The organism is Lacrimispora indolis DSM 755, assembly GCF_000526995.1.
Lineage (GTDB): Bacteria > Bacillota > Clostridia > Lachnospirales > Lachnospiraceae > Lacrimispora > Lacrimispora indolis.
In genome coordinates this window covers 2,882,322-2,939,992 of the sequence record NZ_AZUI01000001.1, presented here as the reverse complement: position 1 = coordinate 2,939,992, position 57,671 = coordinate 2,882,322, and the positions used below count along the sequence as shown (strand labels likewise).

Sequence of the window (57,671 nt, the reverse complement as noted above, 5' to 3'; positions counted from 1 at the left end):
TATGTGACTCCTGCGGAGCATTTGAAGCTGCCGGATGAAGCAGACGTAAAGGAAGGGATCATCGCTGCCCGGATCGCCGCCCATGCGGCGGATATTGCAAAGGGCATCAAAGGCGCCGGGGAATGGGATCATAAGATGAGCGATGCCAGAAAACGGCTGGATTGGGAAACCATGTTCCAGCTTGCCATTGACCCGGAAAAGGCCAGACGCTACCGGGCCATGTCAAAACCGGAAAAGGAAGATACCTGCTCCATGTGCGGCAATTTCTGTGCCATGAAAAATATGAACCGGATTCTTGACGGGGATATTGTAGATATTTTTGATGAATGACATAGCTTATCCGAACTTGTAACCCAAGTGAGGATAAAAGGGGCGTTCTATTTCTAAGCGGATATTCGCAATGACCATGGGGCACAGCGGCCCCGTACCATTTGGTGGGCACCCCGCTTTGCAACTGATTTGGTTTAATTACATAAACAGGAGGAATTTTCATGAATGATCAAATACCATCAACAATTTATAACAGTTCTTCTGCAAGTTCAAAAGTGCGGTTGAAAAAACTGGTGATCAGCGGAATGCTGACAGCTCTTACCGTTGCCCTCTCCGGTTTTTCCATCCCTGTGGGAGCGTCCAAATGCTTCCCGGCACAGCATCTGGCAAATGTTCTGGCAGGAGTGTTTCTAGGGCCTGTATACGGCATTTCCATGGCTTTTGGCACTTCTCTCATACGCAATCTCATGGGAACCGGAAGCTTACTGGCCTTTCCGGGAAGCATGGTTGGCGCATTTTGCGGGGCTTATCTGTTTCAAAAAACCGGGAAGCTTTTGCCCGCTTATCTTGGAGAAGTGATTGGCACAGGTCTCATCGGCGGGCTGCTCTGCTATCCGGTGGCCGCGTTACTCATGGGAAAAGAGGTGGCTGTATTTTTCTTTGTGATTCCATTTCTTATGAGCACCCTGGCAGGAACCATACTGGCAGCCAGCTTGCTGGCAATGCTGCGCCGCCTTGGCCTGTTTTCCTATTTTGAGCGGCTTATCAATGAATAGGGGGAACAGGAGGTGGACTTGAAAATCAATGAATCCATGACCGGGCTGGTCAGAAAAAAACGGCCTGTCATCCACTGTATCACCAATTACGTCACTGCAACAGATGTGGCAAATATTATTCTGGCCTGCGGCGGTTCCCCCATTATGGCGGACCACCTGGATGAGGTTACGGAAATAACTGCCTTATCAAACGCCCTTCTTTTAAACATGGGAACCCCCAAAGAGAATGCAGCGGCAGCAATGGAAAAGGCCGGACTGGAAGCAAACCGGTTAAACCTCCCAGTCATCTTTGACCCGGTAGGGATCGGCGCCTCCCGTTACCGGACTGAAACAGCCCTTTCACTTTTAAGGAACGTAAAAGCAACCGTTATCAGGGGAAATGCCTCTGAGCTTCGGGTCCTGTTAAAGGAACTGACCGGGAAAAACATGCAAAGAGAAAACGGCTCTGTTGCCTCACCACGGGGAGTTGACGCTTCCTTTACTGATGAAATAAGGGAAGAAATCCTGGAATCTCTTAGGGAAACAGCCAGGGCCTTAAGCGCTGCAACCGGTGCTGTGGCCGTCATGACAGGGGCAATTGATATTGTCTCAGACGGAAAGGAAGCCTGGCTTATCAGGAACGGCTGCCCCCAAATGGCCCGGATCACCGGAAGCGGCTGCATGCTGGATGGCATCATTGCCGCCTATTGTGCTGCGGCCGGGCCTGCATTCTCACAGCCTGCCATGTTCCAGGCCGCCGCTCTTGCCACGGCTGCTGCCGGTCTCTGCGGGGAACTTGCGGCAAAAAGGGCGGAAAAAATCTCCGGCGGCACAGGCAGCTTCCACTGCTGCTTTCTGGATCAGGTAAGCCTTTTGGATGAAAACACCTTAAAAGGAGGGATAGACATTGAAATTTCGTAAGGACATGCTTTTCCTGTATGCTGTAACAGATCAGGGATTTACGGGAGAAAAAACCTTGACAGAACAAATTGAAGAAGCCCTTTCGGCCGGAGTGACCCTTCTCCAGCTCCGTGAAAAGAGCCTGGACAAAAGTATCTTTCTGGAGGAAGCCCTTATTGTCCGGGAGCTTACCAGGCATTACGGCATTCCCCTCATCATAAACGATGACGTGGAAATTGCCCTTAAGTGCGGTGCCGACGGGGTGCACGTAGGGCAGGATGATTTACCTCCCTTAGAGGTCCGCCGGTTAATCGGACCGGAACGCATTCTGGGTGTCACTGCAAAAAGCCCGGAACAGGCAAAAAGGGCATTTATGGAAGGGGCGGATTATATCGGGTCCGGTGCCATATTCCCAAGTCCCACAAAAAAGGACGCTGCTGCCTTGACCTTGGAGCAGTTGTCTGCCATCTGCCGCTCTGTTCCCATTCCGGTAACAGCTATCGGCGGAATTACCGGCCAAAATGTTTCCAGCCTGAAAGGAACCGGTATCGCCGGGGCTGCGGTGGTTTCCGGAATCTTTGGGCAAGGGAATATTACAGCAGCAGTCCATGGCTTAAAAGAACAGCTTTTAAAGGTGGTGAGCCTATGAGCCTGATTCTCCCTTCTTTCCTTACCATTGCAGGTACGGATCCCAGCGGCGGCGCCGGAATACAGGCGGATTTAAAGACTGCGGCGGCTCTTGGTGTCTATGGCTCCAGCGTGATCACCGCCCTGGTCGCCCAAAATACGACTGGGGTTTTCCTGACGGAAACAGTCAGTCAGGAAATGCTTGCCGCCCAGCTGGATGCCGTATTTACCGACATTCCGCCAAAGGCCGTAAAGATCGGCATGGCCGGAACTTCCCGGTCCATAGAAATCATTGGGGAAAAACTGAAAAACTATAACCGTTCTCCTGTGATCCTGGACCCGGTCATGGTATCCACCAGCGGACATTCTCTGTTAAACCCACAGGATGTTAAGACTTTAACAAGCAAGCTGTTTCCCCTGGCGGCTTTGGTTACCCCCAATATACCGGAGGCAGAGGCACTTTTATCCACAAAAGGGCGCCGGATATACACAGAAAAGGATATGGAAGAGGCTGCAATGGAGCTTTTCCACATCTTTCAGATTCCTTTTCTTTTAAAAGGCGGTCATAATACACAGGGCGCCGACGATGTGCTGTGCCGCAATGGATTTATAACCTGGTTTCCAGGAGAACGGATCCACAATCCAAATACCCACGGAACCGGATGCACCTTATCTTCTGCCATTGCCTGCGGGCTGGCCAGGGGCATGGGGCTGGAAGAAAGCATCCTGGCGGCAAAAGCCTACTTAAACGGAGCACTGAAAGCCGGCTTAAAAATGGGAAAAGGGCGGGGTCCCTTGTGGCATGGATGGAGAACATAACCATAGGAAAGCCGGAACGCATGGTGTATCGCGTTCCGGCTTTTGCCAACTCCTGCAGGACAGGCCTTATTTTCCCGTTTTATCTGCTTTCCAGTTTCCTGTAAAGATCAATGATCTCTTCGGCCATGACCTTAAAGACCTCCGCGCTCATCATCTGATCCTCCGCATGGGTCAGAATAAGTCCCATGGGCACTGCTTCTCCCGCCGCTTCTCTCTGGATTAAGTCCGCATGGGGCAAGTGGCCCTGCTTCATCATTTCGTCCCCTTCTGCGATCAGATGTTCCGCTTCTTCGTATTTTCCTTCTTTCGCTTTTTGTACTGCCTTAATATAGTTTGATTTTGCTCCGCCTGCTGCAGTGATCAACCGAAAGCAAATAAGTTCCATTTCCTGCATCTTTCCACCTTTTCTCTCTGCACAGAAACCATCAATCCTGGACCTGATGTTCCTGCTTTTCATACATTTTGTCAATCACCCTGATAAAAGGAAGATACACGAAGAATGACAATGCCAGGATCACAACCTGAAGCAGTGCCGTCCTCCAGCCTCCGATGAGAAATCCTGAAATAATGGGCGGACACGTCCAGGGTACCAGAATTCCTTTGTACATGGGGCAGAGTCCCGTATAAATCGCCAGATACTGAATGATTCCTGATAAAACAGGCATCAGTATAAATGGAATGGCCATAATGGGGTTTAACACAATGGGTGTGCCAAAGAGCACCGGCTCATTGATGTTAAAGCATGCAGGACCGATCCCCAGCTTGCCGACCTGCTTGCACTGAGTGGACTTGGCAAAAAATGTAAGGTATATGACCACACCAATGGTGATTCCTGCCCCTGTAACCGTCATAAACTGATCCAGAAACTGCTGGGTAACAATATGTCCGCCGTTTGCCAGTGTAAGCTCCCGGCCGCTGTCAATAATTGCCTGGTTTGCGGCAGTGTTTGCGGTGAGAATGGGTCCCATAATTCCCCCCACAAGCGTGGAGCCGTGGATTCCGAAGAACCAGAAAAACGGAATCAAAAATCCCATGGCAACCACTCCTCCAAATGAATCGGTCAGGCCCTGGAGGGGAATCTGAATGGTTTTATAGATCCACTCCATCGGGGTCGTGCCAAACACATTTTTTACAATGGCATACATGATGGAGGCTCCGATAATAATGGCAGCGCCCGGAACCAGAGCCGTGAAAGAAGTAGCCACTCCGTCAGGAACTCCTTCCGGCATCTTAATGGTAATGTTTTTCCTTAAAAATACCGTATAGATCCAGCCTGCAATGAGTCCGATCAGGATCGCACCGATCATACCCTGCCCGCCGGTCCAGGTCTTAAAAATAACTCCTACTGAAGCTCCCTCCTGGTTAGTTACAGTGGAAGGCTGAAGCAGCAGATAGGTACACAGGGAGATCACCCCAGCCGGCATTCCGTTGTATCCCTCATTTTTCACATAAGTATAGGCAATGCCAATGGAGGCAATCAAAGCCATGATATTAAAGGTGCTTTCAAAGGCCTGATTCAGCACCGGTGTAATGCCGGCGGCCTTAAGCCAGTCGGCAAAAGGCGTATATGGAAAATTCGCCAGAAGCAGAAAAATAGAACCGATGATCATCATGGGCATGGAATACAGCAGCCCATCCTTTAAACCACGAATTGCCTTTGTATTGATAAACACCATTAACTTTGGAACCACTTTATTATTTAAAAACTCTTTCATCCTCACTGTCCCTCCCTTTCTCTTCTCATTTACCGGCCAGCTTCCGGGCAAACTCCAGAACCTTTTTTCCATTGCACATGCCGTAATCCACCATAGGGATCACATCCAACGGAACCTGATGATTTTTACAGGTCTTGGAAACCTTGTCCTTTAAGTACCCCACCTGAGGTCCAAGCAGCGCGCAGTCCACTCCTCCCAGGTTTTCATCCAGGTCATTGACCGGATATGCAGCGATATCCGCCTCCAGTCCCTCTTCCAGGGCCGCCTGCTTCATTTTACTCACCAGCAGGCTTGTGGACATTCCCTGACTGCAAAATAACCGAATCTTTATCATATATTTTCCTCCTATAATTCCTCTCCGTTTGATTGAATTACCTTCTGGAACCAGTAAAAGCTTTCTTTCCTGCTTCTCTCCCCTGTTCCCTTACCCTGATTGTCCTTATCCACATAGATGAATCCGTAGCGCTTTTCCATCTCCCCTGTTCCTGCGGAAACCAGGTCAATGCAGCCCCATGGGGTATATCCCATTAAGTCCACTCCATCCTGTTCCACACATTGTTTCATTGCTTCTATATGCGCCTTTAAATATTCAATCCGGTAACCGTCATGTATCATGCCGTCTTCTCCCCGCTGATCATAGGCACCAAAGCCATTTTCCACGATGAACAGAGGAAGTCCGTACCTGTCATACAGCCAGTTCATGGTGTAGCGAAGCCCTTCCGGATCAATGGGCCATCCCCACTGGCTGGCCTTCACATAAGGATTCTCCACCCGGTCTCGACCTTCACGGTAATCATACTCCGGATTATCGTCCCTGTGCTTTACGGTAAAGGACATGTAATAGCTGAATCCGATATAATCCACACATCCTTCTTTTAACGCCTCCAAATCTTCCGGCCTTATATCCAGGACCAGCCCCTTCCGCTTCCAGTATGCCTTTATGTATTCCGGGTACTTCCCTCTCACATGGACGTCCGCAAACCAGCAGCGCTTCTGCATGGAAGACATGGACATCATCATGTCCCTGGGATCACAGGAGTAAGGATAAATGGGGCACATGGCCATCATGCAGCCGATCTTAAAGTCCGGATTGATCTCATGCCCTGCCTTTACTGCCAGGGCCGATGCCACCAGCTCGTAGTGGGCCGCCTGGTACATTAAATGTTCCCGGTTATCCCCTTCCTTAAAAAGAAGCCCTGAGTTGGTAAAAGGGGCAAAGTCTCCGTCAAAATCCGCCTGGTTATTGATCTCGTTAAAGGTCATCCAATAAGTCACCTTGTCCTTATACCGTTCAAAGCACACTTTGGCAAACTTCACGAACAGCTCCGTACAGATACGGTTTCTGAAACCGCCGTACTTGACAACCAGTTCATAGGGCATCTCAAAGTGAGACAGGGTCACTACCGGCTGGATTCCATACTTTCTGCACTCATCAAATAAATCGTCATAAAACCGGAGTCCCTCTTCATTTGGCTCTGGTTCTTCACCTCCGGGAAAAATCCTGGTCCAGGCAATGGAGGTACGGAAACACTGGAAACCCATTTCCGCAAAAAGGCGGATATCCTCTTTGTAACGATGGTAAAAATCAATTCCCTCATGGTTGGGATAATACTTTCCCTCTATGACTCCATCAGTTATTTTCCGTTCCTTTCCATTGGCTCCGGCTGTCATCACATCGGCAACGCTGACGCCTTTGCCCCCTTCTTTCCAGGCTCCTTCCAACTGATGGGCGGCAACTGCACCTCCCCATAGAAAATCCTTACTCAGCATAAGTATTATTTTCCTCCTTCAATGGTTTGTTTTTATGGTAGCATCGGAACACACAAAACTCCAACGAAAAAAATACCACATTCAATCTGGCAGTTTTTCTCCAGTCTGAATGTGGTATTTTTATTCTTCCAGCAGTTCCAGCAAAACCTCATACTCCGGTTCCTGGATTAAGCGCGTGACCGCCTCCTTATTAAGGGCAAACCGCGCGGTGGTTTCATAGAAGGTCTGGCGGTTTCTGTCCTCTTTCCTTCCTATGGAAATCAGCAGAACCACCTGGACCGGAAGTTTATTCCAGATGACAGGCTCCTTGAGAACCGCCACATAAGCAAAGGTTTCCTCCGAAGCGATCTGGTTAGGGTGAGGGAGGGTGATATAATTCCCATAATCCATCTGGGCAAAGGTTTCCCGCTCAAGTACCAGCTCATAAAAATTCTCATCCACCTTTTCCTGCTTCCTGATCACGCCGCACAGAAACTTTAATATTTCCTCCTTATGCTTCCCATCCACCGACTTAAGCAGCCGCACAGGTGTGTAATACCGCTTTATGATCCCCCTGCTGTTTCCCCTTTTAAGGGTCCTGGTGATCTTCTGGATATCATCCGCTTCTAAAAACGCCCCCACTTCTACAATGGGGACAGGAACCTCCATGGTAATTGGCACGGTGGAAAAAATGTAATCAACATTCTGGAAATCAAAATGTTCCAGCTCTAAGAGATCACAGACATAGATATTTCTTAAATAACCGGAAAACTCACTTTCATATTTGTATTTCAATAACCGGGAGCTTCCCTTTCCCGTGCTGCATACCACAAGAATATCAGAACATGGCTCCATCTTGTCCTTTTCCAGGGCAAGCTGAAAGATCAGGGCAAAATATCCGATCTCATCCTCGGAAATATCCTTTTTATAATGCTTTTTCAGCACTCCTACCGCTTCATAGGATATCTGGTATGCCAGACAATACTTTTGCTTGATCTCTTCCAGAATGGGGTTTTTTAAAGGAATATCATACCGGATCCTGATATCAAAGGGAACCAGATGCTGATTTAATGTCATCCGTATTTCAAAATTATTATGCATTTCCAGCCCGTATTCCCTGCTCACCAGTTCCATCATGGCCAGGGCAAGCTGGTCGGTCTGCTCTCTGATAACAAAATTGGAGTCATTTTCCAGTGTGCTTCCGATCATCCGCTTTCCCGCCAGATACAGGGAAAGATAATGTTCCTCGTCAGCAGTATAGGTGATCTGTTCCTGGGCCTCTACCACGGAAATAAGCTCCTGGATGAGTGCAGATTCCTTTCCCCTTATTTCCGGTAAGTTTTTCTTTTCCATCTGAAGATAAAAGCCTGATCTCATCCGTTTCCGGGCCACATAGGTATATTCCACGAAATTCTCAAAAGCGATCTCCGAAAGGCGGATCCCGTACTTCTTTAACAGGCCCTTAATGACTTCCGCCAAATGGACCAGCTCGCTTTCCTGATGGCTGATATCCACCCCTGTCAGACTTTGGCGTTTGATAAAATAATCGCTTAACAGCCTGCGGATATCAAACTCCCAGCCTTTGATCCTGATTCCGTAATTGGGTTTCCTGTCAATGGAAAGGCCGTAGCGTTTTAATATCCCTTCCACTGATTTAAGAGAATTGGACAAGGTGGATTTTGAAACATAGAGAAAATCACAAAGCTCTTCTATCTTTATATAATCCATTCTGGAAATTAAGTATGCAAGCAAATATTCTCTTCTCTCGATTTCCCTCTCCGGAAAATATTCCGTCTTTTCTGTTTCTTTTTTGATATATGCATCATATTTCTCCTGGTCATGAATCCGAAGTATATACCCAAACCTCGCTTTTGAGCTTATTTCCGCCCCATGGCCTTCCAGCAGTCCGCTTAAATCCTTCAGTCTCAGCCGTACCGTCTTTTCACTGACCTTCAGCCGTTCTGCCAATGTCAAAGCCGTTCTGTATTCTTCCTGACTCAAGAGCATCAGCAATTCCTGCAACTGTTTCCAAAGCATAGCCGTCTCCTTAGCACTTTTTGTCCTACAAAACCTTATTATCAGCATAACATGGCAGGCATAATTTTTCCATTTAGATTTTTACCACATTAATTCTGGTAATCGGAGGCGTTTCGGGCTGCAATCCTTTCTCCCCCTTCTCTCAGCTTGAACCTGTTCACCAGGCTCTTCAGCATCTGCGCCTGTCCTGAAAGTTCTTCACTTGCCGCCGCACTCTCTTCCGATGTTGCGGAATTGGTTTGCACCACTGCCGAAATCTGCTCAAGTCCTGCTGCAATCTGTGTGACAGCATAAGATTCTTCTTCAGAGGCTTTTGCTATCTGCCGGACTCTCTCATCCACGCTCTTAGATGTATCTACGACATCATTAAGTGACTCGGCAGCCTTATCTGCCAGCCTTCTGCCGTTTTGAATGGCCTCCACCGTGCTCTCAATCAGTGCCGTGGTATTCTTTGCTGCCTCCGCCGATTTTCCTGCAAGGCTGCGCACCTCATCCGCAACCACGGAAAACCCTTTGCCTGCTTCGCCGGCACGGGCTGCTTCCACAGCTGCATTTAAAGCAAGAATATTGGTTTGAAATGCGATGTCATCAATGGTTCTGATAATTTTTCCGATCTCCCGGGAGGTATCGGTAATTTCCTCCATTGCCTTCATCAGCTGCTGCATGTGCTGGCTGCTTTCTGCAACCTCCCCGCCTGCTTCCCCTGACAAATGGCTTGCCTGCCGGGCATTGTCTGCATTGTCTTTGATCCTCTCAGAAATTTCCGTTATGGTAGACGTAAGCTCTTCCACGGAACTTGCCTGCTCCGCGGCCCCCTGGCTTAGGCTCTGAGCGCTGTCTGATACCTGCCCGGCTCCTGCCGAAACCTGGTCAGAGGCAGAGTTGATTTCTATAAGGGTATTGCTTAAATTGCTGCGAATGGTCCGCATGGCGGTCAATATTTCCTGATAATCACCGATGTATTTTTCCTCGTATTTCGTATCGGTCCTGAAATTGCCTTCGCTCATTTCTCCCAGCAAATAGTTGATGTCCAGAATGATTGCCTTTAAATTTTCCGCCATCTCCAAAAAGGTCCTGGAAAGAACTCCGATCTCATCATTGCTTTTTGTATCCACCTGTATGGAAAGATGTCCGGAAGCAATTTCAGACGCAGCAGAAACTACACCGTTGATAGGCCTTAATACTCTTCTGAGAATAATGATAACAATGGCGACCACAGCCACCATGGATAATATAGAAACCACTCCGATTGTAACCGTTAACATGTTAATGTCTTTATTCAAGTCAGAAGTATCCAATACGGTCTGTGCCCACCAATGGGTCCCTTCCACATCAATGGGATAGAAAAACCGGGATACTTTATGCCCTCCTTCACGGACAGTCGTACATGTAAAAGCCTTTCCCCCGGCAGCTCCGTCCGTGATCTTATTCACATCCTCCGGATCCTTTATAAGCTCAGAAAGATTATGGCCAATGGAATCAGCAGATCCGCTGTCATATACCGTGGTGAAATCATCCGTGAGAATGCTCACGTAAAGGGTTTTATATTCCGCAGAAGATGTGGTTATTTTGTTAAAATGTCCAACGTCAATATCAGCCACAATAACTCCCTGAAACTCATCTTTATATAAAATTGGGTATACCGCAGTGATCATGGTAGTGCCCTGATACTGGTCAGGCTTTGTAAAATAAGGTTTTTTGGTTTCCTTTGCAGGCTTATAATATTCCTGTTCGCTGTAATCGCTGTATTTTCCAAAGGGCTTTGCCACTCGATTGGCCGCATCCTCCCGGTTCACATATAGGGCATAATCCTGTATGTTGTCATCGTACTTGCCTGGTTCAAAAAAGATGCCAAATCCTACAATATCCTCATCAGCTGCGACGGCAGAGCACATGCTGTTGATCAGATAATTTTCCACTTCAACGCTTAAATCAGCCATTTCCGTGTGATATACCGCACTTTTTACCTGGGCATTCTCCGAAGAAGAGATAACCGCTGTTCCCTGGTCATGCTCGTTTACAATATAGTCCAGCATGGCCGATGCCTGTTTTGATGCAGAATCCAGGATCGCCTGTACCTGGTTTCCATTTGCGTGGGCCAGATTGGTAAGCTCCGACCGGACCGCAATGCTGGTTGCCTGACCTGACAGGCGGACGGTTACAATACTTAAAATCCCAAAAACCACAAGCAATGCAGCCGTGATCACCATTGCAATTTTATCAGAAATTTTCCTGTATTTCTTTTGCTGCATGTTTCCTTTTCCAATTTTCATCTGTATTTTCCTCGCATCATTATTTTTTGAATATGATCCTTTTGACACTGTTTCAGCATTGCCTTAAACTTCTCATGCTCTTTTTTATGGATTTCATTCTGAATAATTTCCGCAGATCCAAAAGAGACAGAACAGTCCCTCTCAGTGAGATAATCCTTGAATTATATTGATTTGATCCAGACAGCTTTGGGATTTTATCCTCCTTCCGTTTTACAAATATATGTAAACCGCTTTTATTACTGAATACTTCCACTTTTCCATCTCCTCCCCTATGGTAAATCCATGTTTTTCTCATAGCCTGGCTGTCCCTATGAACCGCTTATCATTTAAACCTACCCTGAGACCTCCCATTCTGGCTGACCGCAAATAATGACAGCACTTTTTCCTGCTGGTTGTCCATTGGTAGTAAAAAGGTACACCTTGATATCACTGGCAAAATGTAAAGAAAATAAGAATAATAAGTGCAAAATATGTTGTATTTTGTCGAAATAGTGCTTATAATATACATAGTATTTTTATGCTGTTTCTATTTGATAAAAAGGTGTACCTTTTTATCAAATAATCAATGGAAAGAATCCCTGAATTGTATACAGAAATTCCTGGTTATAGCAACCATTTCTCACTCATCCGGTTTCCATTTTTATATATTGACCTGCAGGCTGTCGTTTTCCAAATACTAATATAGTAGAATAATCTATGAACCTCATGCCATAATTAAGAATGACAGGAGGTTATTTTAATGAAAAATTTTTACGGGTATATGAGGGTCTCCTCATTGGAACAGAATACAGAGCGGCAGAGAGTCGAGCTTCTCCGCTGGGGCATTATTGACAAGAACATATTTTGCGACAAATTGTCAGGGAAAGATTTTAACAGGCCCCAATATCAAAAACTAAAGCGAAAGCTGAAAGAAGGAGATGTCCTTGTTGTAAAAAGCATTGACCGTCTGGGAAGAAATTACGATGATATACAGGAAGAATGGCGGGAAATTGTTAAAGCAAAGAAAGCTGATATTGTGATCCTGGACATGCCGATCCTGGACACAAGAACAAATAAAGATCTCATAGGGACCCTGATATCTGATATAGTCCTGCAGCTCCTTTCCTATGTGGCACAGGCGGAACGGGAAAATATCAAACAACGCCAGGCAGAGGGGATCGCCCTTGCCAAAGCCCAGGGAAAGCATTTGGGGCGTTTTCCCACTCCCATTCCCGACGAATTTTACCCAGTCTATGAAAAATGGCAGAAGCGCATCTATACCCTGGAAACCGCAAGCAGGGAGCTGGGCATCACTGTCAGCCAGTTCCGGACAATGATCAAAAAATACAAGTCAAAGGCATAACCACTTTAAAACAGGCAGAACCGCCGGATTTTCCTGGCGGCTCTGCCTGCTGGACAGACACACTATTTCATTCATACATATTTATGAGAAGAAAGTCATTTATGGGAATTTCGGTTCCCGCCTCTCACCCTGGCAAGACAACAATCAAATCTCCGCGTTCTCCGGGACCAGTCTCACTTCAAAAACAAATTCCTCTTCATCAAACCGGTATTCTTTCCGAAGCTCCGGCCCGCAGCTAGCTGATCCGATCCCATCCTGGCGGTAATCCAGGCAAAGGACCGTATACCCGGAGGGTGTCAGTTCATAATTATGAGCCTTTCGCGTCAATTCCTCCTGGGTATAAACCGATGCGTTAAAGGAGAAGGTCCGTCCAGAAACTGTTGAAAGGGCGGTTCCCCTGCCTTGTATCTTCACAAAATCACAATCACTTCTGCTTCCATTCTCCTGCGGCCTTAAATAGTCCTCATGCATTTCCTTTACACAGGATGTAAATAATCCGTGGTAGCTTGCTCTTCTCTTATCCATGTAATTTTCCACCGGGCCGAGGCCATAATAGGTGATCTGATCCATGCTCTCTGGAAGGAAGAGACGAAGGCCGAATCTTGGAAGCTCAGGAAATTCCACATCCCGTTTTACATCCAGCTTCCCATCTAAAACACCATCCGTTCCTATGGTCCACAGGGCTTCCATGGTCAGAATCCTCTGAACCACAACCGCGGTGATTGACAGTGCGGTCCTTATTTCCACCCTCCCCTCCTTTATTTCCCAGGAGGTTTCATAAGCCCTTGAAATGGCCCGGTCATAACGGGCAGCCAGCCACTTGTTTTTTATATACCTGTCATTATCCGTTGGCGCCCTCCAGATGTTATATTCCATAGGGCGTTCCAGAAGAGTCCTGTTTTCAAATACCATCTCCTGAAAACAGCCGGTCAGCTTGTTATAGGTATAGGAAAAGTTTGTTCCATTTATAAACAGGTAACGGTCATCTTCCTTGATCTTAAAGCATCCGCCATCTCTTTCCTTTGTCTCCTGCCTCTCTGACATGCAAACCCCGGTCTGGTTTCTCATATCTTCATTTTCAAGCAGTACCTCATCAAAGCCTAAAAAGCTTCCTGCAGCCAAAAAAGCGCTGCTCTGCTTTAATAAATAATTGACCTTTAAATAACAAGCTCCTTTTTCCGGAACTACAAAATCTAAAGTCAGGCTTCCTTTGTCATGAGGCTTTATCTCCGGCATATCCCCCTCACCGATCATCCCTTTTGCAATGATCTCCCCGTCGCAGGTCACCTCATATCCAATGACCGCATAATCCTTTAAATCAGTAAAATCCATGCGGTTATGAAGCTCCAGCTCCTTCTTTTCCTGATCAAAAGAAACCAGCCTTGCCGGACGGTACACATTTTTAAATTCCATCAGCCCTGTATGTGGCCTCCGGTCCGGATACACCAGGCCATCCATGCAAAAATTGCCGTCATGAGGGTATTCCCCGTGATCTCCTCCATAAAGGTACATAGGCTTTCCGTCCAGGGTCCTTCCCTGATATATGGCATGGTCGCACCACTCCCATACAAAGCCGCCGCAAACCCCGTCATACTGGTCAAACACCTTATAATAATCCTCCAGATCCCCGGGCCCATTGCCCATGGCATGACTGTACTCACATAAAATAAACGGCTTTCCCGCATTTCTTCCCATATACTCATGGATTTCCTCCAGCTTGGGATACATGCGGCTGTACAGATCCAGATTGGAAAAATCATATTCCTTGCTCTTGTCCCGGTAACGGGCTGCCTCATAATGGGTGAGCCTGAAAGGATCAAAAGCTTTTGTCCAGGCAAGAGCAGCCTCAAAGGTACAGCCATAGGCGCACTCATTTCCCATGGACCAGATCACAACGCTTGGCCGGTTCTTATCCCGTTCCACCAGAAGCTGCGCCCGGTCAACGGTCGCCTGGGTAAACTCCGGATTATCTGCAATGGCCCGGTTCCAGCGGTCATGCACTGCCTCTGCGGAATTGTCCTCCATGTAAATGGAGTTGGTACCGTGGCTCTCATTGTCAGCTTCATCAATGACATAGAAGCCGTACTCATCACACAGCTGATAGAACTGAGGTCCATCAGGATAATGGCTGGTGCGGATGGCATTGACATTGTGCTCCTTCATGATCCTTAAGTCTTTTTTCATCTGTTCCAGACTGATGACAAAGCCTGTCACAGGATCGCTGTCATGGCGGTTAACCCCATGAAACTTGATCTTTTCCCCGTTAAAGTAAACCACCCCATCCTTTACGGCAATCTCCCGGATTCCCAGGCGGTCCACAATCACCTCATTCCCGCATTCCAGGACCACCGTATAAAGGTAAGGCCGTTCCGCATTCCAAAGCACCGGATCTTCTATGGTTATAAATATTTTTCCATCCTCAAGTCCTCCCTCATGGCCGGTGATCAGATTTCCGCTGGAATCATATATCATTGCCCTTATGGGAATCTCTTTTCCCAAAAAGGTGACATCTGCCTGAATATGAGCCTGATCCCCCTCCAAAGAAATTGTTAAAAAATAATCAAAGATGCAGTCCTCCGGCCTCTTCAAAAGATACACATCCCGGAAAATGCCGGTCATGCGAAACTTATCCTGATCTTCCAGGTAACTTCCGTCGCACCATTTTAAAACCAGGACAGCCAGGGTATTTTCTCCCTCCCGGATAAGCCCTGTCACATCAAATTCGCTGGTGGAATGGGATACCTGGCTGTATCCCACATAGCTTCCGTTCAGCCAGACATAGAAACAGGAATCCACGCCTTCAAAGTTTAAAAAAGCCCTGGGAGCATTTTCATCCCTTTCATAGACAAAATGGTGCACATAAGCCCCGCATGGATTCTCAGCAGGAACATAGGGCGGGTCCATGGGAAACGGATAGCGTACATTGGTATACTGATGCCTGTCATAGCCATAATTCTGAAAGCATCCCGGAACCGGAATATCATCATAAGTTCCCTTATCATAGTCTTCCAGAAAAAATTCATCTTTCACATCATAAATGCTGTCAAAATAACGGAATTTCCACACCCCGCTCAAAAGCTCAAACCGGTCAGATTCCTCCCTGTGCTCAATAAGGTCAAAGCGCGCCTTAGAGGCAGGAATATAGTAAGCTCTGTTTGGCATGGTATTTTCATGAAGCAGGTGTAAATTTTCATAATGTCTGGGCACGATCATGGTCAGTTCCTCCTTTTTTATTACCTTTCATTATAGAATGAAAGGTAATAAAAAACATATCTCCAATTAGACAAAACATGCACAAAATGATACTGTTAATCTTACAGCTCCTCTTAAAACAATAATTTTTGCTTAAAATCGGGATTCTTGGAACTTTTAACCTTACCAACAACTACTACTTAAATGCAGTCAGAAAACAATATGTTCTGCTTTGTAAATAGCGGGGTCTGAAATTCCGGATACCTGCTTTTTACATCTTCTATTCCAGCAAATACCTTTTGGTTTTCCGAACATATATTTGCATAATAGCCTTAGGAGTTGGAGACGTTGTCAAATGACAGAAGTATGCAGCCCTGCAGCGCCCTATCCCAATTCGGGGCAGCGATACTGACTTTCCCTATTATCCTATTCAATAAGAAATTTTCATAACAAAATCTGTTATGCATAAAATATATTACATATCTGTTAAAACAGGAAAGGAATAATCTTGTTAAAAGTAATAGACGATAATTATTATGACTTAATTGTCAACAATGGTACTCTCTCATCCTATAATGAAGATGATATTACATTATTGAACGAATTTCATTCTTTGATACATGTGGAAAAATATGAAGCAGATTCTTGCAGTCTGGAACAGGGTCCTTATGCAACTCTTCCAAAATTGTTCTCACTTACATCAACCATTAGCATTGAAAAGTCTGGTATGGCAGATGTTCAAAGGGACCCCAATTTTAGTTTGTTCGGCCAAGGGGTTATTGTTGGTATTGTGGATACGGGCATTGATTATCAACACCCTTCATTCATTAACAATGACAGAACTACCCGCATCCTGTCCATATGGGATCAAACGGTACAAGAAGGCTCCCCTCCTCAGGGCTTTACGTTTGGAACGGAGTACAGCAAGAATTATATAAATAATGCTTTAATATCGAGAAATCCTTTATCCGTTGTCCCCTCAACAGATACTAATGGCCACGGGACGGCTATTGCCAGTATTATTGCCGGTAACTCCAATCCAGAGCTGTCTTTTTCCGGCGTTGTTCCAAATACAGAGCTGGTAATTGTAAAGTTGAAACAAGCAAAACAAATCCTAAAAAATATCTTCTTTGTTCCAGAAGATTCCCTGTGTTTTCAAGAATCAGATATCATGCTCGGACTACGTTACCTAATGACTATATCTCAAAGAATGAACCGCCCTCTCGTCATATGTATAGCTCTGGGGAGCAGTCAGGGAGGCCATGATGGTTTTGGCCCGATAAGTATTTATCTGGACAGTATTGTACGATTACCCGGCATAGGAATTTCTGTTGCCGCCGGAAATGAAGGTAATAATAGCAGACATTATTTTAACAATACCGTTTCTGAGCCTTTCTACAACAACTTCCTCTTAAATGTAGGAAATAATGATACTCGTTTTTCAATGGAGATCTGGCCATATGCCCCACAAAGACTTTCCATCGAAATTTCGTCCCCTGATCTTGAGATCACACAGATTGTTTATCCATCATCCACTGAATGTCAAAGATTTACTTTTAATAATAGCCAGAGTATAGTTTGGGTTAACAACATCTCTTTTGAGAGCGGTACCGGAGATCCAGTAATATTAATACGATTCGAAAATCCCATTCCCGGAATTTGGCATTTCCGTGTTCGAAACAATGAGAATGAGCCGTTTTCTTTTCATTCCTGGCTCCCTTCTGGAGATTTAATATCGAATGATACATTTTTCTTAGAGGCTAATCCAAATACTACAATAACTTCGCCTGGAAATACCATGAGTATATTAACTGTTACCGCTTATAATCAGCTTATAAATAATATTCTCATTGAATCTGGAAGGGGTTATACAAGAGGGGGGCTGATTAAACCCGATATCGCCGCTCCCGGATACCAACTTCCCTGTGCACTTCCTGGAAATCAATATGGAATGCTTACCGGAACAGGGGCCGCTGCTGCCCATACAGCCGGAGCCATTGCTATGATCTTAGAATGGGCTTATGTTAAAGGTAATTTTACCGCTATTACCGGTACTCAAATTAACCGGGTAATTATACGCGAGGCCCAACACAACATTGCATATATCTATCCAAATAATATATGGGGATATGGTCAATTAAATATATATAATGTATTAAATCTATTATCCAGTATTATATAAATTTGTACTTATAGTACCATTTTACGCCAAATGGGCGGGCCCGGAATAACGGAGCCCGCCTATACTTTACTCTGCCCGTCCATGCCTTTGCTTTCTCAATCAGGCATTTTACAACGTTCATAGATTCCTCCAATCGAAAAAAGCCCAGGATTGTCCCGGTCTATCGCCTTCACAAGAATGGCCGGAAGAGGCAGTCCCATAAGTCCAGCATTCTCCACGATGGATATGAACTCGTTTGGCAGGAATCCTATAATGACCGCATCTCTTATGCAGTTGGTCTTTGTCTCAGTACCCTTCTGGAAGATCCCGGTATCCCAGATGCCGCCTGACAAAAACATGGTCCAATGATAACGGCCACGAAACGCCAGCTCCATGCCTGCAATGCCCCTTTGTCTAATGGTATAACCCCGTATATTTTTCGCCATACCTACGCAAGCGACTGATATAAAGCTGGGCAGATTTTAAGCAGGCACAATACCTTCTTACTCATTCTTAGATCCGTACTATGCGTGGTACATACATACATTTCGGTTATGCGGATGTGGAAAAGGATTTTATCCCATTAGACAAAACATACACAAAATGATACAATGTTCACGAAAGCAATGAGCAGTGCGAAACAGGACCCATGGAAATTATCGTTGTGCTGGCACATAAGAAAATTTCCATGGGTCCTGTTTCATAGAGCGAAAGCCCGTGAGCGGGTGAAGCCCCAGGCTTCACCCGCTGCACTGCGGACTAGCGGCACCTCATATCCCGCCGCTGCCGCCCCCTCCAACTTTGTCAACTATCACCCATTACCCCAATCTCTACCCAAAAATAAATAAAGGAGCCCACCCATATGTACACCAACACCGGCTACATGAACGAAACCGACGAAGAACTGGAAGACACCACTCTCCCGCTCAAAGCAAACAGCTGCGGCGTCTACCGCCTGATCACCCGCCCGATCATGTCCACCATACGCCCCTCAGGCCGCCCTGATTACCAGATTTTATACATTGCGTCAGGAAAAGCCTGGTTTTTCTTCCAAAAAGAAGCCCTACAAATCCCCGCCGGAAATATGGTTCTCTACAAACCTCATGCCCCCCAGCAATATGCCTACTACCTAAAAGACAAACCAGAAGTATACTGGCTTCATTTCACAGGCAGGGAAGCCGCCCATTTTACCAAAGAAGCAGGCTTTGAAAACAATAACATTTTATACACCGGCGTATCCTCCAAATACCAGGAACTGTTCCTCTCCATCATCCGGGAACTCCAGTTCCCCCGCCCCTGCTACGAGGACCTGACCTCTCTTTACCTAAAACAGCTCTTCCTCCTTTTAAAACGTCAAAAAGAAGAAGGCGGTTCCCCAAAAACGGACATCCAAAAACAAATGGAAAAAGCAGTCCGCTACTTTCAAGAAAACTTTTCCGCTGAAATCGAAATCGACCATTACGCAAAAAAACTCCACATGAGCACCTGCTGGTTCATCCGAAGCTTCAAACAATATACCGGTATGCCTCCCCGCAAATACTTAACCTCCATCCGGATAAAAAAGGCCCAGGAACTTCTGGAGAGCACCGACTATTGCATTGGAGAAATCGGCAGCATCGTCGGCTACGACAACCCCCTGTATTTCAGCCGTATCTTCAAAAACCAAACCGGCATTCCCCCTGCAGAATACAGAAAAGCGGCAAGGTGAGCACATAAACATGCTCACTGCCGCTCCCCCCTATCTCCCTACCAACCGGTAAGTCTGGCGGTATTCCTTGGGTGTAATTCCCATATACCGTTTAAAAATCCTTCTGAAATAATCCACATCCTGATAACCGCATTGATAGGCGATCTCATTTCCCGTCAAATTCGTCTCAATGAGCATCCTGCACGCCTTATTAAGCCTGGCTTCATGAATCCCCTCTGTCAAGGTCTTCCCGTACACCGCATTATATACACGTCCTAAGTAATCCGGGCTGCAGTCCAGCTTGTCAGCCAATATGGAAGAGGACAGCGGCTCCTCAAAATGATTCCGGATATACTGCCCCGCCCGATTTGCCAACAGCACCTTCTGCCCATTCACTTCCATGGGCGAAAGGGAATCGCTCAACTCACACAGCAGCTCCAAAAGCACCAGATTTAAAATGGTCCGGTCATCCCTGCAAACATTCTGCCTTTTAATAAACCGGCGGAAAAGCTCCTCAAACTGTTCCGGCTTTCTGATACGGATGAGCTGGGGCAGGGACATAATATCCCGTCCGATTCTCACCGCCTCCTCTTCCAGATGAAAATGGAGCCAGTAAAAATTCAAATCCTCCTCAAACTCTCTTGTTCCCCAGTGATGCCTTCCCGGAAACAGGATCAGCGCTTCCCCTTCTTCCACATTATAGGTGATATCCTCTTCCGCAATCCCCAAAGTACCGGAATTTACATAGATGATCTCAAAGGAATCCATGACCCGGTCCGCATGGCGTCCCCGCCCGCCGGTCACCAGATACCCTGCATTCAGCGCCCGCACCGGAAGCACAGCCTTTAGATGTAAGTGATGTTCCATAGTTCCCTCCTGTGGCCCGTGTCGGAATCCTCCAGTTTTTCACTTCTTTTTCCTCTTGTATCCCTTTCATTATGCTGGCAATATAGAGAGAGGAAAAAACGGTGTTTTTCTGGAAAGAAGGAGACTTTAGGCCCGTCCTGTTTTGCACTCCTTTTAACAAAGAATATCAGATATCAAACAAAAAGAAAAGGGGATTGTGGCAATTCTGCCACAAAAGTTCGATGATAGAAGCAGTATTATTTTTAAAAGAAAAGGTGTCCCGCACCTATTTTAACGGAACCACCCTGACAGAAACGGATTATTCCAAAGGCAGAAAGCTCTTCATTGCAGAAGGCTGCTGCGCCAACGGAATCGTCACCCTGACCACCGGAGCATTCCTTTCCGGATATGCCAATTCACTGGGCGCCACTGATTCCATGAACGGGATCATCGGTTCCATTCCGGTCCTTCTCTGCACCCTTCAGATGTTTTCCTCCATCCTTTTGGAAAGCCTCTGCCGAAAAAAATGCTTGATTTCCAGCTTTTCCTTTATCCACAGGCTTCTCCTGGCTTCGGTATTTTTTGTGCCCCTGTTTATAAGTGGTCCCGGACTCCGCCTGGCTGCCGTGATCGCCATTTATGGGACCGCCCACTGTTTCGGAGCCTTTATCGGAACCGGCACAGGCAACTGGCTCCTTCAGCTCGTCCCCCAGCACATAAGGGGAAATTATCTGGGAAAAAAAGATTCCTTTGCATTTGCATTTTCTACCATCCTAAGCCTGATCATGGGCTGGGTCATGGACCAGTTCCGCAGCTCTTCCATGGAGCAGACCGGCTTTCTGGTGGTGGGAATCGTTGTCTTTTTTGTGGCCTGTACGGACTTTTGGTGCCTCTCTTCCATCAGTGAACCGGAAAGCATTCCCCACCGCCAGAAGCTTCAGGACGCGGTGGTAAAGCCGCTGGCCGACAAGGAGTACCGGAAGGTCATGCTCACTTACATGTTCTGGAACTTAGCCCTTCAGATCGCCGGCCCCTTTTTCAGCGTATACATGGTCACAGGACTTAAGCTGAATTATACATACATCACCTTTTTAGGCCTTATTTCCTCAACCGTCAGGGTTTTGGCCGCCTGGCTCTGGGGACGGCTGGCAGACGCCACATCCTGGCTTTTGGCAGCCCGCTGCTCCATGGGAATGCTGGGCCTTGTTCATGCCAGCTGGCTTTTCATGACACCTGAAACCTGCTATGCCCTACAGCCTGTGCTCCAGGCATTATCCGGCGCCGCCTGGGGAGGTATTGCCATATCCGTCTTCAATCTCCAGTATCACTATGCCCCAGCGGAGAAGCGTGTGCTATATGTCAGCGCAAATTCCTCCTATGCAGGACTTTGCGGCTTTCTTTCCACCCTCCTTGGCGCCTCGCTTTTAAAGGTATTTCCTTCCCTGGAAATTGGCGGATTCCCCATAACCGGGATGCAGCTGCTCTTTCTTCTTTCCGGGATCCTGATCCTGGGATGCGTTTTTTACATGGGAAGGCTCCGCTCTGTTTCCATTTAAGGCCGCCGGTCCCTGCAGGATTCCCGGATGATCAGCTCCGGCTTTAAAATCCGCTCCACCTTGCTTTCCTCATCAGGGATCTGGTTCATCTTTTCCAAAAGAAGCTCCGCCGCCATGGCCCCTAAGCGCTCCTGGGGGTGGGCGATAGTTGTCAGCTTTACCAGTCCGTTTTCTGCAATAAAGGAATTGTCATAGCCTGTCACGGAAATATCCTGGGGCACGGAAAGCCCGCTTTTTTCAATGGTCTTCATCACTTCAAAGGCAATCTGGTCATTGTAGCAGACGATTCCGTCCACAATGACTCCTTCTTCCAGCTTTAGCCTTAAAGCACCCGATGGCTTTGACGTCCGGTCCTCCGTATGGAACCAGACCACCATATCCGGATCATAAAAAAATCCTGCCTCCTGAAGGGCCTTTACATAGCCCTTGTGGCGGTCCCTTCCCTGGCTGTCATCGGCCTTGAATATCCCCAGAATGTGCTTGTGCCCCAATTGGATCAGATGCTTTGTCACCAGATACCCGCCCATACAGTCATCCATCAGAATATGGGGCTTGTTTTTCATGTGGGCATAACAGCCCTGAATGAACACATAAGGGATCTGGTAAAAATCCAGCTTGTCATAAAGTCCTTTATGGCCGCACATGATCTCACTTTTACTTGGTTCAATGATGAGCCCGTCAACGTCCTTTCCCAGGATTTCTTCCAGGCACTTGCTTTCCTTCAGCCTGCTGTTCCCCGTATTTTTTAATATGATGCTGTAGCCGTTTGCCGTGAGCACGCTGTCGATCCCCTGGATCAGCCTGGGGAAAATGTAATCTGATAAGTAGGTGGTGATGACTGCGATGTTCCCTGATCCTTTTTTCCTTCCTGCCTTCCTGGAAACAAAGGTTCCACGGCCATGCTCTGCCTCAATAAACCCTTCCTGTTCCAGAATGGACAGCGCTTTTCTCACCGTATGACGGCTGACATGGCAGGAGGCCGACAGCTCATGTTCCGAAGGCAGGCGGTCCCCCGGTTTCCGCTTTCCTGAAACAATATCCTTTTTCAGTTCTTCCATTAACACATAATACTTTGCCTTTCCGCTGTCTTCGGCCATAGGTTGCTCCTTATGATTCCTTTTTCTGGCCGTAATAGGCATTCGGCCCATGCTTGCGCATAAAATGCTTATCCTGCATGCACTGGGGCGCCGGTAAAACCGAAGGGTTTAAAATCTCGGTCATCAGATTCATTTTAGCGATCTCCTCCAGCACAACGGCGTTGTGTACTGCATCGGCCGCATCCTTTCCCCAGGTAAAGGGCCCATGGTTTTTGCACAAAACCCCAGGGACGTGCATGGGATTTATTCCCTGGAAGGTCTCGATGATCACGGTTCCCGTATTCTTCTCATATCCGTCCTCAATCTCTTGTTCCGTGAGATTTCTGGCACAGGGGATTTCCCCGTAGAAATAATCCCCATGGGTGGTCCCATAGCAGGGGATTGCTCTTCCGGCCTGGGCCCAGGCTGTGGCCATGGGAGAATGGGTATGGACGATCCCGCCGACTTCCTTAAAAGCCTTATAAAGCTCCAGATGGGTGGCCGTATCAGAGGACGGCCTTAATTTTCCTTCCACCTGGTTGCCTTCAAGATCCATGACCACCATGTCTTCAGGGGTGAGCACATCATAATCCACCCCGCTGGGCTTGATCACAAAAAGCCCCTGATCCCGGTCAATCCCGCTGACATTTCCCCAGGTATAAGTAATAAGCCCCCTTTTCGGCAGCTCCATGTTTGCATCGTATACACGCTTTTTCAATTCTTCCAGCATGTCAGTTTCCTCCTTTTCCATTCCGGAATTATTTTAAGCTGTCCACAGCAGCACGCTCAATGGAAAGCCCGTTTCTGTATCGTTCCATAAATACCTGAAAGCCTGCCGCATCTTCAGGATCAGGCTCTAACCTGGTTCCTCCGTTGGTCTTAAACACTTTTTCCGCCAGATAATGATCCAAAGTCTCCCCTTCCTCTTTCCGAAGCATGAAAGAAGCCAAAAGAGCGGCTCCCCAGGCTCCGCCTTCCCCGGCTGTCTCCATAACGGAAACCGGAACGCCAACGGCCGCTGCCATGATCCGCTGCCCCACTTCCCTTGTCTTAAAAAGCCCTCCATGGCCTAAAAGCACGTTGAGCCGGACCCCTTCTTCAAACAGGATATCCATTCCCATTTTTAAAGCTCCCAGGGCCGTATAAAGATGGACTCTCATAAAGTTGGAAAGAGTAAAGCGGCTTTCCGGCGTCCGGATGAACACAGGCCTGCCCTCTTCAAAATGAGTGATATGCTCTCCCGATAAATATCCGTAGGAAAGCATTCCTCCTCCATCCTTATCCCCTTCCAGGGCTTTTTGGTAAAGGGTGGAAAACAGGGTGTTCTTGTCAGTTTTCATTCCCATCGTCCCTGCAAATTCCTCAAACAGGGAAACCCAGGCGTTTAAATCCGAGGTGCAGTTGTTGCAGTGGACCATGGCAACCATGTCGCCGGCAGGAGTGGTGACCATGTCAATTTCCGGATAGACTTTGGAAAGCTCCTGTTCCAGCACCACCATGGCAAACACGCTGGTCCCTGCGGATACATTGCCGGTCCTTTTTGCCACACTGTTGGTGGCAGTCATCCCTGTCCCTGCATCACCTTCCGGCGGGCAAAGGGGAATGCCGGACTTTAAATTACCGCTGGGATCAAGAAGCCTTGCCCCTTCCCCGGTGAGGATTCCTGCCCTCTCTCCTGCCGTCATCACCTTAGGCATGATATCCCGAAACTTCCAGGGGAATTGATGGGGAGCCACCAGCTCATCAAACTGCCGGATCATGCGCCCATGAAAGTCCTTTGAAGCGCTGTCCACAGGAAACATCCCCGCACAGTCTCCGATTCCAAGAACCCGCTCTCCCGTCAGCTTCCAATGAACATAACCTTCCAGAGTGACCAGGTAATCGATCCTTGGCACATGCTCCTCCTTGTTAAGGATCGCCTGATATAAATGGGCAATGCTCCATCTCTGGGGAATGCTAAAGGAAAACAGCTTTGTCAGCTTTTCCGAGGCCTCCCCTGTCATGGTATTTCTCCATGTCCGGAAAGGAACCAGAAGCTCTCCCTCCTTGTCAAATGCCATATACCCGTGCATCATGGCGGAAAAGCAGATGGCCCCTACGGTGGTAAGCGTTTCCCCATACCTCTCCTTTACCTCATCTGCCATATTCTTATAGCTCTCCTGTAACCCAGCCCAGATATCCGGGATGGAATAGGTCCAGACCCCGTCTACGTACTGGTTTTCCCAGTCATGGCTTCCGGAAGCAATTGGGTTATGGTCTTCATCTACCAGTACGGCCTTGATCCTTGTGGAGCCAAGCTCGATCCCCAGGGCGGTCCTTCCTTCCCGGATGGCAGCCCCTATTTGTTTTTCATTCATTTGAAACCCCTCCTGAATCACGTCCGCCACTTTCCTTACAGAAAGGGCGGACTGTGTTATTTGTTTAACGAAACGCTGCTAAATTCCATCTCAGTTCATTTTTTAAATCCCTGATGGTAGTTTTTTCATCAATGAAAACAGCTTCGATTCCCATGGCCTCCGCCCAGTCTCCCATCTGCTCTGCCGTTAAGTCATAGGAAAAGGCCGTATGATGGGCGCCGCCTGCTAAAATCCAGCTTTCCGCTCCTGTGGTAAGGTTTGGCTCAGGCGTCCAGAACGCTGTGGCGACCGGAAGCTTTGGCATGGGCCTTTCTGTCTTTTTGCAGTTTACCGTATTGATGATCAAGCGGAATCGGGTTCCTAAATCAATCAGAGAGGTGGCAACTCCCTTCCCCTCCTTTGCCGTAAATACAAGGCGGGCGGGCGCTTCCCTCTCTCCCATTGACAGCGGGTTCACCCTGATCCCGATTTTTCCGTCGGCAATGGTGGGGCAAACCTCCAGCATGTGAGCCTGAAGGATCCCTTCCTTTCCCGGAACCAGATTGTAGGTGTAATCTTCCATAAAGGAGGTACCCTTTGCCTCCTTTGTCCCCTGGGTCATGAGCTTCATCAGGCGCACCATGGCGGCTGTCTTCCAGTCTCCTTCCGCTCCGAAGCCATAGCCCTTTTCCATGAGGCGCTGGATGGCCAGGCCGGGAAGCTGCTTTAAGGTGCCTAAATCCCCGAAATGGGTTACAATGGCCTGATAATCCTTATCCTTTAAAAACCGTTCAAACCCCAGTTCAATCTGTGCCTGGACAGCCACATGCGCCTTAAACTCCTCCTGGTCCATGCCTTCCGTCAAAATCTCGTATCTGCTGTAATACTCCTCCACAAGAGAAGAAATATCGCCTGCTGCCACGTCCTTTACATAGTCTGTGATCTCATTGACAGGATAGGCGTCGATCTCCCAGCCGAATTTCATCTGGGCCTCTACTTTGTCTCCTTCGGTGACAGCTACATTTCTCATGTTGTCTGCAACCCGGACCACCCGGATGTGGCTGCTTTCCATGATCCCAACTGCAGTCCTCATCCAGGAACCTATCCGGCTCTGGACGCTCTGGTCATCCCAGTGGCCTGCGATCACCTTTCTGGGAATTCCCATTCTGGTGACCATATGTCCGAATTCCCGGTCCCCGTGAGCGGACTGGTTCTCATTCATGAAATCCATATCAATGGTATCATAAGGGATCTCCCTGTTAAACTGTGTGTGCAAGTGAAGCAGCGGCTTCCTGTATTCCTGAAGTCCTAAAATCCAGGACTTTGCAGGAGAAAAGGTGTGCATCCAGGTGATCACTCCTGCGCAGGATTCATCAGTATTTGCCTCATGGAACAATCTGCGTATGGAGGTGTTATCGATCAGCACCGGCTTTAAAACCACCTCATAAGGAAGAAGCCCGGAAGCGTTCAGTCTATCAGCAATGATCCTGGAATGGTCCGCCACATTTCGTAAGCATTCCTCACCGTAAAGATCCTGAGACCCTGTTGCAAACCAAAATTTATATTCTTTTCTTATCATTTTAATTACCCCCTTTTTCCTTATTTCCCAAGGCGGATCACATTCCATGACGCCTTGTGCAAAATACTTGTCATAACACCGCCATCTAACAGGGACTGGCTGGTCTGCCTTGGAACTACCTTCTCACCAAAAGGCCCGTTTTCTGCTTTTAAATCATTGCTTTCCAACACCACATGCTCCAAAACCCGGTATCCTTCAAAGCTTCTCACATCCACTGCCATTTCCCCATCATTTTTCAAATCCCTGTTTACCGCAAAAATAGTCACCTCGTCAAGGGCCTCATTGTATACGGAAACAGCTTCTATTGCAGTTACATCTTCATGGGAAGACGTATCAAATTTCGGCGTGGAGATGACCGGAAGAAGAGCTGTTCCCCGTCCATATCTGGAAGCATGCATAAAGGGATAGAAAATCGTCTGCCTCCATGCCCTGCCGCCTCCTGCCTCCGTCATGATGGGCGCGATTACATTCACAAGCTGGGCCAGGCAGGCCATCTTCACCCGGTCTGCATGTTTTAACAGGGTGATGAGCATAAGGCCCACTAAAAGAGCGTCCTCAAAATTATAAACGTCTTCCAGCATGGGAGGTGCCACCTGCCATGGATGGTTTTTCGTAATATCATCGTCAGCTGCATTGGAGTGATACCATACATTCCACTCATCAAAGCTGATCTTAATATCCTTTTTGCCCCGCTTCCTGGCCTTTACAAAATCACAGGTAGCGATGACAGTGCGGATAAACTGGTCCATATCGTCAGAGCATGCAAGGAAATCCTGGCTGTCCCCGGCCCGGTTCCCATAATACTGGTGCATGGATATGTAATCCACGTAATCGTAGGTGTGCTGAAGCGTCACGGCCTCCCACTCCGGAAAGGTGGGCATGGTCAAGGATGAACTTCCGCAGGAAACCAGCTCAATGTCAGGATCAATGAGCTTCATAGCCCTTGCAGTCTCTTCCGCCAGGCGTCCGTACTCCTCCATGGTCTTATGCCCGATCTGCCATGGGCCATCCATTTCATTGCCCAGGCACCAGGTTTTGATCTTATGAGGCTCCCTATAGCCGTGGCTGATCCTTAAATCACTGTATTTGCTGCTGCCGGGGTGATTGCAGTATTCCAGCAGATTACACGCATCCGCGATCCCCCTGGTTCCTAAGTTCACTGCCATCATCACATCAGAGCCTGCGCTCCTGGTCCATTTGGTAAATTCATTTAATCCCACCTTGTTCTCTTCCATACTGCGCCAGGCCAGCTCTAAACGCCTGGGGCGTTCCTGTAAGGGTCCCACGCTGTCCTCCCAGTAAAAGTTTGATACAAAGTTCCCTCCCGGATACCGAATAATCGGAACATTCAGTTCCCTGATCAATTCCTTTACATCTTCCCGGAAGCCGTTCTCATCAGCAGAAGCATGCTCCGGGCAGTAGATTCCGTCGTATACGGCCCGGCCTAAATGCTCGATAAAGGAACCGTAGATCCTTTCATCCACCTGTCCGATCCGGTATTCCCTGTCAACCACCATTTTTACTTTGTGAAACGCCATTAATATAATCCCGCCCTTCTTTTATGTATTAAATACATCATTCTCCAAACACCTTTTTATAAACATCCTGAAACTTCACAATTCCCTGGTCAGTCAAAGGATGCCTTGTCATTTGTTCCAAAACCTTATAGGGCACCGTAGCAATGTCTGCCCCTGCCTTTGCGCAGCCGATCACATGGATGGGGCTGCGGACGCTGGCTGCGATGATTTCCGTTTCAATATCATGGCCAGCAAAAATCTCATAGGTTTCTGCCTCCTTTTCTCATGAGAGTGAGTCAAGCGGATATTCGCAACACGCTTCGCTGCTTGTTCACAACGCGCCCTGCTTCACCGGGCATAACCGAATAGCTGCCTGATCAGGTTAAAATATCCTCATACTACCAATTTATTACTTGTACGCACCATTGCACAAGTTGTTTTTTTATATTTTACCACAATAAAACGGATCTTACAAAAAAGTCCCCCAAATAAGCCCGGGGGAGAACGCACAAGGAAGACCCATGTTCTTTCTGTATTTCTATATTTTTTCCACAATTGATCGAAGAAGGGAAGAGAATATGCACAATTTTAATTTTAAAATTAATGAATGTTTGTTGACACTTTTTCAAAGAAATGAGGTATATTAATAAATGTAACCCCCCCCAATACATTATATAGTTTTTGCTACACCCCATAAGAAACGAAATACCTTCTCCGAAAAAGGACCAGCCACCCCAGCTGGTCCTTTTCATTATCTTTTATCCTTATTTTTCCCTTTCCTATTCCGGCGCTGATTTAAAATACGCTCAAAGTCTTTTTCCGAGCCCTCCGCTTTTAACCGCCTTCTTCTCTCTTCTCTCCGGAGAGCGATTTCTCTGGCCTCTTTCTTTTTTATATAAATAAAAAGTCCAAATCCTCCGCCTGCCAGTGCAAGGACTGCGATAATTCCTGCCGCAGCCAGTATTCCTCCTCCCTTTCTTCCGGCTGACGCTTTTCCAATGCCTGAACTGGTTTTCGGTTCCTCAGGCTTTGTCTCTGTGGCTGCCTGTTCCGATTCCTGACTCGTGGGCTCTTCGCTCTTTTTTTCCATTAAATAGGCCTGGCCCACCTTTCTGTCATTGTAGGAGTACTGGATTAAGGCAACCGCCCTCTCCGGACTTCCTTCCGGAAGATCCGACACCAGGGTTTTATCCGCTTGGGAAAACTCCGCTCCCTGGGGAAGGGTTATAACCTGATCCGGCTCCAATTCTAAGTCAGAGGGTTTATAAGCCGTCCCGTTGATTTCCACCGGATCTTCTCCTGAGGTGTAGCCGGTTTCATTCCCTGTCACAGGGAAATTCTCAAAGCGGCTGAAGCCAAATTCCAGAAGGGCCTTTCCATCAATAAAATACTGCTTTGGACTTCCTTTTAAAATGACGGAAATAAGTCTTTTACCATCTTGCTCCCCATAGGTAACAAGGGTATTTCCGGCCTTAATCAGATATCCGGTCTTTCCGGCCACTGCCGAGGGGCAGTAAAATTCACTATTTGGATCCGTTGTCTTTACCAGACGGTGTTCGTTATAAATAGTAAGCCCATCCGGGTTATTGGAGGTGGGAGGAATATTGTGACTGATGGCAGAACTGATCTCCACAAGCTTTTTATTGCTGTAAGCCGCTTTTGCTATAAGGGCCATATCATAGGCAGTCACATACTGGGTATCTCCGTTAAGGCCTGAAGGATTGTCAAAATGGCTTTCTGTACAGCCAAGACTCTGTATCTTTTCATTCATCATGGCGACAAATTCTTCCCTGCTTCCGGCCACATGCTCTGCAAGGGCATTGGCCGCCTGATTGCAGGAATGGAGAATCAGGGAATAGAGACAGTCTTCCACAGAGAGCTTATCTCCGGTATCCACATTTAATTTATTTCCGCTGCCTTCTTCCACATTGTAAATGGAATCCTTTGAAAAGGTCACCGTGTCCTCAAGATCTGCTTTCTCCAAAACAATGAGGGCAGTTAAGATTTTCGTGATGCTGGCCGGCGGATAGGGAGCATGGATGTTCTGTCCAAATATAACGGCTCCCGAATCCCCGTCTATGATTATTCCGGCTTCTGCCTGGATGCCCGTATCAGACGGCCAGTCCGGCTTTGCATATACGGTCATAAGAAACAGCTGGCTGACCAATATGCAGCTTATCAGTACTTTTATCCTCCGATTCACGTATCATCCTCCTGACATGAAATATGCCCTAAAGCCGCATGAGAATAAATTATACGGTTTTAGGGCATTTATTTTACTTCGCGTAATCTGTAACTCTGGATTCCCGGATCACGTTGACCTTGATTTGTCCCGGGTACTCCAGGGATTCTTCAATTTTTTTGGAAATATCACGGGCTAAAAGCACCATGTCATCATCGTTAATCTGTTCCGGAACCACCATAATCCGAACTTCGCGTCCTGCCTGAATGGCAAAGGACTTGTCCACTCCTTTAAAGGAATTGGTAATATCTTCTAACTGTTTTAATCTGTTTGTATATGTCTCCAGAGTTTCTCTTCTTGCCCCAGGTCTTGCCGCAGAAATAGTATCCGCTGCCTGGACAATGCAAGCGATGAGACTCTGTGGTTCAACATCGCCATGATGAGATTCCACAGTGTTCAGCACGATTGCAGATTCCTTATACTTCTTACACAACTCCACACCCAGCTGAATGTGAGAACCTTCCATCTCATGGTCAACGGCTTTTCCGATGTCATGTAGTAAACCGGCGCGTTTGGCCATACGGATATCAAGGCCGATCTCTCCGGCTAACAGCCCTGACAATTGGGCCACCTCAATGGAATGCTTTAAGGCATTCTGTCCGTAGCTTGTCCTATATCTCAGCTTGCCAAGCAATCTGATGAGTTCCGGATGAAGTCCGTGAATGCCCACTTCAAGGGCAGCGGCTTCTCCTTCTTCACGCATATTGGTTTCTACCTCTTTTTGTGCCTTTTCCACCATCTCTTCAATTCTTGCCGGATGAATACGGCCATCCACTATAAGGCGCTCCAATGCGATTCTGGCTACTTCTCTACGAACCGGATCAAATCCGGATAATACAACTGCCTCAGGGGTATCATCAATAATGAGTTCTACTCCCGTAAGGGTTTCTAACGTACGGATGTTACGGCCTTCCCTTCCGATGATTCTGCCTTTCATCTCATCGTTAGGAAGCTGTACAACAGAAACCGTGGTTTCTGCCACATGGTCAGCAGCACATCTTTGGATGGCTGTCACCACATATTCCTTTGCCTTTTTCTCGGCTTCTTCTTTTGCTTTGTTGTCAAGTTCCTTAATTAATTTCGCAGTGTCATGTTTTACGTCATCTTCAACAGATTTTAAAAGATATTCTTTTGCCTGTTCGGAGGTAAGTCCGGAAATTTTCTCCAGTTCCTGAATGCCTTTCTCATAGAGAGATTCCACTTCGGCATTTCTCTTATTCAGGGCGTCCTCTCGAGCAGCCAGACCTGCTTCTCGTTTTTCCATAGCCTCGGACTTCTTGTCCAAGTTTTCTTCCTTGTTTAATACTCTTCGTTCATAACGTTGAAGCTCAGCTCTTCTTTCCCTGGTTTCCTTCTCCAGTTCATTCTTAGTCTTTAAAGACTCTTCTTTTGCCTCAAGGAGAGCTTCACGCTTCTTTGTCTCAGCGGTCTTTAATGCTTCATCTATTATTTCCCGGGATTTTTCTTCTGCAGTGCCAATTTTACTTTCGTAGGTATTCTTACGATACGTGATGGCAGCAGACCAGGCAATAAAAGCAACTACTACTGATGCAACGATTGCAATCAATGCAGCCGTGAATACTGATACTGACACAGGAGCACCTCCTTATTAGATTTTCATTGTACAACAATACAACACTACAATTTTAAACTGTTTTATACATTATGTCAAGTATTTCGCCCCTGTTTCCGGTATACTTATACACATTTTCCCCGTTGTCAGATATCACTATAAAAGCCGCCTAAAACATGGCTTATGGCATCGTATGAAAACCCTTTTCTTCCCAAAGCAGCCATGATCCTACTGCGTTCCTTAAAGTCCATCTCTTCCGGCTTTAAGCACTTCTTTCTCACATAGGCCCTTATTTGGGCTTCCTCATTCACCGGCTGCTCTCTAAGGATCTCCTGGATCACCTCTTTATCCAGCCCTTTTTTTTGCAGTTCGTACTGGATCTGTCTTTCGCTTTTCCGTTCCAGATTAAATTCCACATACCTGCGTCCATAGTCCTGGTCATTGATAAAGCGGTGCTCCTTTAAAAAATTTATGGCATAATCGGCGGCTTCCTTGGGATATCCTCCGTCCTTTAGCTTCCGCCTCAGTTCCTGCTCCGTCTTGTCCGAGGATTTCAAAAGATAGAGGACCCTCTCTCTGGCTCTTTTTAGTAAAACTTCCTGCAGGATCTCCTGATAGGTTTCCTCTGAAAGCGGCTTGCCTTCCTCAATTCCAAATCTTCTGATTTCCCCACGATAAAGGACAAGAGTAAAATCATCCTCCAGAATGATTTTACTCCTGCGCTTATCGAGGGGCACGATCTCTGTAACTATCATATATGCCCCTTATTCTATCTATTTTTCCGGCCTTCATAAACCCGGAGGCCAAATCTTTCTAAACATTACTCCTGAGGAGCTTCGTCCTTGCTTCCTTCTGCCTTGATCCTTTTGCTTTCCTTGGCCGCAGCTCCACCGGAGCCCTCCGGCGCTGCGCTGCCTTCTTCATGGAGTCCATACTTTATGCGGACCTTATTCTCAATCTCCAGGCAAACAGCCGGATTGTCCTGAAGATAAGTCTTGGCGTTCTCCCGTCCCTGGCCGATCTTAACGTTATTATAAGCAAACCATGCTCCGCTCTTTTCCACAATATTCTCTTTTACAGCCAGATCCAGGATATCTCCTTCCTTGGAAATCCCCTTGCCGAACATGATGTCAAATTCCGCTTCCTTAAACGGCGGTGCGATCTTGTTCTTCACGACCTTCACGCGGGCCCGGTTTCCAACCATATCTCCGCCCTGCTTTAAAGTCTCTATCTTACGAATATCCAGACGGACAGATGCGTAAAACTTAAGGGCACGTCCTCCTGTGGTTGTCTCAGGACTTCCAAACATCACTCCAACCTTCTCACGAAGCTGGTTGATGAAAAGAACAGTACAGTTGGACTTGCTGATTACGGCTGTCAGCTTTCTAAGGGCCTGGGACATAAGGCGGGCCTGAAGACCCACATGGGAATCGCCCATATCCCCTTCGATCTCAGCCTTTGGTACAAGGGCTGCAACCGAGTCCACGATCACAATGTCCACTGCCCCGGAACGTACCATGGTTTCCGTGATCTCCAATGCCTGCTCACCGTTATCCGGCTGGGAAATGTAAAGGTTATCAATATCCACTCCTATGTTCTTTGCATAAACAGGATCAAGGGCGTGCTCCGCGTCAATAAAACCTGCAATGCCGCCTCTTTTCTGAACCTCTGCGATCATATGAAGGGCAACGGTGGTTTTACCGCTGGACTCCGGTCCGTAAATCTCCACTACTCTTCCCTTGGGAATCCCTCCAAGACCAAGGGCAATATCAAGACTCAATGCCCCAGTAGGTACGGTCTCCACGTTCATATTGGTGCCTGAATCTCCCAGCTTCATGACAGAGCCTTTTCCATATGCCTTTTCTATCTGAGTAAGGGCGGCATCAAGCGCCTTTAGTTTATCATCTTTATTCATGTTATCCTCCAACGCGAACAAATGTTCTTTTTCTGTTTATAATCATAGTATACTTCCCGGCAAATGTCAACCAATATTTTATACTTCTAAGCCCAATATGCATCACACTCCTGACCTGTGGGGCTGAAAATAATTTTTTAATCCTTAAGGATATAGCGGCGAAACGCCTGAAACTGAATGGAAAGGAAGGCGGATTGCCTTCTGACTGCAAAACTACTATAGCATATATAAAAGACGGCTGCAAGCTTTTTAAGAAGGGGCATACCAGGCAGCCCCTCCTTTGACTTTCCATAAAAAAAATCAAGGCTTCCACGGGTACAAATTCTCCCGCAGAAGCCCTGATAACACTCACACATATCCTTGTTACGCCAAAAGCTTCTCCACATCAAGCAGCCCCCAGCCCTGCTGGTTCATGGGAAGCCCCAGATCCACCGCCCGTTCCCTTAACATCAGCTTTACGTCCCGGTTGCTCATATAGGGATACTTCTGTAGAAGAAGTGCGATCGCCCCTGATACCAGGGGCGTTGACATGGAGGTCCCGCTTTTGGTAAAATACTGTCCCGCTTCATTGGCACAGCTCATGATCCCTGCGCCCGGAGCAATGATCTCCGGCTTGCAGATGCAGGCACCGGTAGGGCCTCTTCCGGAATAATCGATCATCCGGTTTCCCATAACATTGACTTCTTTATAATCATCGGAGCAGCCCACAGTGATCACCTTACGGCTGATCCCGGGGGTGGTGATGGTGTTCATGCCCGGTCCCATGTTTCCTGCTGCCACACAGACCACCAGCCCGTCATCCCAGGCTGCATTCACCCCCCGCACAAGAACAGAATTTTCTGTCATCCCTTTTTTTGAAAAGGAACCAACTGAGATATTTACAATTCTGATCCCATACCTTTCTCTGTTGTCACGGATCCACTTAAGCCCGGCCAGCACATCAGAAGCATAGCCGTTTCCTTTCTTATCCAAAACCTTTAGCATGATGATATGACATTCCGGTGCAACCCCCATATACGTTCCGCCGGAAGCACTGCCGTTCCCTGCGATGATTCCTGAAATGTGGGTCCCATGACCGTTATCGTCATAGGTATCCCTTCTGCGGTGCACAATGTCTACAAAAGCCGCCACTCTATGTTCAAAGTCCTCATGAAGATAAATCCCCGTATCGAGAACTGCAACTCCTATTCCACGTCCTGTATAGCCCATGCCATGGGCCGCCTCACAGTGTATCGCTTCTCTTACATGATTCACAGTCCATTACCTGATTCCTTTTTTATTAGGATATTCCGGTTTAGCCCTTGAGGTTTCTCTTCCCCCAAAATACAAAAGAAGATTTTTAGCCGGAATACCATTTACTTTCTGTCAGTACGTTTCTATAATGGAGATAAATATAATAAGTAAGGAGATCATCATCATGGAAAATCATCAATCCGATGCCACTTTTCTGACACAGGCCCTGATCCGCATCGACAGTACGGACCCCGGAGCATACGAAAAAAATATCGGAGAATATATTTTCAAAAGCCTGTCTTCCCTGTCCATCCCTGTCATAAAAAAGGAGGTCCTTCCGGGCCGTTATAATATTATGGCAAAAATACAGGGGGAAATCGATGACCCTGCCCTTGTTTACATCTGCCATATGGATACGGTGACCATTGGAGACGGCTGGACAGCAGACCCATTTGGGGCAGAAATCATAGATGGAAAGATCTACGGAAGGGGAGCCTGTGACATGAAATCCGGTCTGGCCTGTGCCCTTTCTGCCTTTTCCTCCATTGCAGAAGAAGCGGCATCAGGAAAGACTCCCAAGCATTCCTTTGTTTTCATTGGAACCGTTGATGAAGAGGATTTTATGCGGGGCGTTGAAGATGTGATAAAAGAAGGCTGGGTAACGGAAAAAAGCTTTGTCCTGGATACGGAGCCTACCAACGGACAGATTCAGGTGGCTCATAAAGGGCGTACCTGGTTTGAGATCATAATCACCGGAGTAACGGCCCATGCAAGCACCCCCTGGAAGGGAGCCGATGCCATTGCAGCCATGGCTGAACTCATTTCTTCCATACGACGCAAAATCGGAGAATGCCCCTCCCACGAGGATCTGGGCATATCCACAGTCACATTCGGCCAGATCCAGGGTGGATACCGCCCCTATGTAGTCCCTGACCGCTGCAAGGTGTGGATCGACATGCGCCTGGTCCCGCCCATTGACACGGCTTCTGCCGTTTCCATAGTGGAACAGGCTATCAGTGAAGCTTCCCTGGCTGTCCCCGGAATCACCGCTTCCTATACCATCACAGGGGACAGACCTTATATTGAAAAGGATGAAAACTCTCCCTTATTAAAAGCGCTGAAGGCCGCCGCGGAAGAAACCACAGGAAAACCGGTTTCTGTCACGTTCTTCCCAGGCTATACGGATACTGCCGTCATTGCAGGAAAGCTTCACAACCACAACTGCATGTCCTATGGCCCGGGTGATTTAGAGATGGCCCATAAGCCGGATGAATTTGTCCCCTGTGAAGATATCCTACGGTGCCAGGAGGTGCTCACCAGACTGGCCCGCTCCATCCTCTTTTAGAAATTTTACGGCTGAAATGGCATTATGACAATCTTCACAGGCAAATGACAAAAGTGTGGTAACAAAGGCAGAATGTGGCGCTGACCTATCACAATTTTTCAGCATTATAAAATACTTAATATGTCCTGTGTAAGGCTGTCAAATTGCAGCAAATGGCAACGTTAAAAGCGGGCCCCGGATACCGGTTGCCCGCTTTTAATATCTTCCATCATAAACTAAAATTCACTAAAAGAAAACGCCCGTCGCTCCAATTACGACAGGCGTTTTCAAAAGAGAGAATCAGGCATCGCAGCGCTCCTCTAATTATGTACTGTTTTATATTAAATCACTCTAATTCAACACCTTTTAGATATAATTGCTGCAGAATAAAATCATTTATTCGATTATCAATCTCCGTTTTATCATCTAATCCATTACAGATCTCATAAAACGCACCTACGCTAATCTCACAAACAACTTTTTTATTTTTTTGCTCCCGCTCAAACTGGAATATTCCATTATCATAAAATATTGTGTAATCTTCGTTGCTTTCCAGGTCTCTTAAACAATGCCTAATACTTCTGTTTCTATAAATGCCAGGAAATAAATGCCAAGTTCTGCCCATGCTATGTTTCACCTCCATAGTATTATTATATGCCAAGGATTAACGAAAAATAGCACATATCGACCAACAAATTTCGATAAATTTTTTATAAAAGATGAGCTGCCTGTACCCAGCCTGAGCCTCCATGCGGCACAGAAAGAGCCATAATCTTCCTAATTTACATCTTATCAATCCCTGATATGAGCCTATCCAGGTTTTTCATATCAATTTTATCAACTTCTCTAAGCTCGTAGCCACTGTGAAATATTTTCTGAGCTTCCACCGAAATACACGGAATAATCCGATCTTGAAACAAGGCCTTTGTAAACCATTCTGCCTTGAAATCATACCAGTCATCATTTAATCCGGCCTGTTTTGCACTTCCGTCTTCACTTATGGCCAATGGATGAATATCTATATACCCTAAATCCGGATGATACAATTCAATGCGTACCGGACTCCAATCAGTCACAACTTTATATCCTTTTTCTTTCAAAACCTCTAATAAGACCTCCGTAAATATTCCATCAAAATCCACATCAATGTCTCTGTGTTCCCTGTTTTGCCTTCCAAGTAAAATATCTACGCCCCAGCCACCGTCTATCCAATATTTTATCTTTAAGCTGTCCAGTAAGTTCAACACTTCCATCAGATTTTCTTTCGTAGTAATTTCTTTATTGTGCATAGATTCTCCTCATGACCATTCCCATATTCCTTTTCATTTTATCATAAAAATCACCGGCTATCAATTTTCAAGTTTTCCATGTACAGAGATATGGCAAATAAACAGCGCTTGGCCCTCTCCGCTTCAAGGCTTAAGGTTTATCCACGGTGATTCCGCGACGGAAAGCTGTCCGGCCCATACGATGCCGGTGAAATATACTCAAGAAGGCTCCTCGGACACACCATACGGAATGCTTATGAACGCTGTATCCATAAGTTAATTCATAATCTGCGGGAAACTGTTTGTACAATTTCATTGTGTCACTAGGGGATCATACTCCTATCACTGGTTGTAAAAAATCCGTTATTTTTTTTAATATTTTATTTCGGGGGAATTCTTTTATTTTCGCTGTTCCAGTCACATCCGGTTTTTCGGCGAAACGAATGAATTAAGAAAATCTTCATAATCTATTCAAACAATATACAAACTTTTCTAGAGCCGGTGTGCTATACTAATGACATAAGAAATGCACAATGTATCAATTATCCTTTCACCCTTTTTGAAATCCGAAAATCCTAAGAAAAATCCCCCCTGTGTCATGTGGCACAGGGATTTTTCTATTCTGCCAGGAAAAGCAAGAGAGGCATTTCCGGAATTTCCGAAAATCCTCTCTCCTGTCTTCACACATTTTTTCTGTAAAAATTAATATTCCATATCTTTTAATATGTCACAGAAATCAAAGGTAGCAAAATAATCCTTAGGAGTCTCGGCCCTGCGGATCATCTGGACAGACCCGTCTTCCTTCAGAAGAAGTTCCGCTGACTTTAATTTTCCGTTATAATTATAGCCCATAGCATAACCGTGAGCGCCTGTATCGTGAATGAAAAGCAGATCGCCTTTGGATATCTCCGGCAGCATTCTGTCTATGGCAAACTTGTCATTATTTTCACAAAGAGATCCCACCACATCGTATTTGCGGCCGCACACATCTCCCTCTTTTCCCATGACAGTGATATGATGGTAAGCCCCATACATGGCCGGCCTCATTAAGTTCACCGCACAGGCATCCACGCCGATGTATTCCTTGTGGGTATGTTTTTCATGGATAGCCTTTGTGACCAGTCCGCCGTAAGGTCCCAGCATGAAGCGTCCAAGCTCCGTATAAATGGCCACATCTCCCATGCCCTCCGGAACCAGGATTTCTTCATAGACTTCCCTGACTCCCTCTCCGATGGCCTTAATGTCGTTTGCATCCTGCCCCGGACGATAAGGAATTCCGATCCCTCCTGACAGATTGATAAAGGAGATATGGGCTCCTGTATCCTTTTGAAGCTTTACGGCAAGTTCAAAAAGCACCTTTGCAAGAAGAGGATAATATTCATTGGTCACCGTGTTGCTGGCTAAAAATGCATGGATTCCAAAATGCTTGGCCCCATTGCTTTTTAATATGCGGAATGCCTCAAACATCTGCTCTGTTGTCATCCCATATTTGGAATCTCCCGGATTATCCATGATATCGTTGCTGATCTTAAATATGCCGCCTGGATTATAACGGCAGCTAATGGTCTCCGGAATATGTCCGATGGCTTTTTTAAGGAACTCAATATGAGTGATATCATCTAAGTTGATGATCCCTCCGATTTTATCCGCATACTGGAATTCCTCAACAGGGGTGTTGTTGGAAGAAAACATAATATCAGAGCCGGAAAAGCCCAGGCAATCGGACATCATAAGCTCTGTCATGGATGAGCAATCCGCTCCGCACCCATAATCCTTTAAAATATTTAAGATAAACGGATTTGGTGTGGCCTTTACTGCAAAATACTCCCGGTACCCTTTATTCCAGGAAAACGCGTCCTTTAGCTTCTGGGCATTCTCCCTGATCCCTTTTTCATCGTATAAATGAAAAGGCGTAGGATATTCTTTCACAATTTCCTCTAACTTCTCTTTCGTAACAAATGGTCTCTTCTCCATAGCTTTCTCTCCTCTCGTAGCTTACTATATAGAATCATGAGTCTGCAGCTCAGACCCTTACGCCGGAGCAAGGCTGCTGAAACAGCCTCACTGCATTGGCATATCGTGCACATCCTGGCGGAACATTGTTTGATCCTCAGAACATAATTTCCTGTAAACCAAAAAGAATCTGTCTCCGGCACATCTGCTGGTAAGCTTCATTGTACCGGGGATAGACTCCTTTGTCTACACTTTTTTTGTATAAATATTCATAGCAGGGCAGATCTGTTAATCTACGGTAACGACCCGCATGATATTTGTATGAGCTGCCGGTTCGTTCTTTCTCACCGGACTCACCACGCCTGCAGTGACAACTACCGTATCATTTTCTTTAACGATCCCCTTTGCTTTTAACAGCTCCAGGGAGGAATAAATTAAAACGTCAGTGGATTCCGCGCGTTTTGCATGAAATGGCTTTACGCCCCAGTATAGCTGCATCTGGCGAAGGGCGGAAGAGCTTGGGGATAAACCGATGATCTGGCTTTCCGGTCTCCATTTGGACAGCAGCCTTGCAGTAAATCCGGTGATACTTGGTGCCACGATCACATTCGCTCCCAGGTCATGGGCTGTGGAAACGGAAGAATAACATACTGCATTGGATACATTGTGGATATTGACGGCAGAAACCTTACGCTCTCTGTATGCATTGTAATCCAGATGCTTTTCTGTTTCCTCCACAATGGAAGCCATCATGGAAAGAGCCTCAATCGGATATTTGCCCATGGCGGTCTCACCGGAAAGCATCACTGCATCCGTCCCGTCATAAACAGCATTTGCCACGTCCGTCACCTCGGCTCTGGTTGGGCGGGGATTGCGGATCATGGAATCCAGCATCTGGGTGGCTGTAATAACAGGCTTGCAGGCTTCGTTGCACTTCTGTATGATCCGTTTCTGGATAAACGGAACCTCCTGTGCCGGGATCTCAACTCCCATATCGCCGCGGGCAACCATGATTCCGTCGCTGGCTTCGATGATATCATCAAGGTTTTCAATGCCTTCTGCATTTTCGATCTTGGCGATAACGGAAATATTGGAACCATGATCCTCCAGGATTTTCTTTATTTCATAAATAGCGTCTGCCGTGCGGACAAAGGAAGCTGCAATGAAATCAAAGCCCTGCTCAATGCCGAACTTTATATCCATTTTATCCTTATCCGTAAGTGCAGGAAGCTTTACCTTTACATTGGGCACATTGACGCCCTTTCTCTCTCCCAGCTCGCCTCCGTTGATGATCTTACAGATAATTTCCTTTCCCTTTACCTTAAGGACTTCCAGTTCGATCAGGCCATCGTCAATGAGGATACGGTTTCCGGAGGACACGTCTTCATTCAGGCCGTCATAATTGATATGTCCTTTTGTTTCATCACCAATGATTTCTTCTGTTGTCAGGACATAGGTATCTCCCTCTTTTAAATTTACCTTTCTGCCATCCTTTAAAAGTCCGGTACGGATCTCAGGCCCTTTTGTATCAAGAAGTGCAGCAATCGGAATGTCCAGTTCCTCGCGGATGCTCTTCAGTGCATCCAGGCGCATCTTCTGCTCTTCATAATCGCCGTGTGAGAAGTTGAATCTGGCAACATCCATGCCATGCTCGGCAAGTGCCTTCATCAGTGCGCGATCATTGGTATTGGGTCCCATAGTGCATATAATCTTGGTTCTCTTCATCATTATCCTCCGTGCTAGTTGGTCGTATCACCGGTTGTGGGGTTGGACTGTGTTACATGTTTATGTGTATATAAATGCTCGGAACAGTATTCATAACTGCCTTCACATTTTGAACAATAACGGAATTCCAGGTTCGGGGAGTCCTTTTCGGTCCGCCCGCACACGGCGCACCGATGGTGCGTCCAGCCCTGGGGCTTTATCTTCATCTGCTTATGAAAATTCTGCTTTCTTTTGATCTCCTTTGGATTGAACCTGCTTAAATTCCGGGTCAAAAGGAAAAAGAGGATAAAGTTCAATAACGACATAAATATAGTGACTCTGGTGGCAATGTTGCCGGTAATAAAGCCATACAGGAAGTAAATTCCGTTAAAGATGGCCAGCCATTTGGCTTTTATGGGAATCACGAAAAACAAAAGGAATTCCAGATCCGGAAACGTGGCGGCAAAAGCAAAAAACAGGGAATAATTAAGAAATTCCGTTGTTAAGTACACCGTCTTTCCCATGAAAATATACACGATCAGCGCCGCCGCCACATGACCGATGACTCCCATGAAGAAGTAAACGTTAAAACGGAATGCTCCCCAGATCCTCTCTAAGTTCACTCCCAGCATGTAGTATAAATACATGCTGATCAGGCTCATGAAAATGCCGCCTCCCGGCGGGTAAATCATGAAAGTAGCAATCCTCCACACCTGACCGCCCAGTATCTTTCCTGCGTCAAGTGATAAGTAATTCCAGTAAAATCCCGGTGCGAGCATCTCCATCAACAATCCCACACCGTACATGCCAATGATATAGTACATCAGATTCGGAATTGCATACTTTCTGAATCTGCGTTCAAGATTATAAAAAAACTTCATTCTTTCATCCTTTTCCTATCTTCTGCCCATGCTCTCCGGGCACAAAGGAACACCCTAAGGGTGTTTCCTGTTTCCTGTTTTTACATGCAACTAGAACAGATCCTTTTTGGAAAAAATCCACGCAACGATCAGCGTCAGGGCCAGGGTCAGGCCTAAAACAATGGCAAAGCCGTAAGGACTGTTCGCAAAGGGGATTCCCCTGGAATTGACGTTCATTCCATAAAAGCTTGCCACCATGGTTGGTATGGACATGACAATGGTAATGGTTGCCAGAAACTTCATTACAATATTTAAGTTGTTTGATATAACGGAAGCAAAAGCGTCCATTGTTCCGCTTAAAATTCCGCTGTAGATATTTGCCATCTCAATGGCCTGCTTGTTCTCAATGATGACGTCTTCCAAAAGCTCCGTATCCTCCGGATACTTTTTGATTTTTTCATTTCTCATGAGCTTTTCAAGCACCATCTCATTGGAACGCAGGGATGTGGTAAAGTACACAAGGCTCTTTTCCAGCTCCAAAAGCTCAATAAGCTCCCGGTTCTTGGTGGATTTGTGAAGCTTCTCTTCGACCACTCCGCTTTTCTTATCAATGATTCTTAGATATTGCAGGTACAAGGATGCATTCTTATACAGGATCTGCAGAATAAACCTGGTTTTCATATACGTATGAAAATCCCTCACCCTGCCGTCCATAAATGCATTGAGAACAGTAGTGTCTTCCAGACAGACCGTAACAATGGCTTCTTCCGTGGTTATGATCCCCATTGGTATGGTTACATACCAGTCCTTGCCGCCACGCTCCTCTATGGAAGGAACGTCAACCAGGATGAGCGTGTAATGGTCCTCTGTCTGGATACGGGAACGCTCTTCCTCATCAAGGGGCGCTCTTAAGTCATCAGGATCGATTTTACAGGTGTTGGCGATTTCCAGGATCTCCGTGGCAGTAGGGTCTGTAAGGGCAATCCAGGAACCCGGAGAAAGCTCATCCTTTTGCTGAATCAGGCCGTCTTCTGTTTTATAAATCTGAATCATAGCTTTTCTCTCTTTCACTGAAAAATCTTATTGGAAACGTTGGCAGACTTTGACTTATACATTATAATTTCCCAGGCCATTTTTGTCAAACGAAATGAAACCCCTTTTCGTTAACTTAAACAAATTTTACTAGTTTTAACATATTTTTAGCACGTTATTGCAATTGTATTATTTCTTATTTTATGTTAAACTGATGTTCGGTGAGCCAGAAACTTACTTCTACACAAAAGGAGGCAGGGGTTACCCCCGCGCATATGACTACATACCAAACATTAGGAATCGATATTGGTTCCACTACCGTTAAGATAGCAATATTAAATGAAAAACATGAAATCTTGTTCGCTGATTATGAGCGGCATTATGCAAACATACAGGAAACGCTGGCAGGCCTTTTAAAAAAGGCTTATGATAAGCTTGGTCCCCTGGACTTATGTCCTGCCATTACAGGGTCCGGCGGCTTAACGCTGTCCAGGCATTTAAAGGTTCCCTTTGTCCAGGAGGTGGTATCTGTTGCTACCTCTCTTAAGGATTATGCCCCGCAGACCGACGTGGCAATCGAACTTGGGGGAGAAGATGCAAAAATTATTTACTTCACCGGCGGCATTGACCAGCGAATGAACGGAATCTGCGCCGGCGGCACCGGATCCTTTATCGATCAGATGGCGGCGCTTCTGCAGACCGACGCCTCCGGCTTAAATGAATATGCGGCCAATTACAAGGCCATCTATCCCATTGCAGCCCGCTGCGGAGTATTTGCAAAGACAGACATACAGCCACTTATTAATGAAGGGGCCACCAGGGAAGATCTTGCGGCATCCATTTTTCAGGCAGTGGTAAATCAGACCATCAGCGGCCTGGCATGCGGAAAGCCCATCAGAGGCCATGTGGCCTTCCTGGGAGGCCCCCTTCATTTTCTTCCTGAACTTCAGAAGGCCTTTGTCCGCACCCTCCATTTATCCGGAGATGAGATCATCGCTCCGGAGCATTCCCACTTATTTGCTGCCACCGGCGCAGCCATGAATGCAGCGGAGGCCCAGGGAGGGAATGTATCCCTGGAGGATTTAATCAACCGCTTATCCTCCGGCATTCGGATGGAATTTGAAGTAAAGCGCATGGACCCCTTATTTGCGGATCAGGCGGATTTTGACGAATTCATTAACCGTCACAACAGCCACTGCGTAAAAACAAGCGATCTCTCTTCCTACCATGGAAAATGCTTTTTAGGAATCGATGCCGGCTCCACCACCACAAAGGCGGCCCTTGTAGGGGAAGACGGCACCCTGTTATATAAATTTTACAGCAGCAACAACGGAAGCCCACTTGCAACGGCAATCCGGGCAATAGGCGAAATTAAAGAGCAGATGCCAAAGGACAGCCAGATCGTATGGTCCTGTTCCACCGGCTACGGAGAAGCTCTCTTAAAATCAGCCTTCCTCCTTGACGAGGGGGAGGTGGAGACCATCTCCCACTATTATGCTGCAGCCTTTTTTGAACCAGAGGTAGATTGCATCCTGGATATCGGCGGCCAGGACATGAAATGCATCCGCATTAAAAACGGCACCGTAGACAGCGTTCAGCTGAATGAGGCCTGTTCCTCAGGCTGCGGCTCCTTTATTGAGACCTTTGCCAACTCCTTAAACTACCAGGTAGAGGATTTTGCACAGGAAGCTTTATTTGCCAAAAACCCCACCGACTTAGGAACCAGATGCACAGTGTTCATGAATTCCAACGTGAAGCAGGCCCAGAAGGAAGGGGCCCAGGTATCCGATATTTCCGCAGGGCTTGCTTATTCAGTTATTAAAAATGCCCTGTTTAAAGTAATTAAAATCACAAATGCTTCTGATCTTGGCCGGCATGTGGTAGTCCAGGGCGGTACTTTCTATAACAATGCCGTCTTAAGAAGCTTTGAAAAGATCTCAGGCTGCGAAGCCATCCGCCCGGACATTGCAGGCATTATGGGCGCTTTCGGCGCTGCTCTTATCGCAAGGGAACGCTACGAGGAATCCAAAACAACCTCCATGCTGAGCCTCGATAAGATTTTAGGACTTCACTATGAAACCTCCATGGCCCGCTGCAAGGGCTGCACCAACAACTGTGTGCTCACTGTTAACCGTTTTGACGGAGGCCGTCAATTCATTACAGGTAACCGCTGTGAACGAGGCCTTGGCAAGGAAAAGGCAAAGAGGGAAATACCAAACCTCTTTGATTATAAAAACCGCCGCATGTTTGATTACGAGCCCTTAAGCCCTGATCTTGCGGAGCGGGGAACCATCGGCATTCCCAGAGTCTTAAACATGTATGAAAACTACCCCTTCTGGGCCGTTTTCTTTAAGGAACTGAAATTCCGGACCGTGCTCTCACCTCAGTCTACCAGAAAGATCTATGAGCTGGGCATTGAATCCATACCAAGCGAATCAGAATGCTATCCGGCAAAGATTGCCCACGGCCACATTGAATGGCTGATGAAGCAGGGAATTAAAACCATATTTTATCCCTGTATTCCCTATGAACGGAATGAGACTCCTGAGGCAGGAAACCATTTTAACTGCCCCATTGTCACCTCTTACGCAGAGAACATCAAGAACAACGTGGAAGGTATTAAGACGGAAAATATCCGCTTTTTAAATCCGTTCATGGCTTTTACCAACGAAGAAGTGCTCACCGGACGCCTGACAGAAATATTTGCAAAGGAATTTCAGATCCCTGCATCTGAGGTTGCTGCTGCCGTTTCAAAGGGCTGGGCAGAGCTTATGGCTTCCAGGGCCGATATGGAGAAAAAGGGCGAGGAAACTTTAAAATGGCTGGAGGACAACGACCGCCATGGAATCGTGCTGGCAGGCCGCCCCTACCACGTGGATCCGGAAATCAACCACGGCATTCCGGAGCTTATTACCTCCTATGGATTTGCAGTACTCACAGAGGATTCCGTTTCCCATCTGGCTGAAATCGAACGCCCTCTGGTGGTTACTGACCAGTGGATGTACCACACAAGGCTTTACCGGGCTGCTGCTCTCGTAAAAAAGGAGAGCCGTCTGGACTTGATCCAGCTGAATTCCTTTGGCTGCGGTCTGGATGCGGTTACCACGGACCAGGTTAATGATATCCTAACCGGCTCCGGCAAGATCTATACGGTTTTAAAGATCGATGAAGTCAATAACCTGGGAGCCGCCAGGATCCGGATCCGCTCCTTAATTGCGGCACTGCGGGTGCGTGACAAACGCCATTACGAGCAGAAGGTAGTTTCCAGCGCTTATCACAGGATTATGTTTACCAAAGAGATGAAAAAAGATTACACCATCCTGTGCCCTCAGATGTCACCGATTCATTTTGACTTAATTGAACCTGCTATCCGTTCCTTCGGCTACCGGGTGGAGGTCCTTCAAAACGACAACCGCTCTGCCATTGATACCGGATTAAAATACGTAAATAACGATGCCTGCTACCCCTCCCTCATTGTGGTGGGCCAGATCATGGATGCCCTTTTATCCGGAAAATACGACTTGGACCGCACTGCTGTATTTATGAGCCAGACCGGAGGCGGCTGCCGGGCTTCCAATTACATCGGATTTATAAGGCGTGCCCTGGAAAAGTCCGGCATGGGCCATATCCCGGTCATCTCCGTCAATGCAAACAACATGGAGACTAACCCTGGATTCACCATCACCCTGCCCATGCTGACAAAGGCCATGCAGGCAGTGGTATACGGCGATGTCTTTATGAGAGTTTTATATGCCACCCGCCCCTATGAGAAGGTGCCCGGCTCAGCCAATTCCCTTCACGAGAAATGGAAAGAGCGGTGTATTCAGTCTCTGTCCAGGAAATCCCCGGACATGATGACCTTCTCCCGCAACATAAAGGGGATCATCAGGGATTTTGACAATCTGCCGAGAAATCCCGGCCAGAAGCCTAAGGTAGGAATCGTAGGAGAAATCCTTGTTAAGTTTTCTCCTCTGGCCAACAATCACATTGTAGAGCTTCTGGAATCAGAAGGTGCGGAAGCCGTTATGCCGGACCTGATGGACTTCCTTTTATACTGCTTCTACAACAGTAACTTTAAGGCCCAGAATTTAGGCGGCAAGAAATCCACCGCAGCCTTATCCAATATGGGAATTTCCCTGTTGGAATTTTTCCGCAGGACGGCAAAGAAGGAGCTGCTAAAGAGCAAACACTTCACTGCCCCGGCCCATATCGGAAATCTGGCAGACATGGCAAAGGAATTTGTATCCATTGGAAATCAGACCGGCGAAGGATGGTTTTTGACCGGAGAGATGCTGGAGCTGATTCACAGCGGCACCAACAATATCGTGTGCACCCAGCCCTTTGGCTGCCTCCCCAACCACATCGTTGGAAAGGGCGTTATCAAGGAGCTGCGGAAAGCTTATCCTGACTCCAATATTATTGCCGTGGATTACGATCCCGGCGCAAGCGAGGTAAACCAGTTAAACCGCATCAAGCTGATGCTCTCCACTGCTCAGAAAAATATGCTCAGAGGAGAAAAACCGGCGGAAACGGTATAAAAAAGATACCGGGAAGAGATAAAAGATCTTCCCGGTATCTTTTTTATTGCGTGTATTTTATGAGTTTCTCATTTCCTATGAGCCATCTTCCTGTATTCCCCCGGCAGCATACCCGTACTCTTACAGAACAGTTCCGCAAGCCTGCTGGCATTGGAATAGCCTACTACCTGGGCAATCTGACCGATAGGCAGATCCGTGTTTGCCAGAAGATTTTCTGCCTGGCTCATGCGGCGCTGCTGAATATATTGGGTGATGGTGCAGCCGTGATATTCCTTAAATATGGTTTGAAGTCTCCTTGCCCCGATATAAGAGATTTTCACGATCTGATCCAGGGAAATGTCCTGCAGGCAATGGTCGTTTAAATATAGCGTGATATTGTCCAAATCCTTAATATCCTGGGAGGACAGCCTCTTTTTAACTTCCTGTTTTTGAGCCTGTTTTTTACTCCATTCCACAATGAGGGAAACAGCTCCCGCAACCTTCCCCTGATAATAGAGCTTTGCTGCCAGTCCGCAACCGCGATAATCCCGGACCGTCTTCAACAGCCGGTCCATCTCCGGAAAATCTACTGTCTGCCCCACTGCCGCAAATGCGTTTAATGGATTGGTATATTCTCCCGGGTACCGGTCTTTTAAAAACCCCTCATAATACCTTGGCATAATTTCAATTCCAATGGATTTTACCGGGATTTTCTTATGTATCAGAACCTTATATATGCCATAACCGCCGATAAAACTCTTAACAGTTCCGGCTTCCAGCCTCCGGTAAGGAGAGAGCTCTTCACCGGAGATGGAGTCATACTGCATAATACCCAAACATTCAGGCCAGCAAAAATCCATTACAGTATCCTCATGGAAATAAAAATCATGAATTTTGACGGAAAACAAATCCTGCTCTCCATATAGCCAGAAGGTTCCCCTGCCAATGGTATCTGACAGCTTCCATGTTGAGCCGACTTCGCAATAAGTATGATTGTCCGGATCCGGCAAAAAACCATGTTCCGCAAATTGTTTTTTATAATATTCCTGAATCGTATTCATCATCGTTCCCCCATATTCCCAATACCTCAAAAGCGCAAACCTTTACCTTGAAAGTGAAAATCTGCCCAAAACCTATTGTAAGAAATTTGCCATACGTGTATTGTTATAAAGCAGTTAGCTTCGCCTAACCATCATGATAGCATAACGGAATGGCTGCGTCAAGAATGTGGCGCTCCGGCCTGTTTGCGAAGTTGCTGAGGACCAGATAAAAAGCTGTACTTCATAGAATAAAACGGCTTAAAAAGGAGGAAGGATTTCTATGCAAAATAAGAAAAGTCCCATTAAGCTATTGCTTCAATGGGCCGGACGGGAAAAGTATTGGATGTATTTGGCCATTGCACTGTCATTTATCAGCGGCCTTTTCACCATGATTCCCTACTATGGTATTTATCAATTAATGGAGGCCGTGTACAGCCGCACCTGTACCGCTGAATTTGTGCGGCATAACGTAGTGCTCATTGCGGTTGCAGTACTGATTCGATTCCTGTTGTTCGGATCTTCCGGCGTGGCTTCCCATAAAGGAGCTTACCGGGCACTGTTCAAGGTTCGGTGCATGGTTGCAGGCCACATGGCAAAGGTGCCGCTGGGATCGCTGAATGAGCGCAGTACCGGAGAAATTAAGACCGTGTTAAATGAGGATATTGAAAAGCTGGAGCTGTTTCTTGCCCATAACGTGCCTGAACTGACCTGCTATTTGACCGGTCCTGTTGTTATTTTCCTCTATTTAATGACAGTAAATGTACCTCTGGCTTTGATTTCCTTGATTCCGCTGGTCCTGGCCGCTGTTGTGATGGGCTTCATGTTTGTGAAAGCCTCCGGAATGATGGACAGGGCAAACCGTTCTGTGGCAAACTTAAACTCAGTCATGGTGGAATACATCAGCGGCATGAAGCTCATTAAAGCTTACAACATGGGAAGCAAGTCTTTCCGGAAATTTTCTTCGGCTGTCAAAGAGGAAAATGACGTCTGGAATTTAATGTCAAGGAAAATGGGGCCATTTTACGCTTCATTTATCGTTGTGATCGAGTGCGGAATGGTTCTGATGGTGCCCTTGGGCGGCTTATTCTATATGAAAGGCTCCATTACCGCCAGCGTGTTCCTGTTATTTGCATTTGTCGGCTCCATGTACTTAACGGAGATCCGCCCCTTACAGGAAATTTCCAGCAGCTTTGCCCAGGTGCTTACCGGTGTTATGAAAACAGAGGAAATTTTAAGCTGCCCTACCTTTGAGGGTGGCGGCCCCTTCCCGGACTGCCATGATATTGAGCTTCGTAATATCCGGTTTTCTTATGACGGAAAAACCAATGTGCTGGAAAATTGCAATTTAAAAATAAAGGAAGGCGAGGCAATGGCTCTGATGGGACGTTCCGGCGCCGGCAAAAGCACCGTTGCTGAGCTGATTCCCCGGTTTTATGATGTGCAGGAAGGCGAGGTGTTAATCGGCGGAAAGAATGTCAGGGAAATTGACTATGAAACACTCCTGCAAAATGTTTCCATTGTCTTTCAGAAAACATTTCTCACCCGTGACAGCGTTCTTGAAAATATCCGCATGGGCGGCCATGGGAGTCTGGAACAGGTGCGGGCCGCTGCAGAGAAAGCTCAGATTGACGACTTCATTATGTCTCTGCCGGATGGTTACGATACAAAGGTAGGCAGCTTCGGATCACGCTTCTCCGGCGGCGAAAAACAGCGCATCGCCATTGCAAGAGCTATCCTAAAAAACGCTCCCATCCTGATTCTGGACGAAGCCACAAGTGCGGCCGATCCGGAAAACCAGGTGGAGATTGACAAGGCAATCAAAAACCTGTGCAAAGGGAAAACCGTCATTATGGTGGCGCACCGGCTGAGCGCACTGAACATGTGTAACCGGGTGGCTGTGGTGGAAAATCAAACCATTACATCAGTGGGCACCCATGAACAGGTCAGGAAAGAAAATAAGTATTACAATCAGGCCTGGGCAGACTATGAGACAGCCCGCAGCCTGACCTATCAACTGGAAGGAGGCGGTAAGGCATGAAGGAAAATCCAATGAAAAAGGGAAGGAAGTTTTATATGGGCATGGTCTTGACCGTTGTTGAGGGCATGCTGTCCGGATGCAATTTCTTTGTCCTTTATGAAGTTATGAAAATGCTTTGGAAAGGAAATGCCGGGCTTCCCGCTGTTATGAAACTGGCGCTATTTCTTGGAATCATTTTTGTACTGCGGATAGTCATTTACAGCATGGGTTATACCAACAATCAGATCGGCGGGGCCGCCGTCAGCAAAAAGGTTCGTCTCTTCCTTGGCGACAAGATCAAGAAAATTCCCTTATCACGGTTCACTCAGGGACAGATGGGTCAATACATCAATATTGCCACCAGCGATGTCAATAGCTATGAAAAGATTTTGACCCATACCATGGGGAACCTTGTGAAAAATATAACGTTCTCTGTTATGCTGATTCTTTTTGTGTGGCATATCTGGCTTCCGGGCGGTATCATTCTGGTGTGTATTGAATTACTGCTGGTTCCATTCCTTTGGAAAGCTTTCCGTATTGTCAAAAAGTATGGTACGGAGAAAAATGCCGTATGCGCGGAAAATGTAAGCTGCATTGTTGAGTATGTTACCGGCATCCAAACCTTCAGGGCTTATGGAATGGGAGGTTCAAAAAATAAGACCCTTACCTCTTCCATGAGAGAATTTTGTGATATCAGCTATGCCTATGAAAAACATGGAATTCCCGTCAATGCAGTCCAGTGCATTTGCATTTGGGCAGGTCTGCCGATTATGATCCTGGCTGCCTCTGTGCCAATGCTGAACGGAACTCTTGACCCCACATCTTATTTGTTGATCAGTATTCTCCCCATGCTTCTTGCAAAGCTGGCGGATACCATTTCAAGAGATTTGATGAGCTATAAAAACCTGATGATTTCTAAAAATAAAGTGACGTGCATCATGAAAGAAAAAGAGGAAACCGGCAGTATGGAGGCGTTTACATCAAAAGCCTTTGACATTGCATTCCGGAATGTTGAATTTTCTTATGTGCCGGGAGAGCCGGTACTAAAAGGAATCAGCTTTACTGTGCCTGATCAGAAGCTGACTGCAATCGTAGGGGATTCCGGCTCCGGCAAATCTACTATTTTAAATCTGATTTCAAAATACTATGAGGCACAGGCCGGAACAATTTCCATTGGAGACCTGCCGATCCGGAATGCTGCCCCAGAGAGGATTTTAGAACAGATATCCATGGTCGACCAGGATGTGTTTCTGTTTGACGATACCATTCGCGACAACATCCGCCATGCACGGCCAGATGCCGTTGATTCAGAAATCGAAGCAGCCTGTAAACAGGCCAACTGCGACGGTTTTATCCGAAAGATGGAAAAAGGCTATGATACTCCTGCCGGAGAAAACGGCAATCTGCTTTCAGGCGGTGAGCGGCAGCGTTTGTCCATTGCCCGGGCCATTTTAAAAAACAGCCCCATCCTGCTTTTGGATGAGGCAACGGCCTCCCTTGATATTGAAAATGAGCTGGCGGTAAAACAGGCCATTTCCAATCTGCTGAAAGCAAAAAAGACCGTTGTGATGATTGCCCACACGCTTTCCATTGTGAAACACGCGGATCAGATTTTGGTAGTGGCTGATGGCAGGATTGCTGAAGCAGGCACTCATGAAGAGTTGCTGAAGAAAAACGGAAAGTATGCTGCCATGTGGAATGCGGAGCAGCAGCTTTCCGCATAGGCAAATATCTTTCAGATGAAAACCTATTTAAAACAGAAGCCGGGGAGATAACCATTCCCTCCCCGGCTTCTGTTTCTGTTTCTATATGGCAAGAATGGAATCCAGACATTGGTTTTCCACTGCATTCTTCAGCTCATAGCTGTAATTACGCAGATCAGCCTTCAGATAATCTCCCAATTCTTCCAGCCCGCCATATCCGGACTGTACCAGTTCATCAACCAATCCCTCCATATCCTGTTCCAATGAGGCTGTGGTATCCCGGTTTACATAACCGATGAGCCGTTCCAGCTCCCCATGGGTATATCCCTGGGCCCGGACCCTTTTTCCTGCTATGCGGCAGCCCAGAATGTTCCGCAGCACAATGCCCGCAAGATTAATGACCAGATCCCCGTGATCCGGGGAATAGGCCCTCAGCACATGGAGAACATATTCATCCGGTAATTTTCCAAGGAAAACCTGTTCCAGACTGACATATTTCACAAAAGCGCTTATGGCATCAATTCCCATCAAAGTATACACTGGATACAAAACCGGATAATCCAGCGTAAGAATATGATTCTGAGGCTGAAAACGCGGATCATAATACATAAAAAAAGAGGGGATTCCTTTGACAAATGTATCGTGATAACACCGGTTTTCATAATACTTAAAATCCGGAATTATCTTGTTATACAGAATCTGGGTTTCCTTCACCTTCTTCAGCACCGTCTCATATCCCAGGCTATAGACCTTTTTTGCCACTGCCTTCTCATCCATAGAAAGAAGCTCCCGTCTTTTTTCTGCATCTGCTTCATATTCATGGATACAGTACAAAACCGCTTCCATGAGCTGCCTTGCTTTTTCATAAGTAATGGAGGTACTCTCTTTTCCCGTATATTTATCTGCTAATTCCGCCACGATTGGAATTAGCTCTTCCGTCTCAAAACTCATCGTCGTCTTCATACAGATCTAATCCAGAACGGACGCGTCTGGCAAAAGCCTCCAATCCAGTGTCCTCCAGATGATCAAGAGAGCCCTGGCACGGTCCGTCAAACTGGTCTTTCATAAATTTGATCAGTTCATCATCGGTAATTTCATCCAATGATTCATTTTTATACAGGTAAAACATATCCTGAAGCCTTCCCAGGGAATCCACGTAATTATCCTGATAAATATACGGGGAATCACAAAACGCAAAAATCAGTTTCGGAAGGATACTCTCCCCGAATTCCACCCGCTCCTGCTCCTTTAAAGCATTTTTCCTCTCCCCGATAAGCAGAGATGCCTCCTCATCCGTTAAAACAAGGCCAAACCTTTTTGTATAATCATTGGCCGCTTTTACCCTGGCAATCTGAAAACCGTCGTTTGCAGTCTGTAGCCACTTCCCATCTTCCATAAAAAACCCTCCTATCTTCTGATAAATACAAAGTCTACTCCAGGCGGAGCGGAATTACAAGACTTGAAAAAAATTCATTTTTGTGGTATGATTATTGCACAAGAGATAAGGGTTTCCTTTCTCTTTTTCATTTTTTTCTGCCTTCTTTTTCAACATACCTTATGTTCCTGTTTCTGATTTCCAATCCAAAAACGGAAGCCTTCCATAATATGAATACAAGAGAAAAGAATCTTTATTAAATGCTGGCAGAAAAAGAAAACGACTATATCATCCTTTTATCAGATGAAACAGTCGTTCAGTTAAATAATATTCATATAAAATTGAATTACAGGCTTAATCGGAACCTACCTTATGCCCTGATGATAACAAATGCTCCGGCAGGTCAAGCCTGCATCTGACAGATTTTATTCTTCCAATACAATTAAACGCTTTTCTTCACCTGACTGATATGCTGCGTACATTACTTGAGCGGTATAATATGCCACAGAAAAATCCGATAAAGGTTTTCTTCCATATAGCACACACTCCATAAAATCCTGCAGTTCACCCAAGTACCCTCTTGTCAGCTCTTCATTCAATCCAACATTCTGCCAGCCCTGTTTATTTCCTAACTTTTCCGAAAAATACACATCTTCCAAACCACTATCATCTTCATGATATACTTCTAAATCATTGCACTGACTGATATTACAGCGATGCACAGAACTGTTAGTATAAATTTCCAGGGAGTTTTTCATTCCGCCCACCAAAATATCCGTAGATACTACATGGGCCTTTGTTCCATCTGTAAAAGTAATAGTCAAGTTTGCAATATCCTCTACATCCACCGGATCCGCATCAATATATCTACGTTCTTCCTTCTTTAGCGCCTTAGTGCATACACCTACATCAGCCAGCACGGACCGGATGCCAAACTGCTCGCCTCTGGCTTTTGCTTCCTCCTGTTTTAAAAACAGAACACCCGAAATCGGATGGCATCCCTGCCTGATCAAAGCACCGCCTCCGGTATACTTCCAGTTGGCAGCATGAAAGGCATGAGAGCCATTGTGGCTCTCCTCAGCCTGCATGAATAAGATTTTATCTTTGCGGGAACGTATGATCTCCAGACTCTTTTGCACCGCAGAAGCATATACCCAGTTCTCCGCATACATAAAATAGCGGTCACTGTTTTCCACAACCTCCCGTATCCGTTCAATCCGTTCCCTTACCTTTTCGTACATCTTGGCTTTTGGAACAGAAAGACCTACATAATCTACCTGGTCCCCTTCGTCAAAATAGCCGGTTAACGGCTTTTCACAGATAACATGCTTTCCTGCCTTTAAAGAATTAATAACCATTTCTTCATGTAAAAATGGAGGTGTGCAGATATCAATAACATCAATCTCTTCATCTTTTAACATGTCTTTATAATCTTCATACACAGCCGCAATGTTATATCGCTTAACAAACTGCTCCGTCTGGCTGGCCGGACCATTGCTGGCAACCGCCTTAATCACCACCTGCATTCCATAGATCTTTTCATAACCGTTCATATGCAATCCTGAAGCAAATCCGCAACCAATCATTCCCACTACTACTTTTTTCAAACTCATTCCGTCCTCTCATGATTATATTTGCGTTTTTTTAATTTATTAAACACCCCAAACTGCGACAATATTAAGCAGGTAATCACGATAACAAAAAATAAGCAAATAGGTCTGGTTACATAAGGGAGCAAACCTCCATTACTTAACTTAAGCCCTCGTCTTAAATTGGAATCAGCCATATTTCCAAGCACCAGCCCCAGTAAGAACGGAGCTGCCGGGAACTTGGCATAACTAAGTAAAAAGCCAATAATTCCAAATATAAACATAACCTTAATATCAAAGAAATTTCCACGGATTACATAGGAGCCGAGGACACAGAATACAAAAATGGCCGGCATCAGTGTCTCTTTTTTCAATGACAAAATCTTAACAGTTATCTTTGATACCAGCAATGCCAAAAAGAACATCGCGATTGAGGAAACAAGCAAATAAATGGCGATCTGATATAAAAACTCCGGTGTTTCAGACATTAGAAGCGGACCCGGACGGTACCCGTGCAGCCAGAATGCTGCAAGCAGAACCGCAGCCGAAGTACTTCCAGGTACTGCCAGAGAAAGTACCGGTATAACCGCACCTCCTACGCAGGCATTGTTACCTGACTCCGCTGATATAACGCCTTCATAGGCACCCTTTCCAAACTTTTCAGGTTCCTTGCTCAAAGTCCTGGTTGCCCAATAAGAAAGCCATCCGCCGATATCTTCCCCAACTCCCGGAACAATTCCTACAAATACTCCAATTAAAGAAGACCTTACGATAGCTGCAATATTCTTTTTAATCAACAATAGACCTTCCTTGATGTCCAGTTTCGTCATCTCCAGAATACTTCCCTCATCCTTTTGGAAGGAACGGAGAATTTCCGGAAAACCAAACAATGCTATCATCATAGGAATCAGCTGTAGTCCAGCCTTCAGATTCAGTATCCCAAAAGAAAAACGCGGATAAGCTCCTACCGTATCCAGACCGACTTGAGCCACCAGCAGTCCCATAAAACCAGCCATCCAGCCTTTCAGCGGATCCCCGTTGGAAGCCAGATTGCCACAGATCACAATACCAAAAAGTGCCAGAAGAAAAAACTCGTAGGTCTGGAACTTCAATCCGACGCCGCTAAGAAATGGGGTCAAGGTCAAAACACAGATAACACTTAAAATCGTTCCCAATGCAGATGCTGCTGTCGCTGTAAAAATAGCCAGACCTGCTTTTCCCTGCTTACTTAACGGATGTCCGTCCATTGCAGTTGCCGCAGAGGCCGGAGTTCCCGGAATATTAAGTAATATTGCGGATTGACAGCCGCCTGAGATAGATCCTACATAAACTCCTATTAAGGAAACAATCGCCGTCTCCTTTGATAAGCTAAACGTCAGACCAGTAAGCAGCGCTACTGCCATGGTAGAGGTCAGTCCTGGAAGCATACCAACGATTAAGCCAAAAAAAACAGATACAATTAATGTAAGAAAATTAACTGGACTCATAACAATCTGCAATGCCTGTAATAAATAATTTACTGCCATCCTCTTCTCCCTCCTCTATGGTAAAAGTACGCCAAATGCCATCTGAAATGTAACATAAACTGCCCCAACAATTATAACAGCAATCAATACAATCTTTATAAGACTGCCTACTTTCATATACATCATCATAGCTACAATAAAGATCAGTGTGGATATGACAAAACCCAGCATGGGAAGTAATGCAAAAACATAAATTCCCATAATACAAAGCCCGATCAAAGCCTTTTTAACGGTTTCAGAACGGACAACTCTTACAGCACTTTTTTTCACTTGAGCCATGGTAACAGAAATACCAATACCTTTCAGGCTTCTGCTCATAAGAATCCCAGCACAGATGAATAGTCCCGCACCCAGAATTAAGGG

General features: G+C 46.4%; 44 protein-coding genes and 1 pseudogene (2 of these 45 cut by a window edge). 13 read left to right on the top strand and 32 right to left on the bottom strand.

Going from position 1 to position 57,671, the window contains the following annotated elements:
• The 5 genes from thiC to thiD all read left to right on the top strand — a co-directional run.
• Window positions 1–330: the 3' end of a phosphomethylpyrimidine synthase ThiC gene (gene thiC / locus K401_RS0114100; RefSeq protein WP_024293547.1), read on the top strand. The gene continues 978 nt to the left of window position 1, outside the view; only the last 330 of its 1,308 coding nucleotides appear in the window; its start codon lies beyond the left edge, outside the window; its stop codon occupies window positions 328–330.
• A gap of 161 nt (window positions 331–491) precedes the next feature.
• Entirely contained in the window at window positions 492–1,046 is a 555-nt protein-coding gene (gene thiW / locus K401_RS0114095; RefSeq protein ID WP_027352441.1) for an energy coupling factor transporter S component ThiW, read from the top strand.
• Between the two features lie 18 nt (window positions 1,047–1,064).
• Window positions 1,065–1,946 carry a hydroxyethylthiazole kinase gene (thiM, locus tag K401_RS0114090; RefSeq protein WP_024293545.1) on the top strand — a complete coding sequence of 294 codons (882 nt, stop codon included), beginning with the start codon at window positions 1,065–1,067 and terminating at the stop codon, window positions 1,944–1,946.
• The gene (thiE, locus tag K401_RS0114085) at window positions 1,933–2,574 is read left to right on the top strand and encodes a thiamine phosphate synthase (RefSeq protein ID WP_024293544.1); all 642 of its coding nucleotides are present in this window, start codon (window positions 1,933–1,935) and stop codon (window positions 2,572–2,574) included. The genes thiM and thiE overlap by 14 nt, the downstream gene beginning before the upstream one ends.
• Window positions 2,571–3,371 (top strand): bifunctional hydroxymethylpyrimidine kinase/phosphomethylpyrimidine kinase, encoded by an 801-nt coding sequence (thiD, locus tag K401_RS0114080; protein WP_027352443.1) that lies wholly within the window; start codon window positions 2,571–2,573, stop codon window positions 3,369–3,371. Before thiE ends, thiD begins: the two co-directional genes overlap by 4 nt.
• 79 nt (window positions 3,372–3,450) lie before the next feature.
• Here the strand turns inward: thiD and K401_RS0114075 are convergent, their stop codons facing one another.
• The 6 genes from K401_RS0114075 to K401_RS0114050 form a co-directional block, all read right to left on the bottom strand.
• Entirely contained in the window at window positions 3,451–3,765 is a 315-nt protein-coding gene (locus K401_RS0114075) for a PTS sugar transporter subunit IIA (protein WP_024293542.1), read from the bottom strand.
• Window positions 3,766–3,796: 31 nt separating this feature from the next.
• Window positions 3,797–5,086 carry a PTS sugar transporter subunit IIC gene (locus K401_RS0114070; protein WP_024293541.1) on the bottom strand — a complete coding sequence of 430 codons (1,290 nt, stop codon included), beginning with the start codon at window positions 5,084–5,086 and terminating at the stop codon, window positions 3,797–3,799.
• Between the two features lie 25 nt (window positions 5,087–5,111).
• Window positions 5,112–5,420, bottom strand: a complete 309-nt coding sequence (locus K401_RS0114065) for a PTS sugar transporter subunit IIB (protein ID WP_024293540.1) — start codon at window positions 5,418–5,420, stop codon at window positions 5,112–5,114.
• An 11-nt stretch (window positions 5,421–5,431) separates the two neighbouring features.
• Window positions 5,432–6,856, bottom strand: a complete 1,425-nt coding sequence (locus K401_RS0114060; protein ID WP_029700787.1) for a 6-phospho-beta-glucosidase — start codon at window positions 6,854–6,856, stop codon at window positions 5,432–5,434.
• Window positions 6,857–6,976: 120 nt separating this feature from the next.
• A complete protein-coding gene (locus tag K401_RS0114055; RefSeq protein ID WP_024293538.1) occupies window positions 6,977–8,872 on the bottom strand; it encodes a BglG family transcription antiterminator in 1,896 nt (631 codons plus the stop codon).
• Between the two features lie 89 nt (window positions 8,873–8,961).
• A complete protein-coding gene (locus K401_RS0114050) occupies window positions 8,962–11,145 on the bottom strand; it encodes a methyl-accepting chemotaxis protein (RefSeq protein ID WP_024293537.1) in 2,184 nt (727 codons plus the stop codon).
• Between the two features lie 739 nt (window positions 11,146–11,884).
• On the opposite strand from K401_RS0114050, the gene K401_RS0114040 reads away from it, so the two are divergent.
• A complete protein-coding gene (locus K401_RS0114040; protein ID WP_024293535.1) occupies window positions 11,885–12,487 on the top strand; it encodes a recombinase family protein in 603 nt (200 codons plus the stop codon).
• 144 nt (window positions 12,488–12,631) lie between these two features.
• Here K401_RS0114040 and K401_RS0114035 read toward each other — a convergent pair whose 3' ends face one another.
• On the bottom strand, window positions 12,632–15,700 hold the full coding sequence (locus K401_RS0114035) for a glycoside hydrolase family 2 TIM barrel-domain containing protein (protein ID WP_024293534.1): 3,069 nt from the start codon (window positions 15,698–15,700) through the stop codon (window positions 12,632–12,634).
• A 487-nt stretch (window positions 15,701–16,187) separates the two neighbouring features.
• Between K401_RS0114035 and K401_RS0114030 the strand changes: the two genes are divergently transcribed.
• Window positions 16,188–17,861 carry a S8 family peptidase gene (locus tag K401_RS0114030; protein ID WP_024293533.1) on the top strand — a complete coding sequence of 558 codons (1,674 nt, stop codon included), beginning with the start codon at window positions 16,188–16,190 and terminating at the stop codon, window positions 17,859–17,861.
• A 95-nt stretch (window positions 17,862–17,956) separates the two neighbouring features.
• On the opposite strand, the gene K401_RS33390 is transcribed toward K401_RS0114030, so the two are convergent.
• Entirely contained in the window at window positions 17,957–18,235 is a 279-nt protein-coding gene (locus tag K401_RS33390) for a phage holin family protein (protein WP_024293532.1), read from the bottom strand.
• A gap of 467 nt (window positions 18,236–18,702) precedes the next feature.
• Here K401_RS33390 and K401_RS0114020 point away from each other — a divergent pair, with 467 nt between their 5' ends.
• The gene (locus K401_RS0114020) at window positions 18,703–19,548 is read left to right on the top strand and encodes an AraC family transcriptional regulator (RefSeq protein WP_024293531.1); all 846 of its coding nucleotides are present in this window, start codon (window positions 18,703–18,705) and stop codon (window positions 19,546–19,548) included.
• Between the two features lie 30 nt (window positions 19,549–19,578).
• On the opposite strand, the gene K401_RS0114015 is transcribed toward K401_RS0114020, so the two are convergent.
• Window positions 19,579–20,394: a helix-turn-helix transcriptional regulator gene (locus K401_RS0114015; RefSeq protein ID WP_024293530.1), complete on the bottom strand. Its 816-nt coding sequence runs from the start codon at window positions 20,392–20,394 to the stop codon at window positions 19,579–19,581.
• Window positions 20,395–20,615: 221 nt separating this feature from the next.
• Here K401_RS0114015 and K401_RS0114010 point away from each other — a divergent pair, with 221 nt between their 5' ends.
• Window positions 20,616–21,929: an MFS transporter gene (locus K401_RS0114010; protein ID WP_024293529.1), complete on the top strand. Its 1,314-nt coding sequence runs from the start codon at window positions 20,616–20,618 to the stop codon at window positions 21,927–21,929.
• Here the strand turns inward: K401_RS0114010 and K401_RS0114005 are convergent.
• The 11 genes and pseudogenes from K401_RS0114005 to K401_RS0113945 form a co-directional block, all read right to left on the bottom strand.
• Complete coding sequence (locus tag K401_RS0114005) at window positions 21,926–23,026, bottom strand: GntR family transcriptional regulator (RefSeq protein WP_024293528.1); 1,101 nt, start codon at window positions 23,024–23,026, stop codon at window positions 21,926–21,928. The two genes, K401_RS0114010 and K401_RS0114005, sit on opposite strands and share 4 nt — an antisense overlap.
• A gap of 10 nt (window positions 23,027–23,036) precedes the next feature.
• Complete coding sequence (locus tag K401_RS0114000; RefSeq protein ID WP_024293527.1) at window positions 23,037–23,735, bottom strand: L-ribulose-5-phosphate 4-epimerase; 699 nt, start codon at window positions 23,733–23,735, stop codon at window positions 23,037–23,039.
• A 28-nt stretch (window positions 23,736–23,763) separates the two neighbouring features.
• Window positions 23,764–25,362 (bottom strand): xylulokinase, encoded by a 1,599-nt coding sequence (locus K401_RS0113995; RefSeq protein ID WP_024293526.1) that lies wholly within the window; start codon window positions 25,360–25,362, stop codon window positions 23,764–23,766.
• Between the two features lie 64 nt (window positions 25,363–25,426).
• Complete coding sequence (araA, locus tag K401_RS0113990) at window positions 25,427–26,920, bottom strand: L-arabinose isomerase (protein WP_024293525.1); 1,494 nt, start codon at window positions 26,918–26,920, stop codon at window positions 25,427–25,429.
• A 20-nt stretch (window positions 26,921–26,940) separates the two neighbouring features.
• A complete protein-coding gene (gene arfA / locus K401_RS0113985) occupies window positions 26,941–28,458 on the bottom strand; it encodes an arabinosylfuranosidase ArfA (protein WP_024293524.1) in 1,518 nt (505 codons plus the stop codon).
• A 37-nt stretch (window positions 28,459–28,495) separates the two neighbouring features.
• Window positions 28,496–28,699: pseudogene (locus tag K401_RS32440) on the bottom strand (transaldolase family protein); the annotation flags it as partial.
• A gap of 489 nt (window positions 28,700–29,188) precedes the next feature.
• Complete coding sequence (locus K401_RS0113970) at window positions 29,189–30,640, bottom strand: D-alanyl-D-alanine carboxypeptidase family protein (protein WP_024293522.1); 1,452 nt, start codon at window positions 30,638–30,640, stop codon at window positions 29,189–29,191.
• A gap of 73 nt (window positions 30,641–30,713) precedes the next feature.
• Complete coding sequence (rny, locus tag K401_RS0113965; protein ID WP_024293521.1) at window positions 30,714–32,273, bottom strand: ribonuclease Y; 1,560 nt, start codon at window positions 32,271–32,273, stop codon at window positions 30,714–30,716.
• Between the two features lie 125 nt (window positions 32,274–32,398).
• Complete coding sequence (locus K401_RS0113960) at window positions 32,399–33,007, bottom strand: regulatory protein RecX (protein WP_024293520.1); 609 nt, start codon at window positions 33,005–33,007, stop codon at window positions 32,399–32,401.
• A gap of 65 nt (window positions 33,008–33,072) precedes the next feature.
• Entirely contained in the window at window positions 33,073–34,167 is a 1,095-nt protein-coding gene (gene recA, locus K401_RS0113955) for a recombinase RecA (RefSeq protein ID WP_024293519.1), read from the bottom strand.
• A 363-nt stretch (window positions 34,168–34,530) separates the two neighbouring features.
• On the bottom strand, window positions 34,531–35,421 hold the full coding sequence (locus K401_RS0113945; protein WP_024293517.1) for a S8 family peptidase: 891 nt from the start codon (window positions 35,419–35,421) through the stop codon (window positions 34,531–34,533).
• A 163-nt stretch (window positions 35,422–35,584) separates the two neighbouring features.
• Here K401_RS0113945 and K401_RS0113940 point away from each other — a divergent pair, with 163 nt between their 5' ends.
• Window positions 35,585–36,745, top strand: coding sequence for a M20 family metallopeptidase (locus K401_RS0113940; protein ID WP_024293516.1), 1,161 nt, complete (start codon window positions 35,585–35,587; stop codon window positions 36,743–36,745).
• A 325-nt stretch (window positions 36,746–37,070) separates the two neighbouring features.
• On the opposite strand, the gene K401_RS0113935 is transcribed toward K401_RS0113940, so the two are convergent.
• The 6 genes from K401_RS0113935 to K401_RS0113905 form a co-directional block, all read right to left on the bottom strand.
• Window positions 37,071–37,349 carry a hypothetical protein gene (locus K401_RS0113935; RefSeq protein ID WP_024293515.1) on the bottom strand — a complete coding sequence of 93 codons (279 nt, stop codon included), beginning with the start codon at window positions 37,347–37,349 and terminating at the stop codon, window positions 37,071–37,073.
• A 157-nt stretch (window positions 37,350–37,506) separates the two neighbouring features.
• Complete coding sequence (locus K401_RS0113930; RefSeq protein ID WP_024293514.1) at window positions 37,507–38,013, bottom strand: nucleotidyltransferase domain-containing protein; 507 nt, start codon at window positions 38,011–38,013, stop codon at window positions 37,507–37,509.
• 681 nt (window positions 38,014–38,694) lie between these two features.
• Window positions 38,695–39,966: a diaminopimelate decarboxylase gene (locus K401_RS0113920; RefSeq protein ID WP_024293512.1), complete on the bottom strand. Its 1,272-nt coding sequence runs from the start codon at window positions 39,964–39,966 to the stop codon at window positions 38,695–38,697.
• A gap of 267 nt (window positions 39,967–40,233) precedes the next feature.
• The gene (gene pyk, locus K401_RS0113915) at window positions 40,234–41,670 is read right to left on the bottom strand and encodes a pyruvate kinase (RefSeq protein WP_024293511.1); all 1,437 of its coding nucleotides are present in this window, start codon (window positions 41,668–41,670) and stop codon (window positions 40,234–40,236) included.
• A gap of 14 nt (window positions 41,671–41,684) precedes the next feature.
• Window positions 41,685–42,530: a DUF1751 domain-containing protein gene (locus tag K401_RS0113910; RefSeq protein ID WP_024293510.1), complete on the bottom strand. Its 846-nt coding sequence runs from the start codon at window positions 42,528–42,530 to the stop codon at window positions 41,685–41,687.
• A gap of 90 nt (window positions 42,531–42,620) precedes the next feature.
• On the bottom strand, window positions 42,621–43,562 hold the full coding sequence (locus tag K401_RS0113905; RefSeq protein ID WP_024293509.1) for a magnesium transporter CorA family protein: 942 nt from the start codon (window positions 43,560–43,562) through the stop codon (window positions 42,621–42,623).
• A gap of 254 nt (window positions 43,563–43,816) precedes the next feature.
• On the opposite strand from K401_RS0113905, the gene K401_RS0113900 reads away from it, so the two are divergent.
• Window positions 43,817–48,079 (top strand): 2-hydroxyacyl-CoA dehydratase, encoded by a 4,263-nt coding sequence (locus K401_RS0113900; RefSeq protein ID WP_024293508.1) that lies wholly within the window; start codon window positions 43,817–43,819, stop codon window positions 48,077–48,079.
• Window positions 48,080–48,147: 68 nt separating this feature from the next.
• Here the strand turns inward: K401_RS0113900 and K401_RS0113895 are convergent, their stop codons facing one another.
• Window positions 48,148–49,122 (bottom strand): helix-turn-helix domain-containing protein, encoded by a 975-nt coding sequence (locus K401_RS0113895; protein ID WP_024293507.1) that lies wholly within the window; start codon window positions 49,120–49,122, stop codon window positions 48,148–48,150.
• Between the two features lie 256 nt (window positions 49,123–49,378).
• On the opposite strand from K401_RS0113895, the gene K401_RS0113890 reads away from it, so the two are divergent.
• Window positions 49,379–51,136 (top strand): ABC transporter ATP-binding protein, encoded by a 1,758-nt coding sequence (locus tag K401_RS0113890; protein ID WP_024293506.1) that lies wholly within the window; start codon window positions 49,379–49,381, stop codon window positions 51,134–51,136.
• Complete coding sequence (locus K401_RS0113885; protein WP_024293505.1) at window positions 51,133–52,839, top strand: ABC transporter ATP-binding protein; 1,707 nt, start codon at window positions 51,133–51,135, stop codon at window positions 52,837–52,839. Before K401_RS0113890 ends, K401_RS0113885 begins: the two co-directional genes overlap by 4 nt.
• Window positions 52,840–52,920: 81 nt before the next feature.
• Here K401_RS0113885 and K401_RS0113880 read toward each other — a convergent pair whose 3' ends face one another.
• The 5 genes from K401_RS0113880 to K401_RS0113850 form a co-directional block, all read right to left on the bottom strand.
• Window positions 52,921–53,781 (bottom strand): DUF6179 domain-containing protein, encoded by an 861-nt coding sequence (locus tag K401_RS0113880; RefSeq protein WP_156945281.1) that lies wholly within the window; start codon window positions 53,779–53,781, stop codon window positions 52,921–52,923.
• Window positions 53,759–54,214, bottom strand: coding sequence for a DUF6323 family protein (locus tag K401_RS0113875; RefSeq protein WP_024293503.1), 456 nt, complete (start codon window positions 54,212–54,214; stop codon window positions 53,759–53,761). The genes K401_RS0113880 and K401_RS0113875 overlap by 23 nt, the downstream gene beginning before the upstream one ends.
• 404 nt (window positions 54,215–54,618) lie before the next feature.
• Window positions 54,619–55,806, bottom strand: a complete 1,188-nt coding sequence (locus tag K401_RS0113860) for a Gfo/Idh/MocA family protein (protein WP_198018234.1) — start codon at window positions 55,804–55,806, stop codon at window positions 54,619–54,621.
• Window positions 55,803–57,308 carry a tripartite tricarboxylate transporter permease gene (locus tag K401_RS0113855; protein ID WP_024293501.1) on the bottom strand — a complete coding sequence of 502 codons (1,506 nt, stop codon included), beginning with the start codon at window positions 57,306–57,308 and terminating at the stop codon, window positions 55,803–55,805. The genes K401_RS0113860 and K401_RS0113855 overlap by 4 nt, the downstream gene beginning before the upstream one ends.
• 15 nt (window positions 57,309–57,323) lie before the next feature.
• Window positions 57,324–57,671, bottom strand: partial view of a tripartite tricarboxylate transporter TctB family protein gene (locus tag K401_RS0113850; RefSeq protein ID WP_024293500.1) — the 3' portion only. Its footprint extends 132 nt past the window's final position; 348 of the gene's 480 nt are visible here — the last part of the coding sequence; the start codon falls outside the window, past its right edge — the gene reads right to left on this strand; its stop codon occupies window positions 57,324–57,326.

Coding starts and splice junctions, on each gene's coding strand:
- recA (WP_024293519.1), bottom strand. CDS start 34,167: ATGAATAAAGATGATAAACTAAAGGCGCTTGATGCCGCCCTTACTCAG.
- K401_RS0113895 (WP_024293507.1), bottom strand. CDS start 49,122: ATGATGAATACGATTCAGGAATATTATAAAAAACAATTTGCGGAACAT.
- K401_RS0114070 (WP_024293541.1), bottom strand. CDS start 5,086: ATGAAAGAGTTTTTAAATAATAAAGTGGTTCCAAAGTTAATGGTGTTT.
- K401_RS0113935 (WP_024293515.1), bottom strand. CDS start 37,349: ATGGGCAGAACTTGGCATTTATTTCCTGGCATTTATAGAAACAGAAGT.
- K401_RS0113940 (WP_024293516.1), top strand. CDS start 35,585: ATGGAAAATCATCAATCCGATGCCACTTTTCTGACACAGGCCCTGATC.
- K401_RS0114040 (WP_024293535.1), top strand. CDS start 11,885: ATGAAAAATTTTTACGGGTATATGAGGGTCTCCTCATTGGAACAGAAT.
- K401_RS0114005 (WP_024293528.1), bottom strand. CDS start 23,026: ATGGCCGAAGACAGCGGAAAGGCAAAGTATTATGTGTTAATGGAAGAA.
- K401_RS0114015 (WP_024293530.1), bottom strand. CDS start 20,394: ATGGAACATCACTTACATCTAAAGGCTGTGCTTCCGGTGCGGGCGCTG.
- K401_RS0113910 (WP_024293510.1), bottom strand. CDS start 42,530: ATGAAGTTTTTTTATAATCTTGAACGCAGATTCAGAAAGTATGCAATT.
- K401_RS0114055 (WP_024293538.1), bottom strand. CDS start 8,872: ATGCTTTGGAAACAGTTGCAGGAATTGCTGATGCTCTTGAGTCAGGAA.
- K401_RS0114000 (WP_024293527.1), bottom strand. CDS start 23,735: ATGCTGGAAGAATTGAAAAAGCGTGTATACGATGCAAACATGGAGCTG.
- K401_RS0114060 (WP_029700787.1), bottom strand. CDS start 6,856: ATGCTGAGTAAGGATTTTCTATGGGGAGGTGCAGTTGCCGCCCATCAG.
- K401_RS0113920 (WP_024293512.1), bottom strand. CDS start 39,966: ATGGAGAAGAGACCATTTGTTACGAAAGAGAAGTTAGAGGAAATTGTG.
- thiW (WP_027352441.1), top strand. CDS start 492: ATGAATGATCAAATACCATCAACAATTTATAACAGTTCTTCTGCAAGT.
- K401_RS0113905 (WP_024293509.1), bottom strand. CDS start 43,562: ATGATTCAGATTTATAAAACAGAAGACGGCCTGATTCAGCAAAAGGAT.
- K401_RS0113885 (WP_024293505.1), top strand. CDS start 51,133: ATGAAGGAAAATCCAATGAAAAAGGGAAGGAAGTTTTATATGGGCATG.
- K401_RS0113855 (WP_024293501.1), bottom strand. CDS start 57,308: ATGGCAGTAAATTATTTATTACAGGCATTGCAGATTGTTATGAGTCCA.
- pyk (WP_024293511.1), bottom strand. CDS start 41,670: ATGAAGAGAACCAAGATTATATGCACTATGGGACCCAATACCAATGAT.
- arfA (WP_024293524.1), bottom strand. CDS start 28,458: ATGGCGTTTCACAAAGTAAAAATGGTGGTTGACAGGGAATACCGGATC.
- K401_RS0114065 (WP_024293540.1), bottom strand. CDS start 5,420: ATGATAAAGATTCGGTTATTTTGCAGTCAGGGAATGTCCACAAGCCTG.
- K401_RS0113900 (WP_024293508.1), top strand. CDS start 43,817: ATGACTACATACCAAACATTAGGAATCGATATTGGTTCCACTACCGTT.
- araA (WP_024293525.1), bottom strand. CDS start 26,920: ATGATAAGAAAAGAATATAAATTTTGGTTTGCAACAGGGTCTCAGGAT.
- K401_RS0113890 (WP_024293506.1), top strand. CDS start 49,379: ATGCAAAATAAGAAAAGTCCCATTAAGCTATTGCTTCAATGGGCCGGA.
- K401_RS0114035 (WP_024293534.1), bottom strand. CDS start 15,700: ATGATCGTGCCCAGACATTATGAAAATTTACACCTGCTTCATGAAAAT.
- K401_RS0114020 (WP_024293531.1), top strand. CDS start 18,703: ATGTACACCAACACCGGCTACATGAACGAAACCGACGAAGAACTGGAA.
- K401_RS0113960 (WP_024293520.1), bottom strand. CDS start 33,007: ATGATAGTTACAGAGATCGTGCCCCTCGATAAGCGCAGGAGTAAAATC.
- K401_RS0113930 (WP_024293514.1), bottom strand. CDS start 38,013: ATGCACAATAAAGAAATTACTACGAAAGAAAATCTGATGGAAGTGTTG.
- K401_RS0114075 (WP_024293542.1), bottom strand. CDS start 3,765: ATGCAGGAAATGGAACTTATTTGCTTTCGGTTGATCACTGCAGCAGGC.
- K401_RS0114010 (WP_024293529.1), top strand. CDS start 20,616: ATGATAGAAGCAGTATTATTTTTAAAAGAAAAGGTGTCCCGCACCTAT.
- thiD (WP_027352443.1), top strand. CDS start 2,571: ATGAGCCTGATTCTCCCTTCTTTCCTTACCATTGCAGGTACGGATCCC.
- K401_RS0113880 (WP_156945281.1), bottom strand. CDS start 53,781: ATGAAGACGACGATGAGTTTTGAGACGGAAGAGCTAATTCCAATCGTG.
- K401_RS0113995 (WP_024293526.1), bottom strand. CDS start 25,362: ATGAATGAAAAACAAATAGGGGCTGCCATCCGGGAAGGAAGGACCGCC.
- K401_RS0113875 (WP_024293503.1), bottom strand. CDS start 54,214: ATGGAAGATGGGAAGTGGCTACAGACTGCAAACGACGGTTTTCAGATT.
- K401_RS0113860 (WP_198018234.1), bottom strand. CDS start 55,806: ATGAGTTTGAAAAAAGTAGTAGTGGGAATGATTGGTTGCGGATTTGCT.
- K401_RS0114050 (WP_024293537.1), bottom strand. CDS start 11,145: ATGAAAATTGGAAAAGGAAACATGCAGCAAAAGAAATACAGGAAAATT.
- K401_RS33390 (WP_024293532.1), bottom strand. CDS start 18,235: ATGGAGCTGGCGTTTCGTGGCCGTTATCATTGGACCATGTTTTTGTCA.